This window comes from Runella sp. R5_40 (genome assembly GCF_057652295.1).
In genome coordinates this window covers 1-57,671 of sequence record NZ_JBYFCH010000032.1, presented here as the reverse complement: position 1 = coordinate 57,671, position 57,671 = coordinate 1, and the positions used below count along the sequence as shown (strand labels likewise).

Genomic DNA, 57,671 nt, shown 5'->3' with positions numbered 1-57,671 from the left:
CTCACGAGTATGGGCACGGTTGGTCAACTCGTCTTACAGGAGGACCCAATAATTCGTCCTGCCTTCGAAATGCAGAGCAAGGAGGAGAAGGTTGGAGCGATTATTTAATGTTGATGCTGACGACCGACTGGGCATCACTAACACCGACTGAAGCAAGCGGAAACATTCCTCGGGGTGTTGGTACCTACGCTATTAAACAAGCTACAAACGGAGGAGGTATTCGCCCTTATCGATATGCTTATTTTAACCAAAATACCAATACAGTCAACAGTGCTGTGACCTACGCAGGCGTGGGTAATACCGCCACATTTTCTTTGCCTCACGGTATTGGCTCGATATGGGCTACGATGCTTTGGGATATGACGTGGGAGATTATCCTCCAAGATGCTCAAATAGTGAACAATATTTACTCGACGCCATCCAATGTAATGGATATGAAAGGGAATATTGCTGCGCTTAAATTGGTAAATGAAGGGTTGCGTTTACAGCCTTGTAGTCCTAGTTTTGTACAAGCGCGTGATGCTATTTTGGCTGCCGATGGGCTATTGTTTGGCGGGCGTTACCGCTGTGCGATCGGAAGAGCATTTGCACGCCGTGGCTTAGGTGCCTTGGCTTCTACGGGGGTATCGACCAACGACCGAATTGTAACTGAAGATTTTACTCCAATCTCTGGAGCATCACTAAACTCCCCCGTTGCACTTACTGTTTGTTCTAATCAGCCTTTTAATTATACAGCAACTACACCTACAAGTGGAACAACTTTTAGCTGGACGCGTGATGCCGTATCTGGTATTAGTAATACCGCAGGGTCGGGGAACTCTGCAGCTGTGAGTGAAACTTTGGTCAATACCTCTTCTTTGCCTGTAACCGTCAAATACCGTTTTACATTAAACCCAGCTACCTGCCCAGGCAATGTTATTACCCAAGATGTAAATGTGATAGTGACTCCTACTGTGGCAGCAACGGTACCAGCTTACAGTGTTTGTCAAAATACCGCTGTTCCATCAGGGGAGGGACTGGTTTCTCCTGCTGTATTGGTTAATTCTGTTAGTGGACTTCTTTCTATAAATGATACCTATGTAAGAGGAAGGAATGACAATACCACCGTATATACTGCTGAGCCTGGGTCGCAGTCTCACTATAAAACAATCACTTTTGTAGCACCCAATACTGAGGCTGTTACTTTTGAGGTTACCTATGCTGGGGTTTATAATAGTGATACGTATCTTTCATTATACGAAAGCTCCTTTAATCCAGCAGCACCCGCTACCAATTTTTTACGTGGAGATGATGATATCGACTATTCTGGAGGAAATTATCGGTCACAATTTACGCATACCCTCACTGCTGGAACCACCTACGTTTTAGTAGTTGCCTCATATTACAATTTAGATCCAGGACTATTTATATTACAGTCCACTCCTGCTGTATTTTCAACAGGGCCTACGCAATGGTACTTAAACGCCTCAGGGGGAGCGCCATTGGCAACAGGAAATGTTTTTAATCCAGTAGGTGTGTCGGGTTCTGGAATTGCCAACACAGCGAGCGCGGGCGTCACAACTTTTTATGCGGCGAGTCCATTGTTGTCAGAATGTCGAACACCAGTAACGTTTACGATTACTCCAACGCACAGCATAACGCTCACGTCAGTTGCTTCAACAGAAACCCAAACGGTATGTACCAATACAGCTATTACTCCCATTACGTATTCGTTGGGAGGTGGTGCGACAAATGCCACGGTCACTGGTTTACCTAGCGGCGTCACATATTCAGTAAATGCGGGTGTATTGACTATAAGTGGCTCACCTACCACGGTAGTAGGCAGTCCATTTAATTATAATATTACTACCACGGGCAATGCGTGTACGGTAGCTACTGAGTCGGGGACTATTGCAGTGAACACAACGCATAGCATAACGCTCACGTCAGTAGCTTCAACAGAAACCCAAACAGTCTGTACCAATACGGCTATTACTTCCATTACATATTCGTTGGGAGGTGGCGCGACAAATGCCACGGTCACTGGTTTACCTAGCGGCGTCACATATTCAGTAAATGCGGGTGTATTGACCATAAGTGGCTCACCTACCACGGCAGCAGGTAGCCCATTTAATTATAACATCACCACTTCAGGTAGTTCCTGTACAGCAGCCACAGAGTCGGGAACTATCACAGTTAACTTAGTGCACAGCATAACGTTAACATCAGTCGCTTCAACAAAAACCCAAGCAGTTTGTGTTAATACAGCTATTACTCCCATTACGTATTCGTTGGGAGGTGGCGCGACAAACGCCACGGTCACTGGTTTACCTAGCGGCGTCACATATTTAGTAAATGCGGGTGTATTGACGATAAGTGGCTCACCTACCACGGCAGTAGGCAGTCCATTTAACTATAATATTACTACCACAGGCAATACGTGTACGGTAGCTACTGAGTCGGGGACGATTACGGTTGGAAACGCTCAAACAATTACCCTTACCTCTCCTAGCGCGACGGAGGCTCAGACGCTATGCGTCAATACGGCCATTACCTCAATCGTATATACACTCGGGGGGGGAGCTACGGGGGCGACAGTTGTCGGCTTGCCGTCAGGTGTGACAAGCACTGTCAATGCGGGAGTACTTACAATTAGTGGTTCGCCTACTACGGCTACTGGTAGCCCATTTGGCTACACTATTACAACTACTGGTAGTGTTTGTACACCTACGACCAAAACGGGTACATTGACAGTAAATGCGGCCCATAGCATCGTATTAACTTCTTCCCCAACAACAGAAACGCAGATTGCTTGTATCAATTCTGCCATTGTTCCGATAACGTATGTCTTGAGTGGAGGTGCAACAGGCGCAACAGTGACAGGACTGCCAACAGGTGTTACGAGTGCAATCAACGGAGGGATTCTTACAATTTCGGGTGCGCCTACGACAATTGCAGGTAACCCATTTAGCTATTCTATCACTACCACGGGGAATGCTTGCGCAACGGCTAATGAATCGGGCACTATTACTGTTCAGACTAAGCCAGTATTAACGCTCTCAGTACTTCAACAAACCTTAAACGAAGGCAATAGCCAAATACTCTGTGACATAGATGCGAATCCTGTGAATAGTTTACAGTTTAACGTTTCGGGTACTTGTGGTTCGGGGTCGACTGTTTGGCGTGTTCAAGTAGGTAGTGGCGCATGGAGTGCTTGGTCGGCGACAGTACCAGTTTCCCAATCATCCAATAACCAACCCCACCGCTACCAAGCAGCATGTGATGCTAATTGCCCAACGACTTATACTGGTGCAATTGAGTTGCAGATTAATTACCGTTCGTCGGTACCACAGGCCGTATCTATGGCGGCGGATGGTGTGACCGTTGCTGTTGGTGAGACAAAAGATATCTGTAATGTAGAAGGAAATGAACTGACATTTAATGCCACATGCGCCGCAGGGGAGGTTTTAATTTACTCAGTCGATGGGGGTGAGTATGGTACAACTGTACCAACCCAATTGGTGGATGGCCAATACCACAATTACCGTGTACGTTGCCGCAAATCAGATGGAACAAGTTCGTGCGTAGAAACGGAGTCGGGAGTAATGAGACTACGGTTAATTATGAATTCAATGACCCCTGTAGTTAGTTTGAATGTGACGAGTGGTTGTGGGAACTCAGTAGCATTTACAGGTACTACAAACTGCGGAGCAATGACCTCTATCTGGTACAATGCAACGACGAATACAGCATTACCTAACCTTCCTTCCCAAACGCCAAGTGAAACAGCATCCTACTATGTTCGCTGCCAAGCTGAAGGTGGTTGTTTGAGCGGGAAAAGTAATGTAGTAACTTATACGGTATCGCCTGTCAATACTCCGCCAGTAGTCATGGTGAGCTCGGATGTAGCATGTACAGGAACAGAAGTGACGATATCAACTAACTGCCCTGCAGGAACCAGTGCACTTTGGAATACGGGTGTTACAGAGCCGAGCTTTAAAGTAGCGTTTGCCAATATAACCAAACAAAGTTATTCTGTTCGATGTGTATCATCGAATGGTTGCCAAAGTGGTGTGAGTGCGACCAAAGATGTTTATTGGAAAGCTTATGTTGTGACGTTAATTAATATCGGGGAATCAAAATCATCGGTGAAAACCAACGACCGTGCTGCTTGGGTTAACCAGTTTATCACACGAGATGGTGGCCCTGAGTTGGAACAAAGCACTCAACAAAATCCGACGCTATTTTTTACAGAAAATGTTAACAAGATAGCTCCCCGTTATTGGACAATCAATGTAGATGCTTGTGCCTTGGGAACAGATGGTTCGTTAACGTTTGATATGCTGGCTACCCCTGAGACGGGCCTTCCACGCTCCTTCAATACGCATGAGAACAATGCTCCGTACTTTATGTACGCTAACCGCGAGGGCTGGACAGAATTATACGCGCAAAATCACCCAGCCTACGGTTTCTACGAAAGCAATGGCGCAGGAGGTAACGTGTACGATGCAGGGTTGCCCAAAGGTTTATATAAATTGGGTGTTCGCTACTGGGATCAAAAAGGTTGGGGTAGTATTTATCCATCGACTCGTAAACCTCAAGGCAATGTTCTTGCCTACCAAGAGTACTGGTTTAGAATCCAATCGAAAGATGGGGTAGGGGTAGGCGCAGCGAGAACAGCGGAGAGCAGTCAGCAGTCAGCAGTGAGCGAAGAGGCAAAAAGCAAATGGCAGGGGGCAAATGGCAAAGGGCAAGGGTCGGATAACGAACAACAGATAACCGATAACGGGTCTTTTGCTTCGGTCATGCCCAACCCTGTCACCAACATCCTGCGCTTGAAGGTGCAAAACAGCAAGGGGCAAGAGGTGCAAACTACGTTGACGGATGCAACAGGTCGGGAAGTTTTACGCCGCCAATTTGTCCCCGAAACCAACACGCATCAAGAAGAGTTTGGCGTCAGCGAATTGCCAACGGGTATGTATTTCATGAAGGTGACCACGCCTGAAAAAAGTGCATTGTTGAAAGTAGTGAAATTGTAGTGCTCTTAGCGTATAACAAGGCCCTCGACTAACTTGTCGAGGGCCTTTTTTTTGCCTTGTGGATTGACTTCTAGCTCCTTATTCACAGTCAATCGTGCCAAATTCACATTGAGCAATTGTTTGTTGAAAAATCGACAGATATTTGACCTATCAAAGGTCTTGCTATGAAAACAATGTGCTTATTTTGGTTTATTTTTCTTCTTATTTCTCCGAGTCTTATTGCCCAAATCAATTGGGGAGAGTATTCACAAAGCTTTCCGCAGGGAGCGTTGGACAAACCAGAAACGGTGGCATTGATACTAACGATTCCTAAAACCAACAATTCGTTTTGGGTAACTCAGGAAAATAGTCCGCATTTTCTGTCCCTAGAAAAAGATTCTTCGTTCCGAAAAATTCGTGCGTCCAATGTCGTCGCTCGTACGACGTTTGACGATTCAAAGGCTCATTTTTTCTTGCATGGCGTCAATAAAAACAACGCCCAAGACTTCGAGTTTCGCGTCATGGAATACCCCAGTCAACAGTTACTTGTTTCGTGGCAAAACATCGCTCAGTTGACGGACGAGGCAGTGATAAAAAGCTCTGCGCTTCCACAAATGGCCTATTTGGGTGGCTATAAAACATCGTTGGGCAATGCCCTAATCGTGGATGTTCGCAAGAAGGGGGCAAAGAAAATAGCAGCCACTAGCATCGTGGCGTGGGAGACGATACGGCCTGCGGCAACGGGTATTTTTACGTCCGAGAATCTGGATGTTTTTCTGCAAAAACTTCAATATCCATGGGCTCGCCCTACTTCAAAACATGCAGTGAATTACTCGTTAGATAATCTTCAGCTACCTGCCAACAATGCTCATTTGATTTTTACCCTAAATGCGGAGATTTATACCAAAAATCAAGTCCAATACCAGCTCATGCACAACGACAGAATCGTTCGGCCGTGGAGCGACAACGAATACGACAACAGTTTTATTTGGCTCAAAGATTTTTCGTCAGGGCGGTATAAAATTCAGATTCGCTACGCCGTTCAACCCCAACACGTTACTGAATACGCTTTTGAAGTAGCTCCTCATTGGTACCAAACATGGTGGTTTAAAACCGTCATTGCAGGCATCGGAATGGTGGTGGTTGGATTGGGCGTTTTTATCTATTTGTTGATTCGTCAGCGGCGACGGACTCAACAAGAGATGGCCCACAAACAAAAACTCCAGTTGGAACTCAAGGCGTTGTATGCACAACTCAATCCTCATTTTATTTTCAACGCCCTCAGCTCTATTCAAGGGCTCATCAACCGCCAAAATTTAAAGGGGGCTAATGATTATTTGGCGGATTTTGCCCAACTACTGCGCGAAACGCTGACCCAAACTAGTCAAGAAGAAACCTCACTTTTTCAAGAACTACAAACCATGGAAACCTACCTGAAATTGGAACAGCTACGGTTTGGGTTTCGCTATTCTATGGAAGTCGATACACAACTGGATGTATATGCAACCAGCTTACCGCCCTTACTTTGGCAACCCTTGGTCGAAAATGCCATCAAACACGGGATTTCGGTTTTGCAGGAAAAAGGGGTCATAAGCGTTCTATTTCAACAAAAAGGAGGGGTGTTGTGCTTAATAATTAGGGATAACGGGCAAGGTTTTGACACAAAAATACCAACAACGGGTTTTGGGTTAAAACTCACTAAAGAGCGAATCTCCTTGCTGAATCAACTCAACCATGCACAACCCATTTCGCTCACAATCGAAACTCCCGCCGATTGGGGCACGCAAGTGACCCTCACTTTTAACCACTGGTTTGTATGAAAGCAGTACTCATCGACGACGAGCCTCACAACTTGAGCAATTTAAAGTCGCTTCTGGCGACGTACTGCCCACAAATTGAGGTATGTGCAGTAGCCAAAAATGCCGAAGAGGGCAAAACAGCCCTTTATAAATATCAACCTGATCTTCTTTTTCTGGATATTCAAATGCCCCAACAGGATGGTTTTGAACTGCTTCGTAGCCTTACTGAATACGATTTTGAGGTAATTTTTGTGACTGCTTACGACCAATATGCCATCAAAGCGATGCGCTTTTCGGCGGTGGATTACCTGCTCAAACCCGTCGCGATTAGTGAATTACAGGTCGCCGTTGAACGAGCGATTAAACAACGTGAGTTAAAAATTCAGAACCAACAAATCGGGTATTTGATGAAATGGCTCACCTCTCAAGCCCAAAAAGAAGAGCTACAAATTGCACTTTCGACCTTGCAAGAAACCCGTTTTGTCAAAACCAGTGAAATCATTCGTTGCGAGTCATCCAACAATTACACCACGTTTTTTTTGAACGAAGGCACCACGTTGGTCGTTAGCAAACCCATTTACGAATACGACGACCTTCTGAGCAGTCATGGTTTTTTGCGCTGCCATCAGTCGCATTTGGTCAATAAATCCTTCATTAAAAGTTGGAAAAAAGAATACGGCGATTTTTTACAACTCGCCGATGGTTCGCAAGTACCCGTGTCGCGTGGCAAAAAAGATGCTATCAAGAGGGCGTTGAACCTCTGAGCATTCAAAAAAACAGTTTCCCTTTTCTATCAAAAACTCTATTTAAACTGATGAAAAACGTATCAGCTACCCTTGTTATGCTCTTTTGGAGCTATTTAACGCTTTTGGGACAAGCCGCTTCTCCTGTTCGGCTGTCGGAAACGTACGAGTTAGCAAACATTATTTTGGCCCTGACCGATTACGGAAAAACAGACCCTTGGGAGGTATCGCAGCAATCGGCCTATTACCAAGAAGTGTGCACGTATTTCGATGCTCATCGTCATCATCCTCTGTTGTCAAAAGTCAATTATTCGCGCCAACAATGGCAAAACTACCTCAGTTTTCGCACTGATTCGTACGCTTTTACTTTCGATGAATCCAACCATCTTGTTCGCAAAATCGCCTTTTCGGCCAATTCGGGATTTAATCCTTTTGAAGAAAATTTGGCGCTGATTGAAGATTTTGTACAAACCACTCGTTTTCGTCAATTTTATACCAACCATATTCCTTATTACGAAGGGCTTGCTTCGGCCTATTTGGTTTCGCAGCGGTACCCCGAAATGCTTCAATTTTTAGAAAAAGAATTGGGAAAACAATCCACACTCAGCTCGTACGCGATTGTCATGTCGCCGTTGGTCGGACGGATGAACTGCCACCGAGTTGTCGAAGGAGTGGGAACTGATTTTATTACCCTTCCATCGTTTATTCTCACGGGTAAAACCCTCCAAACGGCGAGTCTGGAAGAAATTGCTTCGGGTACTCACATGTTGTTTACCGAGCTAGACCACGCGTTTGTCAATCCAATGACCGAATTGCACCAATCGTTGGTCAAAACCCACTTTTCAAACCAACGTTGGGATACAGGCAGCGGGTATGAAAAAGATAGCCTGGCTACGTTCAATGAATACATGACATGGGCAGTGTATAATTTGTACGTTCATCATTATTTCCCAAATGTTTCAAAGAAAGTTAGTCTCGACTGGGCCATGCAAAACGAGACGCGAGGGTTTTATGCTAGTAATTTGTTTAACAAAGAGTTAGAGGTAATGTATCAAAAGCGAAAAGCAGGACAAACCCTCCAAGATTTGTATCCTAATTTCATCAAACGTCTTGGGAAACTTCAAAATCATGTCCAAAAACCAGTCATCCAAAGCTCTAATTTATCTGACAAAAACCTTGCAGATACGGTAGCGAATTTTGTGGTGTATTTTTCTGAACCCATGATAAAAGCAGACTCATTCGACGTCATTATCGCGACCGAAAAAGAAGGAAAAATGTCCAAAGAGCGACAAGTAAAAGTGTCTAAAAAACAAGGGCTATCGTGGTCTAAAGACGGAAAAAGCGCCCAATTTACCCTTCATTTGGTTCATGGCTTGAATTATGTATTCTTCAACGTTCCTTGGCAAACCAAGACCCCGCTTTGTGCCCAAACGGGAGTTCATTTGACTCCTTACAGTCAGCTAAAAACAACCGTAGTGCCCCAATAATCAGCAAATCGACTACTTTTCTACCAGCGTAACAATGCTTTTTCCTTTGATTATCAATGAGTTTGAAGAAAGAGATATTGGGTTCAAGTCTTCGCTTTCGGAAGTCGTAAATGCCTCCCAACGGCTTCGTTTTTTGGAAGTTACGTTAGGTTGTATAGCGATTGGATTATCACTTGCATTGACAAGGACCGTTACCAATCGCCCATCGGTGTTTTTGTAAGACGATGCGTACAACGCTTGGTTGGTTTGGCTTAACGTCACAGCCACGCGAACCGCTCCTGGACGGATAAATCGGCTGTAATTACCCAACGCCCACAGCATTTTGGAGGGCTGAAAATGGCCGTCAGTTTTGTTTTTTTCAATGTAAATCAAGCCATCTTTGTAATTGTAGGGCGAAATGGCCAGCCACCAGTGCCAGGCTGTCGCGTTGGCATGGGTCAGGTCGTTGTGAATCAATGTTGCTACGTACACCGCAGGACTCATGCCAAGGTCTTTTCCTGAGCCATTGATTTCGCCGCCGTTGTCTCCCAAAATGCAATATTCCGACATCCAGTAACGTACCTCCTGCTGCTTGTTCAGTTCGGTAAGTACTTGTTTACGAACGTTGACCGCCTTGTCATAGGGCGAAGACGTAAAGTAACTATGCCCCGAAATAGCCCGCGTCAGTTGGGACAAATCGCCAAGATAATCGGGAGAGTTTTTGTCAAAAAATGCTTGAATTTGATTGCCTTTGCCCGCCCGACCGTGCTCAGAATACAAAAACTCCAATTGACCTGCCTCCGCCACGTTGATTTGGGTCGATAACTTAGCGTTTACCAAGGATTTGTTTAAGGCACGACAAATACCCGCTATTTGCTGGTTATAAAAGGGTGTTCCTTCTTGGCCTCCATCGCTCCAATCCCACTGTGGTTCGTTGACAGGACTGATGTAGTTGAAACTTACCCCCGTTTTTGCTTGAATTCCTTTTAGACTTTGGGCCATAAAATCGGCAAAATCGTTGTATCGTTCGGGGCTAAGGTTGGGGTTTTTATTGGTAGCGAAGCCTTTGCCATTGGTGGTAAATGAAACGGGAGGACTGTTAGGGAAAGCCAAAAAATAAGGTACGCCCCGTTGTTTGGCTGCTTCTAAAAACCAGCGTTGCCCCGCTTGTTTGTCCCAATCGTAGGTACCGTCGGGCCGTAAAAAAGACTCAGCCCGCCGCCATTCGTCTTTGATTCCGCTGTTGGCGCCTTGTTCGGTCGTTCCAGCCCCAAGGTTGAAGCGCCAAAGCGAAAGCCCAATGCCTTTTGGCTGTCCGTTTGGTGACAATTCACGGCTAAATAGCAAATCGGCGATGGCATTGCGTTTGGCATCGGGCCACTGTCCCACAAACTGACACGACCACGCATCGGAGGCGCCAAAATGCTCGATGGTTTGATACGTAACACTAGGGTTTATGACGATTTGAACAGCCGAACCCAAGGGTTTTTCTTTTTGGCCATAACTTGTTAGCCAGCAAAACAAAGCAAGTACACACAGAATAGGTTTCATATCCCTATAAGTAAAAAGGGGTAAGTTTTTACCGCCAACCAGCGTTTGCAACGTGATTTGAAAAGCTAACCCAAAACTTTTTACAAACAGAGTAATTTTAGTAAAAAAACGATTTTTAAGTACATCAATTTTACCTTTTCTATACAACTCAATGACGACAGAATACCAATCGCCGAAAGACCGCGCCTACGTGGAAACGCTCATTAATGCCGCTTCAAAAGAAGCCGCCGCATTTTTAAACTTAAAATACACCGCCGAACGCAAAGACGGTGTGATTCCAATCAAGTACCGTGAACTAATGTCGGTGGCTGTAGCCCTCACTACGCAATGCGCTTATTGCATTGAGTCACACATAAAAAATGCCGTTGAAGCAGGCGCCACTCGGGAAGAAATTGCCGAAACGGTATTTATCGCAGCCGCACTTCGGGCAGGAGGAGCCGTGGGAACGGGCCTTCTCGCCATGCGTCTTTTTGAAGACGAAAAGAAAAACGTTACAACTTAAACTTGAAACGTCCTTTCTTAAAATGGAGTTGTTTGCCTTGCTTATTGACAAGATGAAGTTCAAACTTCCCTTTTAACGCCCCTGTTTCCGAGTCGTATTTTGTAATGTGTATCCAACTTTTGCCCACAGCCCTAAAATCATCTACCACACTGACACTTTCTCCCTTGAGGATATGGGCTCCGTCAGGGTTGGTTTGGAAATGAAATAGCCTCGCTTTGGTGTCGAGAGAAGGCAAGCACGGATCTGGATTCCCTAGGTCGTATTTGCCTTCTGCCAAAGGAATAACGAAAAAATCTAAATGTTGCTTTGCGTGACAATTTTTGGGGCATCCCGTTGGTTTAGGTGCGCGAGTCAAGTCAAACGGAATGTCGGTTGTGGCTCCAAATCCAAACCTGGGAAGTGAGCAATTCTTTATTTTTTCTTCGTTGACAAGGCTCCCTTGCCCCATACCGTACCAACGTTTATTGTCTAATTTCCCCGAAATTGTAAATGAACGGTAGCAACCTGAACATACGAAGGCTAACAAAAGGCAGCAGTAGCTGACAAAGGAATTGGATTTCATGTCTTATGGAAGAATTAAATGGTTGGATTTGGCTAGAAAAGTACCAAAAACGCTTCATTATTGCTAGTAATATCCCTAAAAATCAAAAAATTGAGTTTGGGTTTTTCATGGAAAGAAATAAGCGAAACGAGCGTTTTCAATCTAGTTGAGTATGCACCCGCTTCTGCTTCCTTTTTAAGGAAATCTGTTCACAATATGTTTCAAAAACCCCTCACACCCTTTTTTAAAAAGAGTTCTTATTGGCTATTTTTTGCCATTTCCTTGAGTCAATGGAATGTTTTTGCCCAAACATCCTACACTACTGATGCCAAAACACTGGCCAAAGGGCAGCAGCTTTTTCAGGCCAATTGCTCCACTTGTCATAATTTCCTTCAAAAAGGAATAGGGCCAAGTTTGGAACGAGCCACGACCGAATTACCCGCCGATTGGCTGAAAAAAGTCATCCACAATGCCCCCGAGGTACTTGCCAGCGGGGATGCTCGCCTAACCAAACTTTTTGAAGATTACAAGCAAGTCATGCCTCCCTTCACGCAACTCAAAGGTGCTGAAATTGAGGCTATTTTGGCTTTTATTCATAAAAATCAGAAAGAACTAGCCCGCGACAAAGAAGCAGTGGGGGCGGTGTTGGACCCATTGCCCGAAAAGATTAAAAAGGAAGGTTGGCAAATGCAACTTCGGTACCTCTCAACCGCTCCTGTCACAGGCCCCAAAGCACCATTGGCACGTATCAATAAAATGCTTGTGCTGAAAGGTCAGAAAGACCGCGTTTTTGTTTCGGACTTACAAGGGATTTTATACGAACTGATTAATAATCAGTGGAACGTAGCCTTAGATATTCGTAAAGAACGGCCTCAATTTATTTCGTCTCCTGGGTTAGCTACGGGCTTGGGGAGCTTTGCTTTTCACCCTGATTTTTCCCAAAATGGCTTGTTATACACCACGCACACCGAAAAAGCAAACAGTGCTTTGGCCGATTTTCGTTATGCTGATTCCATCAAAGTCACTCTGCAATGGGTGATTAAGGAATGGAAAATCGCCAATTCGGGCACGATTCCTTTTGCGGTAAAAGGGCGTGAGTTGTTTCGTATAAACATGGTTTCGCCCATTCACGGAATGCAGGAAATTACTTTTAACCCACTTGCCAAAGCAGGGGATAAAGAATACGGGTTGATGTACATCGGCATTGGTGACGGCGGCGCTTCCGAAAATGGTTTTCCTCACATCTGTAATAGCACCAACGGAGCGTGGAGTTCGGTGTTGCGCATCGACCCTCTTGGGAAAAATAGCCGAAACGGTCGTTATGGCATTCCTGAAAGTAATCCTTATGCCAATGCTACTTCGCCCTCGACCGTCAAAGAAGTATTTTGCCGAGGGTTTCGCAATCCCAACCGTATCACGTGGAGTCCTGATGGAAAAATGCTCATTACTGACATCGGACAAACCAACATCGAAGAGTTGAACCTTGGAAAAGCAGGGGCAGATTACGGCTGGCCCGACCGCGAAGGAACGTTCGTGATTAATCCGCGCGGACGAATGGATAAAGTGTTTCCATTGCCTGCCAACGAACCTCCGCAAAAATATACCTATCCCATCATGCAGTACGACCACGACGAAGGGAAAGCCATTGGGGGAGGATTTGTATATCAAGGCAAAGCCAATCCTGATTTACAAGGGAAATACGTGTTTACGGACATTAACAACGGGCGGGTGTTTTTGGCAGAAAATGCGCAATTTGTTCAAGGTAAGAGTGCTCATATTCAAGAGATTGAGTTGGTGATTGACAACCAACCTGCCGACTTTTTTCAATTGCATTCTCCCGCCAAACCCGATCCACACATTGGCGTTGGGTTAGACAACGAAATGTACGTTTTTACCAAAGCCGACGGGAAACTTTATCAAGTAGTAGGCTTTTCACGCAAGGCTAAATAACAAGAATGGGATGTTGGGAGCAGTTTTGGCCCCAACATCCCATTCAATATTCGTCTTTCAGTTTTCTCTATTTTTTGGTCGCAAATGGAAACGTGACGGGGTACAAAATGGCTCCGTCAAACTCCCGAATAAAGGTCGAAAACTGCTTTTTACCTTCTTTTAATTCAATGATGCGAGCGCCATTTTTGGTACGCAAATAGGTATTTTCACTTCCCGAAAAACATCCGTACGTCAACGCGATTCCGTAATATTCTACCAAATAATCATTTACGTGGTCGTGCCCTACAAACGTCCCTAATACGTCTCCTGATTCTACCATCGCGGCAAACATCCCCGAATTGATACTTGGCGGACACTCGTTTTCGTAACGGACGCCACGGCGGCGATTTTTGATGTTATCAAACGCCATTCGGTACTCAGGCAACGGAATATGAAAAAAGGCCAAGGCGGGTAAAGTATCTTTCTGGGTTTCTTTGAACTTGGCACTGGTTTTCCGAAACCAATCTACTTGATTATGATTAAACCAGCCGTAGCCATCTACCCGATGTTTTATTTTTGAATAAGCGTGCGAATCCATCGCGTAGAGAATCGCCGCGTTGGCGCCCGATTTTCCCTTCACGGTAATCGCGGCATTTAAGTAACCATCTACTCCTGGAATCGACGGAATTTTATTCAAAAGATAAGGTTTTGTGGCTACGTATGCAGCTACTTCTGCTCGCTTCATTTCGCTTTCGTCATCGTGATTTCCCAACGTAACGATATAAGGGATTTTGCGCGAAATCACCACTTCCAGCACTTCGTCCCAACCTTGTTTGGTAGGAGCGCTGACCACCACATCACCCGTAAAGACCACCAAATCAGGTTTTTGTTCGTCGAGCGTGGTGCGCATCATCGAAATGGATTTTTTGGATGGTTCCGCTCCTGCTTTGTAGTGCAAATCGGTAAACTGAACAATGCGAAAAGTGCTGTCGGAGCGGAATTTTAATTCTTGGGCCTGAACGGCAGAGATGATAAATAAGAGAAGGGCAGAGAGTGAAATAAATCTGTTTTTCATATAAATGGTTAAGTTAGACAAGAAATTACGGTTGTGGATTTAATACGTTTGAAAAGTAAAAGTGTCCTATTGAGCGCATTTTTATTTGTGCCAAAAATAAAACAAGAGAAATTAAGGGAATGTTATCAATTAGCCGTACTATCTTTACTCTCATTAATGAAGTTGTTTCATCAAACCGTCATTCCTCTTGAATTTCACCGACGAGATTATAGACGCCCTGTCTATTGATTGCCTTATTTTTGGATTTAAGGATGCCCAACTTTCCATTCTTTTGGTCAAACACGGAATCGGTCCGACCTTAGGTCAGTGGGCTTTGCCAGGAAGTTGGATAAAATACAATGAAAGTATCGACGAGGCCGCAGGGCGCATTTTGTCGTCACAAACTTCCGTGGAGAATATCTATTTAGAGCAGTTTAAAACTTTCGGGGAAGTCCGTCGATTTTCTCCTCGGAGGGTCATCACGATTGCTTATTATGCTTTGGTCAATATCGAAAAATTTGAGCTGCATCCAGGGCCTACCGAAGCCGATGTGTCTTGGTTTAACATCCAAGAAGTACCAACTATGCCTTTTGACCACAACAAAATTTTTGAAGATTGCCTCAGTTTTTTGAAACATAAAATCCAGCACGAACCCATCGGATTCAATTTGCTTCCTGCAAAATTCACGCTTTTACAATTGCTCGAACTCTACGAAGCGATTCTAGGACAAAAACTCGACAAATCGAATTTTAGAAAGAAGTTCCTGAAAATGAACCTATTGGTGGACACCCAAGAACGCCAACAAGACGTATCGCACCGTGCCGCGACCTTGTATCGGTTCGACGAAAGTGTGTATAATAAACTCCTAGAAAAAGGGTTTACGTTTGAAGTATAGCCCTTGGTCTGACGATCGCCTGACCAAGGGCTACGGTCAGACGACAGTCAGACCGAAAAGAGCTATAGGTCAGACGGTAGTCAGACCGAAAACGGCTACAGGCCAGACGATAGTCAGACCGAGAGTACTATTACAATTGCCCTTCGGTCTGACTATCGTCTGACCGAGTGTATGGCACAATCGGTTGAATTTTTCCTTCGGCATCGTAAAAAATCTCCGTCATTTTGATGCTTCGAAGGTGCGTAACCCCTTCTGAGAGGCTCGAATCATGGTAAAAAAGATACCATTTCCCTGCTACTTCACAGATTGAGTGGTGGGTTGTCCAGCCTACTACGGGTTGAAGAATTTGGCCTTGGTACGTAAAAGGCCCGTAAGGCGAATCACCCGTGGCATAGCAAATGTAGTGCGTATCGCCCGTCGAATACGAGAAATAGTACTTGCCATTGTAGCGGTGCAGCCAAGGCGCTTCAAAAAAACGACGCTCATTGTCGCCAGCCAACAACAAATTTCCTGCTTCATCCAAAATCTGTACGTCTAGCGGGCTTTCGGCCAGCTCCAATAGATTGTCGGTTAACTTGGCAATTTTTGGACAAAGTGCCGTTTCGTGGGCTAATGGTTCTTGATTTTCAGCGTGATAGACGTTGTCGCGGTACTTTTGTAATTGTCCGCCCCAAATTCCCCCAAAGTACAAATAATAACTTCCATCGGCGTCTTCAAATACCGCAGGGTCGATGCTGTAACTGTCTTTTATTGGTGATTTTTCGGCCACGAAAGGCCCTGTTGGTGATGTTGAAACGGCCACCCCGATTTGAAAAATTCCTTCGTGGTTTTTGGCAGGAAAATAAAGGTAGTACTTGCCGTCTTTGTGCGCGGCATCGGGCGCCCACAACTGCCGTTCGGCCCACGGAACATCGTTTACGTGCAGCGCCACCCCGTGGTCAACCACTTCACTATTCACGGATTCCATCGAAAAAACGTGGTAATCTTCCATGCCAAAATGGTCGCCGTTGTCATTAAACGGAATGCCTGCGTCAATGTCGTGGGAAGGATAAATATAAATTTTTCCGTCAAAAACGTGCGCCGATGGGTCGGCTGTAAACAAATGTGAAACCAACGGTTGAGAAATTGCTCGTTCGTTAAGTTTTTCAAAATCAATGTGCTCGATGCTATCTTCTGGCATTGTTTTATTTTTTATTAATTGCTGTAATCAACTTTGGTTGGATGTAAGAAACGTTTATCACTTCGACGAAGGAGAAGCCCAACACCTACCGCTGACGTTTTTCCTTCAAGTCAGCTTCAATTTGTACTTCCATCGTTTTGTTGATTTCGTACCAAAACAACAAAGCGACGCTTACGAGAAAAATCAATCCTGGGTAAATACTCACGGCCATTTTGATGCCGTTGACAGCCCCTGCCGTTTGTTCGGTTTGTTCGGCTACATACCCATAATTTGATAAAATTCCCGCTCCGAGCGACCCACCAATGCTTAGCCCTGCTTTCAGACCAAAAATCATGGCAGAAAAGATAATGGCCGTAGCGCGGCGGTTGTTTTTCCACTCCGAATAATCGGCGACGTCGGCAATCATGGCCCAAAGCAACGGAATCGTTACGCCGTAGGTAAAGCCGTGGAGAATTTGAGTGAAAAAAACGAGGCCAATACTGTCTTTGGAATAAAAATTAAACATCAATAAACACAGCGCCGACAGTGCCAAAAAGATTCCGAAGATGTTTCGTTTGCCAAAACGGTCGGCCAGCGGTTTAGAGAACATGATTCCGACAATCATAAAAATAATTCCACCCGCATTAAAAACGCTGTTGGCCGAAGTGGGGGCATCTTCGGGCCACTCAAACTTTCCTAAGCCTAAACCCGTAATGGTGGCGTTTAAGCCCCGAATAAAGTCGTTAAAACCAATGGAATCGAGGTAAGCTGCTTCGGCAGCGTGGTCGAGGTAGTAGTTAAAATAATAAATGTACATACCGCCTTTGAGGGCTAAGGTGACAAAAATGAGAATGGTCACCAACAGCATTATAACCCAAGGCTTGTTCTTAATAAGGTCAGTTAAATCTTGTTTAATGGAGTTTTTTTCTTCAACGGGCGGTACTATACGCTCTTTGGTGGTTAAAAAAGTAATCCAAAAACAAATCACGCCTACAATGGCAAAAAAGAGCATCACTTTTTCAAACCCAACGGCTTTGTTTCCGTGGCCCAACGACAACGCCAAAGGAAGAAGTAACGATTGGATGATAAATTGGGCAACCATCACGGCCACAAAACGATAGGAGGAAAGGCTGTTTCGCTCTTTCATGTCGCCCGTAATGACGCCACTGAGTGCCGAATACGGCAGATTGTTGGCCGAATACACAATCACGAGCAACAGATAGGTGGTGAGGGCGTAGATAACTTTGCCCGTGTCACCAAAATTAGGCGTAGAGAAAGCCAACAAAGAAATAATCCCAAAAGGTAAGGAAGTCCAGATAATCCACGGACGGAATTTTCCCCAGCGCGTGTTGGTGCGGTCGGCAATGAGGCCCATCAAGACATTAAAGAATGCCCCCAACAAACCTCCCACAAAAATGATGATACTGGCCGTACCCGCGGGGATTTTGTAAACGTCGGTGTAGAAATACGCCAAAAAGGTCATTAACGTCTGAAAAATGAGGTTGGCAGCCAAATCTCCGAGACTGTAACCGATTTTTTCAATGACCGAAAGTTGCTGATTACTGGAATTCATTGCTAGTGTCCGTTAAAGGTTAATTGGAAGCATAAGTGGGGTTATGGTAGTTTTTACTATAATATATTGGTAATTTTTTTTAGCCCCAAAAAAATAAATCACAACTTATTGTAAATAATACCATAAGATAATAAAACTTTATTACTTTTGTTAGACTATTCACAAAAAATCTTTGTTTGATTATATTAGCTCGATTTCACTATGGCTTCTTCAGTTCAAGACCATGTTCTATGGAAATCATATCGAGAAGGCGATAAGCAGGCGCTTGGCATGATTGTCGAGCGTTATTATCGTACGTTGCGGCGTTATGGTCTAAAGTTTATGATTGATGAAGCGGCGGTGGAGGATTGCATTCAGGATTTATTTTTGCAACTGTGGCAAAATCGGCTTCAAATCAATGACACCTGTTCGGTCAAACATTATCTGCTGAAATCGTTGCGGAGCCATATCATTCAGTTTTTACGGATTGAAAAACATTTTACCCACCAAGAACCCGATTGGGACACGGCTTTGCCGAAAGAAATAGATGTTGAAACGCTTCTCATTCAGGAAGAAGTGGCTTTGTTCCAAATCAATGAACTCAAACGACAACTAGATACGCTCCCTGCCCGCGAACGCGAAGCGCTCTATTTAAAGTACTACGAAAACTTATCGGTGGCAGAAATTGCCGAAACGATGAATGTCAACCGTCAGTCGGTTTCTAATTTTCTACAAAAAGCACTGACCAAATTGCGTAGCCGTTGGTTGGTTGCTCCCCTTTATTGGTTCATTTGTCTTTTCCTCTAAAAAAAATTAACCTTCGTTAGGGTATCTCGTTTGGGTATCTTCATACTATCATTAAAAATAGTAGAAAAGTACCAAATGAAACCATTTCCCAATCCCCATTCTGTTACCGAACTGCTCGAAGATGAAGCTTTCCAGCGATGGATGAAGGAGCGACGTCGGGAAGACCGTTGGTTTTGGGAAGAATGGCTTCAAGTGTATCCCGAAAAAAGAGATTTGTACGAACAGGCCGTTGCGGCTTTCTTACTGATTGAAGGTAAAGAGGATAATCTCACGGACGATGACGTAGCCCTAAAAACAGACCAAATTTTGGCCTCCATTCCCGATGATTCTGTCAATAATATCAAACCGCTCCTGGGTTGGACATGGGTGCGCTGGGTAGCGGCGGCGATTGTGATTGGCCTTGCCACGTGGTACCAATTCTTGCCTAAGCCCCAAGATGCCACCTTAACGTCCAGAAATGAAGAAAAGGCATTGGAGGAAGGAAAATGGACACGAGTAAGTAATACGGGTCAGCAGCCAATGGTGGTGCTGTTGCCCGATAATTCGTCGGTCGTCTTGTCGCAGGGGAGCAGTGTGCGTTTTCGGAAAGAAATAAGTAAAATCAAACGAGAAGTGTTTTTGCAAGGCGAAGGCTTTTTTGAAGTAGCCAAAGATGCCCAAAAACCATTTTTTGTTTATACCAATAGTCTCACTACCAAAGTGTTGGGGACAAGTTTTCAAGTGCGTTCTTTTGAAGGAGAAACCGTGTCGTTGGTAAAAGTAAAATCGGGGAAAGTGGCGGTTACGTCGGTGGCAGCCCCCAATAAACCGACTTTTCTGACCGAACATCAGCAACTCAGTATTGTTACCAAAACAAACGAAGTAATTCAAAAAACGAGCGACAATGTAGCCGAGAACCCCACTGCCATCGTCAATCAACAGTTTACGTATGAGTTTGCGCCCGTTTCGGAAATTTTTGGCCAATTGCAAGAAGCATATCACCTCCCGATTCAGTACGACCACGAAAAACTACAATCTTGCACGTTTACGGGGCAACTTAATGATGTACCATTTCTTGAAAAAATCCGATTGATCTGTCTGACCATTGAAGCAACCTATGAAGTCGTTGATGATAAAGTGATTATTCACAGCCAAGGCTGTAATTAGTTGTTGTTCATTCTTTCTTTAACCTATCTATTAAAAAGTATGAGTTAGATTCTATCACTTTCCTTTTCCCCAAAAAAGAAAAGCGATAGTGCTCCCAACACTATCGCTAGTACTACTCTGAAATGTGTTTACCAGACACATTTAGCCGTTACGGCGAGCAATTGTTTTTGTCATTTCTACCAAAAAACAACAAAACGAACAAATGTATGGATTCCCATTTATTTAAACACAACGTTTGGATTAGGATTATGAAAATTTCAGGTCTGCAGTTCTTGCTTGTGCTCTTATTTTTCAAAATAAGTTTTGCTCACGATAGCAAAGCGCAAGAGTTTTTGAACCGCCGCATTAGTTTTTCGGCCCAGAATCAAGATGCTGAAGTGATTATCAAACGCATTGAGAAACTAGCAAAAGTGCAATTTCTGTTTAGTCGCGAAGTTGTACAATCAAAGCGTAAAATCACGTATCAAGCCAACAATGAAGAACTTTTTGGCGTATTGGAGCACATTTTGACCCCGCTAAACCTTACTTACGAAGTAGTGGGGCAACAAATTTTAATCAAACGGCTGCCTGCACCGCCCACACCCGCCCAAGAAAAATCTGCGGAAGCAGCGAGTGTCTCCGACATCAAGCTCATTGACGTCACAGGCCGTGTCACAGGAGACGACGGTCAAGGATTACCAGGCGTAAGTATTCAGGTCAAAGGGACGGTGAAAGGAACCAGCACCGATGCCAACGGCGACTACAAACTGTCACTTACTGATGCCAACGGCGTTGTGTTGGTTTTTTCGTACGTCGGCTATGTTAGCAAAGAGGTAGCAGTAGGTGCGCAAAAAATCATTAATATTCGTTTAGAGGCAGACAACAAGACCCTCAACGAAGTGGTGGTAGTAGGCTACGGTACGCAGCGCAAAAGAGACATTACGGGTTCGGTGGTGTCAGTGAACGAGGCAACCTTGAAAGAAGTACCTGCTCCCAACCTTTTGAACCAACTCAAAGGCCGTGCCGCAGGGGTTTCTATTGTGAGCAACGGTTCTACACCTGGTAGTCAAGCAACCATCCGTATTCGCGGAAACCGCTCCCTTACAACAGGTAACGGTGACGGGCTTGATGGCCCACTGGTAGTAGTAGATGGAATTCCGTTTGGGGGATTAAATGACATTAACCCTGATGATATTGCTAATCTTGAAATCTTGAAAGACGCATCGGCAACGGCCATTTATGGTTCAAGGGGAGCTGGTGGTGTTATCTTGATTACGACAAAAAGAGGAAAAACGGGCAAGCCAGTGTTGACGTATGATGGTTACCACGGTGTGACAAACATCATGGGCAAATACAACGTCATGAACGGCGAGCAGTACGCCAAATTCAAAGAGCAATCGGCGGCACTGAACACCCAAGGCGCAGGTACAACGGCCTATCCACTCACGGAAGAAGAGAAAGCAAACCTTGCCGCAGGCGTTTCTACCAATTGGCAAGATTTATTGTACAAACAGGGCTTTAACACAAGCCACCAGCTTGGCTTGCAGGGTGGTGTAGAAAATACCCAATACGGTTTGGGTCTTGGCTATTTTAATGAAACGGGTATTATGCCGAATCAAAATTTTCAGCGTATGAATATCCGTGCTACCATAGATCAAAAAATTGGCAAGCGAGTAAAAATAGGTTTAAATACGCTCAATACCCTTACTTACCGAAATGATCCTGCGGGGGGAGGCGTTCCGACGGAGTTGGTGCGTTTATCACCGCTCATCAAACCCTACAATGAGGATGGTACCGTACTTTTGAACCCTAAACGCGGAACCATTGAAGCGCAGGCAGTAAGCCCGCTGACCCTCATTTCGCGCGGCAACGATATTCTTTCGAGAGAGCGTGCTATCAGAACATTCAATAGTTTGTACGCCGAAGTCAACATTTTGGATGGCCTCAAGTATCGGTTCAACGTTGGATTGAACTATAGCCAGACTGGTTTTAATGGCTACGGTCCGCCAAATACATTTGTCAATACAGGTGTGGATCAAAGTGTGTCAAGCGCTGAAATTAGAAATACGGAGTATTGGGACGTCAATATGCAGCACTTGCTGTATTATGATAAAACCATTGGAAAACATAGAATAGGTTTTACGGGGCTCTATGAATATACAAAAAATCACTCGCTTGGTAGCCGATTTACGGTAAGGGGAGTTCCCGCTGATTACATTAAAACAGCCAATTTTGCGCTGGCTTCTGGAACGCCCGTTGCACCTACCGACTTCGGCAATTCCTTTTCAGAAACGGGGCTGCTTTCCTACATGGCCCGCTTGAACTATACGTTTAATGATAAATACACCTTGACGGCAACGTTCCGTAGAGATGGTTCATCTACCTTGTCTCCCGCTAATCAATACTTCAATTATCCCGCCATTGGTTTGAGTTGGAATGTCATCGATGAGCCATTTATGAAGGATTTAGCCGTTTTCTCTAACCTAAAATTGAGAGGTGGTTGGGGGATTTCGGGTAACCGTAACGTAGGTGCTTATGCGACGTTAGGGGCACTTTCGACGGGTTATTACAACTTTGGAACAACGACTGGGGGGCAGGTACTTGCCTACACTGTTACGAGCCTTCCAGCGGCTAATTTGGGTTGGCAATCGACGGCTCAGACAGATGTTGGTTTAGAAATTGGTTTGTTTAACAACCGTATCACGGGAACATTTGATGTGTATTTCCAGAAAACGAAAGACATTTTGCTTTCGGTCAACCTTCCAGAAAGTAATGGGGCCAATTCTACCCTGAAAAACTTAGGAAGAACCGAAGGAAAAGGGTTTGAGTCTTCGTTAACGTTTGATATTTTCAGAAATAAGGATGGTTTTAATTGGAGTACCGATGTGACCTATTTCTTTAACCGTGAAAAAATTACGCAACTTACCACCCCGACCGAGTTGGATAACAAAGGAAACTTCTGGTTTGTTGGACAACCGTTGACCGTTATTTATGACTATAATAAGATTGGTATCTGGCAACAAGCGGATTTGGATAATGGCACGTTGAAAAAACAAACGTCGCCAGTACAGATTCCTGGTGAAATCAGAGTGGAAGACGTTGATAACAATGGGGTGATTGATGCCAATGACCGCAAGATTATCGGTAATTTTCAACCAAAATGGGAAGGTGGTCTAACCAACAGATTCAACTACAAAGGCTTTGACTTATCTATCGTTACTTTCGCCCGCATGGGAATGAAAGTAGTAGTGCCTTATTTGTCGGGTACGTCGGGTGGTGGTTCTGGTTTTGGCTTCTTAAATCAAGGACGTTCCAACCAATTGGTGATGGATTACTGGACCCCAGAAAACCCAACCAATGCGTTCCCTCGACCAGATGCAGGTGGTGGTGTGCGTAACTTTACTTCTACTACTTCGTATCAAGACGGTTCTTTCATCAAAATGAGAAGTATTAACTTGGGTTATACTGTCAGTGGAAAAACCCTCACCAAATTGGGGATTTCTTCTGCCCGCATTTACCTAAACGCTACGAACCCTTTCATCATTTACTCGCCACTGGTGAAAGCCAAATTGGCGGTTGATCCTGAAGGAAACGGTTATGGTAATACCATTCAAGGAGGCAATTTCAACCGTTTCGTAACGGTCAACCTAAACAATCCTCCAGTGCGTCAATATACGATGGGTGTAAATCTTAAATTTTAATTCAAGATGAAAAAAATACATAGTTTAATCCTTGCTTTTACTTTGCTATTCTGCTTGAGTTGCGGGAAAATATTGGAAGAGCATCCGCAATCACAAATTGTCCCCGCTTACTTTAATAGTTCTGCTGGGGTATTGGGCGGGATTGCTGGCGTGTATAATTTAATCCGAAACCAATGGGGAACCGAAGGGTTTTCTTCCGAAATGCAAGCGGGTACCGACGAATTTATTCAGGGAGCTAGCAGCGGCGGAGGCCCGATACATACCTACAACGGTCTCAATAGTTCCAATTTCGGCTCGGCTTGGGGGACGTCTTTTGTGGCAATCAATACCATCAACGGTGTATTGAAATATGGACAGAGTATTGACCTGCCAGAAGCGACAAAAAAACAATATTTAGCCCAGGCCAAGTTTTTGAGAGCTTTCTGGTATTTTTATTTGGTGCAAACATGGGGAGATGTTCCATTGAGTACGGAGTTTATTACGGTTCCCTCACAAAGTGCCAAAAGAGACCCCGCAACCGAGGTATATAAGTTGATTATTCAAGACTTAACGGAGGCCGCTGCTGCTTTGCCCGATAAACCGACTGCTCCATTCTTAGGAAAGGCAGCGACCAAGCCTGTGGCTTTATTTTTCTTGGCAAAAGCTTATCTGACCCGTGGTTGGCTGACAAATTCGCAGGCAGATTTTGCGGAGGCAGCTAAAATTTCAAACGATCTTATTGCGGCGAAAGGAACCTATGGTTTAGACCTTTGGCAGGATTTTGGCGATGCTTTTGTTCCTGCCAACGACTATGGGAAAGAAACCATGTTTGTTAGCGATCACTCAAATGATGCTAAGTTTGGTTATTATACCGTAGGAGGTGGAGCCAGTGGTGGTGATGCGCAAAACCTTACGCCTTGGTTTACCAACTGGAACTATCCGAACAATAGCGGACTCAATTCTTTTATAAATGCGTCGGGGGTATTGGTGAACTCGGGCACATCAGGGATGATCCGTGATTCGTATTATGGTCGCCCATACGCCCGTATTCGCCCGAACAGTGTGAAGCAAACCTCAGGCGAAAGCACAGGTAAAAATTATTTTCTTGATCAGGCGTTTGTAAAAAGAGATGTTGACTCAAGATTTGCCAATACATTCTACACGACGTATATTTCCAATACTGCGGTAACAAATACAGCGACAGCCGCCAATAATAAACGCGGTATTGGCTATACCATGCAAGTTGGCATTGATACCGCCGTGTGGATTACAGATTATGAAGTGGTAGGTGCTCCGCAATTTAACGGAACAAGACCCTTTAAGGGAATCATCGCGCCGCCGAGCACGTGGAATGCCAATTTATATCCTGCTATTAAGAAACACATGGATCCGAGCCGTGGCACTAATTTCAATGACCCTTCTACTCGTCCAGTTGTTATTACTCGATTTTCTGAAGTATATCTGATTGGTGCTGAAGCGTATTTGATGTCGGGTAACAAAGCCAAAGCGGCTGAACTTCTCAACGTCATTCGTCAACGAGCGGCTTATCGAAAAACCAATACTGCGGCGCAAAATGCTGCGGCAGCAACTGCCATGACGATTACGGCCGATGATGTCACAATTGACTTTATCTTGGATGAAAGAAGCCGAGAGTTTTTTGGTGAATGGATGAGATACCACGATTTGGTTCGGACCAAAACCTTGGTAAGACGTATAAAAGCTTGGAATAGTGAGGCGGGGCCGTATATAAAAGATTTTCATGTTTTACGGCCAATCCCTCAATCGCAAATAGACCGTACGGTGGAAGGGCCTAAATTTCCGCAAAATCCTGGCTATTAGAGCAATAGCCGTTGTGTTTATAGATAGATAAAGAGAGCGTTAGAGATGTAAGTGGCATTTGTCACTTACATCTTTTTTTAATCTTTCAATTATTGTATTTGTATATTTTATGAAATAAATATAACTTTTTATCTTTGCTAAATCAGTTATCTCTTTCTGAATAAATAAAATCGGTAGTGGGAACAGCACTATCTTTTTTGTAACTATAAATGTGTCATATTTACACATTCCTTTTGTGTTGTAAACGTATTATCAATGAAACAGTTACTGTTATTTTTCTTATTGGTTTTATCATCATTGGGTTTTGCCCAATCATCCAAAAACCTCAGACTCTGGTACAACAAACCTGCGGGAACCGTCTGGGAAAATGCCCTGCCGATTGGGAACGGGCGTTTGGGCGGCATGATCTATGGCAATGTTGGCAAAGAAACGATTCAGCTGAATGAACACACCGTTTGGTCGGGTAGCCCCAACCGCAACGATAACCTCGACGCGTGGGCGTCATTACCCCAAATCCGCCAGCTGATATTTGACGGGAAACAAAAAGACGCCGAGAAACTGGCCAATAAAACGATTATTACCAAAAAATCGCACGGGCAGATGTTTCAGCCCGTCGGTAGTTTGAACCTCACTTTTGAAGGTCACGATAACTACACCGATTACTACCGTGACCTCGACATTGAGCGGGCTGTGGCCAAAACGAGCTATACCGCCAACGGAGTGACCTATACCCGCGAAATCTTTGCGTCGTTGCCCGAGCGCGTATTGGTCGTACAGCTTACGGCCAGCAAACCCAGTGCGCTGTCGTTCCGCGCTTCCTATACTACTCCTCAGTTAAAACCTGTCATCAGTGCCAATGCCAACGAGCTTACCATTGCGGGCACTACCTCCGACCACGAAGGAGTGAAAGGCATGGTGAAATACATGGGTATTGCGAAAATCAAAACCAACGGCGGGACAGTCGCCGCCAACGATACCAGCCTGACCGTAAAAGAAGCAACGTCGGCTACCATTTATATTTCGATTGCGACCAATTTCGTCAATTATAAAGACGTTTCGGGTGATGAAAAAGCCCGCGCTTACGACTACCTGAACAAGGCATTTCCTAAACCATATGCGGCCCTGCTGGCGCAACACATTGCCGCTTATCAACGCTATTTTAATCGGGTGAAACTGGACCTTGGCACTACCGATGCTGCCAAACTCCCAACCGATGAACGGCTTAAAAACTTCCGCTCGGTCAATGATCCTCAGTTGGTTACGCTTTATTACCAATACGGTCGTTATCTGTTGATTTCGTCTTCGCAGCCGAGCAATAAAGGGGAATCGGGGCAGCCTGCCAACTTACAGGGCATCTGGAACCACCGTATGAAACCGCCGTGGGACAGCAAATACACCATCAACATCAATGCCCAGATGAACTATTGGCCTGCTGAAAAAACCAACCTGTCGGAGCTGCACGAACCGTTCTTGAAAATGGTAACGGAGCTGTCGGAAACAGGTCAGGAAACGGCGCGGGAGATGTACCACACCCGTGGCTGGATGGCGCACCACAATACTGACATCTGGCGGGCAACGGGGGCTATCGACGGGGCTTTCTGGGGTATGTGGCTCGGCGGCGGTGGCTGGACAGCCCAACACTTGTGGGAGCATTATCTGTACAGCGGCGACAAAGCCTATCTGACAAAAATTTACCCCATTCTGAAAGGGGCGGCTCTTTTCTACGCCGATTTTCTGATTGAACACCCTAAATACAAATGGCTGGTGATCAACCCTGGGAGCTCCCCCGAAAACGCCCCGCAAGCCCACGACGGTTCGTCGCTGGATGCGGGTACGACGATGGACAACCAGATTGTGTTCGATGCCTTCAGTACGGTGATTCGGGCGACGGAAATCCTGAAAAAAGACGCTGCCTTTGCTGATACACTCAAACAATTACGGAATAAACTGGCTCCCATGCACGTGGGGCAATACGGTCAACTGCAGGAATGGCTCGATGACGTGGACGACCCCAACGACCACCACCGCCACGTGTCGCATCTGTACGGCCTGTTCCCTTCTAACCAGATTTCTCCTTACCGCACACCCGAATTATTCAATGCCTCGCGGACTACCCTCATCCATCGTGGCGACGTTTCGACGGGCTGGAGCATGGGCTGGAAAGTAAACTGGTGGGCCAAGTTGCAGGATGGCAATCACGCCTATGCGTTGATTCAGAATCAGTTAACGCCCCTTGGTGTCATTAAGGAAGGCGGCGGAACGTACAACAACCTGTTTGACGCACACCCACCGTTCCAGATTGACGGCAATTTTGGCTGTACGTCGGGCATTACCGAAATGCTGATGCAAAGTGCTGACGGCGCCGTACACCTATTACCTGCACTGCCCGATGTGTGGCCTGCTGGCAACGTGGGCGGCTTGCGCGCCATCGGCGGTTTTGAGGTGACAGACATGCAGTGGAAAGACGGCAAACTGACCAAACTGACCGTAAAGTCCACTTTGGGAGGCAACCTGCGGGTGCGTACGCCCAATGCCCTCAAACTTACGGGCGGCAGCGCTTTGAAATCCGCAACAGGCGAGAATCCAAATGCGTTTTATGTGACCCAAAAAACTGCCCCAGCGGTCATTTCGGCCAAAGCCAACGTGGCCCCTCTTTCGTTGAAAGAAACGGTGCTATACGATGTGCCAACGCAGGCAGGGAAATCCTATGTCTTTGTTGCCCAATAAACTAACGAACAGAATACTTAAATCATAACCATGTTGAAAACTGCACTTACCGCCTTTTATCTTGCTTGCTTAATGGCATTGAGTCCACTTGCGCAGGCCCAGAAAGTTACCTTAAACAATCCGATTTTGACGGGTTTTTATCCTGACCCGAGTATCGTTAAAGTCGGGGCTGATTATTACAGCGTTCATTCTACGTTTTCGTACTTTCCGGGTCTGCCCATCATGCACAGCCGCGACCTGAAAAACTGGAAACAAATCGGCAACGTCATCAGCCGTCCGTCGCAAATGGATTTCATGGGCGAGCGCATGAGCCGTGGGCTTTTTGCGCCTGCCATTACGTATTACAAAGGCGTCTATTACGTTACTTGCACTGATATTGACCATGACGGCAACTTTGTCGTGACGGCTACCAACCCAGCGGGACCCTATAGCAACCCTGTAAAACTTCCACAAGTCAGGGGCATCGACCCATCCATTTATTTTGACGAAGCTACCGATAAAGCTTATGTGGTTTATAACAGCGATGCTCCTGATAATAAACCACTTTATCCGGGTCATCGCACCGTTCAGATGTATGAGTTTGATTACAAAAACTTAAAAACGATCGGAGAAAAAAAGCAGTTGATAAACGGTGGGGTGGACATTACCAAAAAACCAGTTTGGATTGAAGGTCCACACATTTTGAAACGCAACGATTGGTATATACTGTATTGTGCCGAGGGAGGAACGTCCGTGAATCACTCACAAGTAGCCTTGCGCAGCAAAGATATTTGGGGGCCGTACGTGCCGTTTGAAGGCAATCCCGTATTGACCCAAAGAGGTTTACCCGCCGACCGCCCCAACCCGATTACGTCGGCAGGACACGCCCAGTTTATTGAAGGTCCCGACGGCAATTGGTATTCAATTTTCTTGGCTGTTCGCCCTTACGAAGGTGATTTTTACAACACAGGTCGTGAAATGTTCATTGCTCCGCTCACATGGGTAAACGATTGGCCAATGATCGAACACGGCGAAAAAGCCATTGAATACAAATATGCAACCAACATCAAGGAGGTAAAACAAAAAGGGGCTTTGCCGCAAAACGGCAACTTTGCTTATACCATGACCTTCGACAAAGGACTCGACCTTTCGCTCATGCACTTGCGAACGGTTGATAGTAGTTCATTTAAAACGTCTAAAAATGGTCTAACGCTTAATCTCAAGCCTGAAACGATCTCAGAGTTGGGCAATCCATCTTTTGTGGCCAAACGCCAGCAACACATGTATTCAGTAGCTGAAACAGAGTTGAATTTTACGCCAAAAACTGAAAAAGAAAAGGCGGGTTTGGTGATTTATCAAGACGAAAGCCATTTTTACTTTTTGGCAAAATCTATCAAAGATGGTAAAACACAAGTGGAATTATACAAAAGTGTGCATCGCAAAAAAGACGTAGAATTGATAAATGCGCTACCCGTGGGAAATGGCAAATTGAGTTTAAAAATAACGTCAAAAGCCGATAAAGTTGATTTTGAGATTTCTGAAAACGGTAAAACGTACAAAACCGTTGCCGAAAACTTAGATGGGAAGCACTTATCTACCAAAGTATCAGGTGGATTTATTGGCAATGTGTATGCTATGTATGCTACTTCAAATGGTGAAAAATCAGACAACTCCGCTACGTTTAAATTCCTGAAATACAGCGGTAACGATGCTGTCTTGAAATAATGTACTCTTGGAAAGGTTTTGAACCTTTCCAAGGATTAAAAAATAATGCCTTGCGAACAACACTACTACATACCATAACTGCCTTCCTGCTCAGCTTTTCGGCATTCGGGCAGATGCAACCGTTTACCCTTCAGGAGGTGAAGGTGACGAATGGTGCTTTCAAGAACGCGCAGGACGTGGACATGCGGTACATCCTGTCGCTGAACCCTGATAAGCTGCTGGCGCCCTACCTCATCGACGCGGGGTTACCCCTAAAAGCCGAACGCTATGGCAACTGGGAAAGCTCGGGGCTGGACGGCCACATCGGCGGGCATTACCTGTCGGCACTGGCCATGATGTACGCCTCGACGGGCAATGCCGAACTGAAAAAGCGGCTCGACTATATGGTGGACCAACTGGCTCAGTGTCAGGCTAAAAACGGCAACGGCTACGTAGGCGGTATTCCGCAGGGAAAGGTCTTTTGGGAGCGGATTCACAAAGGCGACATCGACGGCAGCAGCTTTGGGCTGAACAACACGTGGGTGCCGCTCTACAACATTCATAAATTGTTTGCAGGCTTGCGGGATGCCTACGAATTTGCGGGTAATCAGCAAGCCAAACAGGTATTGGTCGGTTTGGGGGATTGGTTTGTCGAACTCATTCAGCCGCTTTCGGACGACCAGATTCAACAAATTCTCCGTACCGAGCACGGGGGCATGAACGAGGTGTTTGCCGACCTGTACCTGTTGACCAAAAACCAAAAATATTTGACCACCGCCCAGCGTATTTCTCACCGCGCTATTCTGAATCCGTTACTGCAAAAACAGGACAAACTGACTGGTTTACACGCCAATACGCAGATTCCGAAGGTGATTGGGTTTGAAAAAATTGCGCAGTTAACGGGCAATGCCGACTGGTCGGAAGCGGCGCGTTTTTTCTGGCAAAATGTAGCCCAAACCCGCAGTGTGGCCTTCGGCGGAAACAGCGTGCGTGAGCATTTTAACCCGACAACTGATTTCAGTTCGATGCTTAAATCGAATCAGGGGCCTGAAACCTGCAACTCGTTTAACATGCTGCGGCTGAGTAAAGCGCTGTTTCTGGACAAAAACGACCCGACGTATCTCGACTTTTACGAACGGGTTTTGTACAACCACATCCTGTCGAGTCAACATCCGCAAAAGGGTGGTTTTGTGTATTTTACGCCCATTCGCCCCAACCATTATCGGGTCTATTCGCAACCCGAAACCAGCATGTGGTGCTGCGTCGGTTCGGGCATCGAAAACCATACCAAATACGGCGAATTGATTTACAGTCATTCGGCCAATGACCTGTTTGTCAACCTGTTTATCCCTTCCACGTTAGACTGGAAGGAGAAAAATATTCAACTCACCCAAAGCACGGAGTTTCCGTACAAAAACCAGACAGAACTGGTGCTGAAACTGGCTAAATCACAGACGTTTGCCTTGCAAATCCGTTCCCCGAAATGGGCGGAAAATGTTGAGGTTTTGGTCAATGGGAAAAAGTATCCCGTCAGCGCCGAGCCTGCACAGTACATGGGTATTGAGAAAAAATGGAAATCGGGCGATAAAGTGACGGTGCGTTTTTCGACCTCAACCAAACTGGAATACCTGCCCGACAACTCCAACTGGGCGGCGTTTGTGCACGGGCCGATTGTGTTGGCGGCGCAAACCGCTAAAACCGACTTGGTCGGGCTGTTTGCCGACGACAGCCGCATGGGGCACGAAACCAAAGGGAAACTGTACCCCATCGACAAAGCGTACGCGTTGATTGGCAATGCCGATTCCTATCTTTCAACGATAAAACCAGCTGGTAATCTGACCTTTACGCTCGACTCGCTGACGCTGCAACCGTTCTACGAAATCCACGATGCCCGTTACCAAATGTATTTCCAGACCTTTACGCAGGCCGATTTTGACGCTCAGAAAGCAACCCGACGTCAGCAGGAAGCCGAGGCGCTGGCGTTGGAAGCCCGAACGGTTGATAAGGTGAATTGCGGCGAACAACAACCCGAGGTAGATCATGCGTACAAGGGCGAAAAAAGCGACTCGGGCTACGACGACGACGGCCGTTTCTGGCGAAATACCCGCTCGTACATTTCATATCAGTTGCAAAACAAAGAGCTGGCGGGTAAAACGCTTGAGATTCATTTTTCGGGAAATCTGAAAACGGAGGATGTGGGTATTTTTATCAATGATCGGGTTGCGGAATTACTTGCCGTAAAAGACAAAGTGATTACAGTAAAAACCGATGATAAAGAACTTGTTAAGCTAAAAATTTCCTCCGAAAACGGCAGGCCGACGCCACGGTTTTTTCAGATAAGATTGGTGAAATAGAGGTAAGCGACCAGAGGAAGAATAGCAAAAAAATAACGAGATAAATCGTAAACTAAATTGTGTCAATTTAACACGGACTATTGGTATAAACGTATGTTAAAATGTAATTTTCATTGTGCTTTTCGATTGATTCTGGGGCTTTTGTTGACCGCAGAAGTCACGGCACAAACTGCCCGCAATCCCATCATTTATGCCGACGTGCCCGATTTGTCGATGATTCGCGTCGGAAAAACGTACTACATGAGCAGCACTACCATGCACATGAGCCCCGGCGTACCCCTGATGAAATCGACGGATTTGGTGAATTGGCAACTGTTTGGCTACGTCTATGACACGCTGGCCAATGTGCCTTCCCTCAACCTGACCGACGGCAAAGGTACTTACGGGCGGGGTTCGTGGGCGAGCTGCATTAAGTACCACAACGGACTGTTTTACGTCACGACATTTGCCCAAACAACGGGTAAAACCCACGTTTATTCCACCAAAAACATCGAAAAAGGCCCTTGGAAATCGGTTTCGTTCGCGCCAAGCCTCCACGACCACAGTCTGTATTTCGACGACGACGGCAGGGTGTATATGATTTATGGAAACGGAAAAATCAAAATCATTGAGCTGACAAGCGACGTGTCGGGCATCAAAAAAGGAGGACTCGACCAAACCATCATCGAAAACGGCAGCGCACCAGCGGGGAACAACATCATGCTCGGAGCAGAAGGTTCGCAGTTGTTTAAGGTCAACGGAAAATACTATTTGTTTCACATTTGCTGGCCAAGAGGCGGCATGCGGACGGTGATTATCCACCGCGCCGACAAGCTCACGGGACCGTGGGAAGGCCGCGTGGCGTTGCAGGATTTGGGCGTGGCGCAGGGCGGCTTGATTGACACCCCCGACGGTCGCTGGTTCTCGTACCTGTTCCGCGATTACGGCGGGGTTGGCCGCATTCCGTATTTGGTGCCTGTGACGTGGGAAAACGGCTGGCCTGTGTTGGGCGTTAACGGCAAAGTCCCCGAAACGCTGGATTTGCCAGCCAATAAATCGCTCATTCCCAACATTGTAGCCTCGGACGAATTTGCCCGCAAAAAGAGTGACGCGACCTTGCCGTTGGTGTGGCAATGGAACCACAACCCCGATAATTCGCTCTGGTCGGTATCCGAACGGAAAGGATTTTTACGCTTAAAAACGGGACGAATCGATACATCGTTTGTTCTCGCCCGCAACACCCTCACCCAGCGCACCATCGGCCCCGAATCGACGGGTTCGACCTTGTTGGATGCCTCGAACATGAAAGAAGGTGATTTTGCAGGGTTGGGTTTGTTACAAAAGAATTTTGGTTTGGTAGGGGTAAAGATTGGCAAAGGGCAAAAATCAATCGTCATGGTGAGTGCCAATACGGGCAAACCCGTTGAGATTGAGAACATCCCTCTTACCCAAAACACGCTGTACGTCAAGGCGGAATGTAATTTCAAGAACCGCGCCGACATCGCCCATTTCTTTTACAGCCTCGACGGCAAGGTTTGGACAAAAATCGGTGAGCCGCTGAAAATGCCTTACACCATCCCACATTTTATGGGCTACCGTTTCGGATTATTCAGCTACGCCACCCAAACCACGGGCGGTTTTGCCGATTTTGATTATTTCCGAATAGAAGACAAGATTTCAGAGAAGTAATAAAAACACGCTGTATGCAAAAGAACCATAGCATACGGCGGATATATAAACCACATAGTTACATAGGGCACAAAAGGTAAAAAAAATCTATGTTTTCTAAGTGCCTATGTGGTAAGAAACTTTTGTTCTGGCGAGAAACCCAAATAAACTTTTTTAGGGTGAAAGAATTAAAAAAAACATTAGCGCAAATGAAGTACCTTTTTTATTGGCTGATATTGAGTTCTCTGGCTGTTAATGCCCAAACAATCAGCAGTCCTGACGGCAAACTGGTGGTTAATCTTGCCTTGGACAACGGAAAGCCCTCGTACAGTATTTCTTTAAATGGTAAGACGTTCCTGACAAAATCGCCGCTCGGACTGAAAACTAACGTGGGTGATTTTTCGGAGAATTTGGCACTGGTGGATGCTAAAACGAGTGTCCATAAAATTGACAATACCTATGAATTGCCCAACATAAAGCAACGAAAGGTACATTATGTGGCCAATGAAGGCGGATTTGTATTCTCAAAAAACAACGTAGATGCTTTTCAGGTGACGTTCAGGGTGAGCAACAACGATGTGACGTTTCGCTACAAGGTGTATCCCCAAAAACAATCCCGTAGCTGTGTTGTCAACGAAGAAGCATCGGGTTTTGCCTTTCCGAAAGGAACCACCACGTTTTTGTCGGCCCAAAGCAAAGCCATGGTCGGTTTTGCCCGAACCATGCCAAGCTACGAAATTCCCTATACAGTCGATGATACGTTGGGGAAAAACGGCAGAGGCAACGGATACACCTTCCCGTGTCTGTTCAAGGTCAATACCAACGGCTGGGTGTTAATTTCTGAAACGGGCGTGGACAGCCGATACTGTGGCAGCCGACTGATTGGTCATTCAGAAGGTTTATACACCATCGGGTTTCCAATGCCCGACGAAAACAACGGCAACGGCACTTCCGCGCCGGGGATCCCGCTACCCAGCGAAACGCCGTGGCGCACCATTACCGTAGGTGAAACATTAGCACCGATTATCGAAACGACCGTACCGTTCGACGTAGTAGAACCCCGTTATGCGGCTTCGCAAACCTACAAATATACCAAAGGCTCATGGAGCTGGATCATCGGCATGGACGGCAAAACAGTCTATGACGAACAGAAACGATACATTGATTTCAGCGCGGCGATGGGTTACGAAACCATTCTCGTGGATGCCCTCTGGGATACGCAGATTGGACGGGAGAAAATAGCAGAATTAGCAAAATACGGCGCGAGTAAAGGGGTTAGTTTGTATTTATGGTATAACTCCAACGGCTACTGGAACGACGCCCCGCAAGGCCCGAGAGGGATTATGGACAACACCATTGCCCGCCGGAAAGAGATGGCGTGGATGAAAAGTATTGGCGTGAAAGGCATTAAAGTGGACTTTTTCGGCGGCGATAAACAGGAAACGATGAAGGTCTATGAAGACATTCTCTACGACGCCAACGACTACGGTATCCTGTGCATTTTTCACGGCTGTACCCTGCCGCGTGGCTGGGAACGGATGTATCCAAACTATGCGGCAAGTGAGGCCGTTCTTGCCAGCGAAAACCTCGCCTTTTCGCAGCGGAGCTGTGATTATGAGGCGTTTAACGCCACGTTGCATCCATTCATCCGAAACACCGTCGGCAGCATGGATTTTGGCGGGAGTGCCCTGAACAAATTTTACAACGCCAACAATACGCCCAACCGTGGCTCAAAGCGGGTAACGTCGGATGTGTACGCGCTGGCAACGGCGGTATTGTTTCAGAGTGCCGTGCAGCATTTTGCACTGGCTCCCAACAATTTAACAGACGCACCAGATTGGGCCATTAATTTTATGAAAACGGTTCCCACCACTTGGGACGAGGTTCGCTATATTGACGGTTACCCTGGGAAGTATGTGGTACTGGCCCGTCGTCATGGCAATAACTGGTATGTAACAGGTATAAACGCCCAAAAAGAAACCCTGAAACTAACCGTCAAACTGCCCATGATTGCGGCGGGGGCAGACTTGCGGCAATATACTGACGACGAACAACTGAACGGCAAAGTTAGTGCCTCTAAACTACCGAAGAATCAGGAAGTTAACCTGATGATTCCGACGAATGGCGGCGTACTGATTGTGCAGCAATAACAAGGAAAAACCCCTTAACCAAAATCATGAAAAAATTTCAATCAACCCTGTTTTTAGCGCTGACGCTTTTGCTTTTAGGATATAGCGCCCACGCTCAGGACCCCAACTTCCACATTTACCTCTGCATCGGGCAGTCGAACATGGAAGGCCCTGCCCGCATTGAGCCGCAGGATACGACCGTGGGCAGCCGACTTAGGTTGCTGGCCGCCGTGGACTGTCCTGAACTGGGGCGTACAAAAGGCAACTGGTACACCGCCAAACCGCCGCTTTGCCGCTGCAATACCCGCCTTTCGCCCGCCGATTATTTCGGTCGGACGTTGGTGGCGAATCTGCCGCAAAATGTCAAAGTAGGCTTTGTCCACGTGGCTGTGGCGGGGAGTAAGATTGAGATTTTTGACAAAAAAGACTATAAAATGTACCTCGACACCTCGGCCAAAGAAAGGCCGTGGATGATTAATATGGCCAATCAATACGGCGGAAATCCGTACGAACGATTGGTAGAAATGGCGCGTTTGGCGCAAAAATCGGGGGTTATCAAAGGCATTTTGCTGCATCAGGGTGAGTCCAACACAGGCGATAAAGGTTGGCCGATGAAGGTCAAAAAAATCTACGACGATTTGCTGACCGACCTGAACTTACCCGCCAACTCGGTGCCGTTGCTGGCGGGAGAGTTGGTCAATGCCGATCAGGGTGGTAAATGTGCCAGCATGAACCCCATCATCGCTACCTTGCCACAAGTGATTCCCCAAGCCATTGTGGTTTCGTCCAAAGGGCTGCCCGCTGTTCCCGATAAACTCCATTTCAGCAGCGAAGGCATCCGCATTTTTGGCAAGCGCTACGCGGCGGCCCTGTTGGCCTCACAAGGTAAAAAAATCGACATCGACGAAAGCAGCATTGCACCGCCCGCGCCCGTAAAAGTACAAGAGGGTTTGCTCCAAGGCAGCACCGAAAACGGGTTATCAGTTTATAAAGGCATTCCGTTTGCTGCCCCGCCCGTGGGTGCCCTTCGCTGGAAAGCCCCGCAATCCGCCGCCAAGTGGGAAGGCGTAAAACAAGCGACCCAATTTGCCCCCGCCCCGTATCAGGGTGGCAATCCCCCTTCGGGTAAGAGCGAAGATTGTTTGTACCTGAATATCTGGTCGCCTGCCAAAACGGCCAATGAAAACCTGCCCGTGATGGTTTGGATTTACGGCGGCGGATTTAGCTTTGGCGCTACCTCAGAACCCGTAACGAACGGTGAAAAACTGGCAAAAAAAGGGGTAATCCTCGTTAGTATCGCCTATCGGGTTAATCAAATGGGCTTTTTGGCGCATCCCGAACTGAGTGCCGAAACACCCCAAAAAACGTCGGGAAACTATGGCTTGCTCGACATGATTGCGGGCCTGCAATGGGTGCAGAAAAACATCAAAGCCTTTGGAGGAAACCCCGATAAAGTGACCATTTTTGGGGAATCGGCGGGAGGAATTGCCGTCAGTATGTTGTGTGCGTCGCCGTTGGCTAAAGGGCTTTTTCACGGCGCAATTTCGCAAAGCGGTGGCTCGTTTGGCCCCCACCGACTCACCACCTATCCGGGCGAAAACATGAAGCTGTTGGCGCTGGCCGAAAAACAGGGCCTTGAATTTATGCAAAAAGCAGGGGCTACGTCATTGGCCGAACTTCGCGCCTTGCCCGCCGACAAGCTCCCATCAGGTTTTGGCAACCCCGGAGGCTGGCCTATCGTCGATGGCTACGTCATTCCCGACGACCAACATGTTTTATACCAAAAGGGCAAGTTCAACCATACGCCTGTGCTGATTGGCTACAACTCCGACGAAGGCGCGAGTTTTATGCCCCCAAAAACGCCAAAAGACTACATCGAAAGCACGACCAAACGCTACGGGCCTTTTGCCGAAAAACTAATAAAAGCCTATCCCGTGGACGAAAACAGCGTTCCCAAAACGGCACGAGATTTGGCGCGTGATGCGGCCTTTGGCTGGCAAACGTGGGCGTGGGCCAACCTCCAGTCCCAAAAATCCAAGGACAAGGTGTATTACTATTATTTAGACCAGCACCCTGAGTACCCCGCAGGTTCGGCCAAGTTTGGCTACGGCTCACCCCACGCGCAGGACGTTGCCTTTGTGTTTGGTAACCTCAATCCCGCCGACCAGAACCGTACGCCAACGGACGGAGCATTGTCTGAAACCATTATGACCTACTGGACAAATTTTGCCAAAAACGGCAACCCGAATGGTGGAAATGTGCCGCAATGGGAGGCATTTTCGACCAAAAAACCTGCGGTCATGTATTTCCAACAAAAGGCGTTTATGGGGGCTGTTCCGAGCGAAGATGCCATGAAAGTACTCGATAAATATTTTGAATGGAGAAGAACGCCCGAAGGTAAAGAATGGGCTAAATAGAACTAAACAAACAATCCTTAACCGATGAAACCCCAACCGATTTACTTGCTTTTGTTTGCCATCCTCACCGCGAGTATTGCCGTGGGGCAGCCCACCTCAAGACCCGTCATTGTTTCGCCCGAAGTACATGCAGACAATTCGGTGACGTTTCGGTTTTATGCGCCTGCGGCCAAAGGAGTGAAACTCAGTGCGCAGTTTGAAAAATCGCCTTTGGCCATGACCAAGGATGACAAAGGGGTTTGGAGCGTTACCACTGCGCCCGTGAAGCCCGATATGTATCCCTATGCGTTCAATGTCGATGGGATTTCGGTGGCCGATCCCACCAATTCAGCGCTTTTTCCCAATGAAGGGTTTCAGAATAGTGTGGTCGAAATTACGGGAAACACGCCTTTGGTACATACTCTGCAAAACGTCCCTCACGGCACGGTGTCGTACCGATATTACCAGTCGGCGGAGTTAGGAACGCGTCCTGTGGTGGTTTATACCCCTGCTGGCTACGAATCAAACCCAAAGGCTTCTTATCCAGTGCTTTATTTATTGCACGGTACTACCGATACCGAGGAAACGTGGACAAAAGTAGGCCGCGCCAATGTCATTCTCGACAACCTGATTGCGCAGGGAAAGGCCAAACCCATGATTATTGTGATGCCCTACGGACGGGCTTATCCTGTCATCAGCAAGTCGTCGGGCAGTTTGCGAAACTGGGACAATTTGCAGGAGTTCAAAAAGGACTTTTTCGGCAATCTGATGCCGTTTATTGAGAAAAATTACCGCACCCTCAACGACAAAAACAACCGCGCCATCGCAGGATTTTCGGGCGGGGGAGGCACCACGCTGTACTTTGGCCTGAACAACACCGACCAATTTGCCTATGTCTGTGGGTTTGCCCCGGGTATGCTCAAAAATGAGTTTGACCGCAACAATGAGGTGTTTTTTAAGAATGCCGCACAGGCCAATAAGAACCTGAAATTATTTTGGATCGGTGTAGGTAAAGAAGACGGATTATATGCTGTCAATCAGGAATATATGCAGCTACTTGACCAGAAGAAGATTAAGTACGAAAGCCTCATCACCGACGGCGGGCATACGTGGATGAATGTAAAACACTATCTGAGTGTCATTGCGCCTAAGCTTTTTAAATAGTACCCCAATACACCCTTAACCAATCAGTAAACCAATGAAAATCGTTACATTCTTTAAAAAAATCAGCTTGCTTTTGCTGATTCTTGTTCCATTTGCAGGGTTGGCCCAGCCCCCACGCGGCCCGTTTGTGATTTCACCCAAAGTCAATTCCGACAAAACCGTCACGTTTTCGTACTTAGCGCCAAACGCCAAAACTGTATTGTTGGGCGGGAGTCAGTTCGGGCAAGCCGATGTACCCTTGACCAAAAACGCGGAAGGTGTTTGGTCGGTCACCGTTGGTCCGATTAAGCCCGATATTTACCCCTACAGTTTTAAAGTGGATGGCGTTACGGTGATGGATCCTGCCAATGTCGCCTTCTTTCCCAACGAGCGATTTAAAGCCAGTCTGGTCGAAATCCCATCGGATGAACCTGCCATTTATGCGTTGAAAAACGTACCACACGGCTCCATTACCTACGAATATTATCCGTCGGTCGAAGGTTCAACGGGGACGGTTGTTGTCTATACACCAGCGGGTTATACCAAAGAAACCGCCAAAAAATACCCTGTCTATTACCTCATCAGCGGCACGACCGACACCGAAGAAACCTTCTGGAAAGTGGGCAAAGTAAACCTGATGCTCGACAACATGATTGCGGCGGGCACGGCTAAGCCTATGATTGTGGTGATGCCTTACGGGAATCCGCTGGCGAAAATTGCCGAGCAAACGGGCAAAGACAAACCTGCCGATGTGATGAGCCGCGACGGCGACGATGCCCTGCGCCGCATGAAGTTGTTTGAAACCGATCTTGTGTCCCACGTCATTCCGTACATCGAGAAAAACTACCGAACAATCAACAACCGCGACAACCGTGCCATTGGCGGCTTCTCGCGCGGGGGTGGACAGACCTTGCGCACGGCCTTCAACAACGTCGATAAGTTTGCCTACGTGTGCAGCTATGCGTCCTACATTGCGCCCGCCGAAATGGACAAAAGCTTTACCAACATTACCTCCAATCCTGCCAAAACCAACAAAGATTTTAAACTGCTTTGGTCGGGTATCGGCACCGATGATTTTCTGTACAAAGGCACGGTTGAGTTTGAAGACTACCTGAAAGCCAAGAAGATAAATTACAAAAGCTACGTCATCGACGGCGGTCACACGTGGATGAATGTGAAGAAGTACCTCAATGAGACGTTGCCTGTTTTGTTCAAATAAAGCCGCAAAAACCATGAGCAAAGCCGCATTTTTCTCCCTACTTCTCGGGTTCGTTTCCATGAGCGCACTGGCCCAGCAGCGTCCGCCCGCCATCAGTTCGCCCAACGTCCATGCCGACAACAGCATCACGTTTACCTATTTTTCCAGAACGGCGCGTGAGGTAAAACTGTCGGGTGAATTTTTGAAAGAACCCGTTTTACTCACCAAAGACACCTCGGGTATCTGGCGGGTGACGGTGCCTCCCGTCACGCCCGATATTTACCCGTATAATTTTACCGTGGATGGAGTAGGCGTCGCTGATCCCAACAACACGCAGATTTTTGCCAATGAACGATTTAAGCGGAGCATCGTAGAAGTAAAAGGTGATAAACCGCTGGTTCACAGCCTCCAAAACGTCCCGCATGGTAAAGTGACATACCATACGTATTCCTCAAAAACGCTGAATACAACCCGCCAATTGTTGGTTTATACCCCACCTAATTTTGACGCCAGCGGCAAGACAAAATACCCCGTGTTGTACCTGATTCACGGCGGGTCGGATACCGAAGAAACGTGGACTAAAGTAGGCAGGGCCAACTTCATTGCCGATAACCTCATCGCGCAGGGCAAGGCCAAACCGATGATTATTGTGATGCCCTACGGCAACGTTCGCCCCGCTCCGATGGCCGATTTTACCAAAGACGTGGTGAACGACATCATTCCGTTTGTGCAGGCCAATTACCCCACCCAAACCGACAGCAAAGGCCGCGCCGTGGCTGGATTTTCGGTAGGTGGCGGGCAAACACTGAACATTGGGTTTACCAACACCGACACATTTGCCTACATCTGTTCGTACGCGCCCTACACCGCTACCGACGAGTTCAAAAAGAACTTCACCGACTGGACCCCCGATGCCGATAAAGTCAACAAACAACTCAAACTGTTCACCATCAGCGTGGGAACGGAGGATTTTCTTTACGAAAGTGTGAAACAAAACATCGCCATGTTTCAGGAAAAGAAAATCAAGGTAGAACCGCTCATTGTGTCGGGCGGGCACACGTGGATGAATTGTAAGTTATTCTTAGCCAACTCATTACAGCAAATTTTTAAATAAAAACAAACCCTTATGATGATGAAAAACCGCATTTTGTCAACTTTTATGGCTTCGGCACTGTCCATCGGACTTTGCCATGCCCAAGTCGCCGAGGACTTCAAACCGTCCAGCCTCAACCAACCGGGTCAGGAATACCCGATGGTTAATTCTCAAGGTTACGCCCGCTTCAAAATCGTAGCGCCTGCTGCCGACAGCGTGCGGGTAAGTTTGGGGCTGGGGGGCAAAGGTGGCACAAAACTCGCCAAAGCTGAAGACGGCACGTGGATGGGCACCACCGATGGCCCGATGGACGAAGGCTTTCACTACTACAACGTCAAAATTGACGGGGGGAAATTCAACGACCCGGGCACGCTCAATTATTACGGCTCGGTGCGCTGGGAAAGCGGCATTGAGATTCCTGCCAAAGATCAGGATTTTTATGCCCTCAAAAACGTACCGCACGGCCATGTGCAGCAGGTGCTTTTCCCGTCGCCAAGCACGGGCACTTCGCGTCGGGCGTTTGTCTATACACCCGCAGGCTACGAAAAAGGGAAAGACAAATACCCTGTGTTGTATTTGCAGCACGGCTGGGGCGAAGACGAAACGGCATGGATGAATCAGGGACGCGCTAATTTAATCATGGACAACCTGATTGCGGAAGGAAAAATCAAGCCGTTTATCATTGTCAACACTTATGGCATGACCAATGAGGTGAAGTTTGGGAAAATCCGTGAATTCAAGATTGAGCCGTTCCAGACGGTGTTAATCAACGAGTTGATTCCGTACATCGATGCCAATTTCCGTACGCTGGCAAACAAAGACAACCGCGCCATGGCGGGCTTGTCGATGGGGGGCATGGAAACCAAAATGATTACGCTCAATAATCCTGACGTGTTTGCGTACTACGGACTGCTCAGCGGCGGCGTATATGCCCCGACCGACATCACCGACAAATCGAAAGTAAAGCTGGTGTTCCTGAGTTGCGGCAGCAAAGAACGTCCCGACGGCGTCAGAAAAGCGACGGAAGAACTGAAAGCGGCGGGTTTCAACGCGGTGTCGTACGTTTCAGAAGGCACTGCGCATGAATTCCAGACGTGGCGTCGGAGTTTATACCAATTGGCCCCAATGTTATTTAAAAAATAACACCAAAAATCAGATGAGAAAAACGGTTCTGCTATGTCTGCATGGTTTACTTGCCCTGACTGCTGCCCTTGCGCAGCAGCCACGCCGCACGCCCGAACAGGATAGTTTGATGGCACGGATGCAGCGAAAAACAGCGGCCGACCATCGGCAAATGCTGAACCAGCTAGGCATCCAATCGCTTCGTCAGGGACCATCGGGCAACCCCTCGGCACCCAATGCCGCCAATCGGGACGAAGCGAAGGTGCCGCCTTATACATTACCCGATCCGTTGGTACTCAAAAACGGAAAAAAAGTAAAGTCGGCCAAAGATTGGGTTGCTAGCAAGCGGCGTGAATTGGTGGAAGATTTTGAACGGGAAGTTTATGGTCGATTGCCCGCCGTCATTCCGAACGTAAACTGGCAGGTGGTTTCGGTCAAAGACACGGTCGTTGGGAATCAAACCATTAAAGAAAAAACGCTGCGGGGTATGGTGGACAATTCGGCGTACCCATCCATCAGTGTCAACATGGAACTGGTACTCGCAACTCCTAAAACTGCGTCGGGTCCCGTGCCTGTGGTCATGGAATTTGGCTTTATCCGTTCTCCGTTTGGAAATAATGCACCCATTCAGCCTATTGGGTTAGGGTCGGCGGGCGAACCGACGTGGAAAGAACAACTGATTTCCCGAGGCTGGGGTTATGCCATCCTTGTGCCCTCCAGCATTCAGGCCGACAATGGCGCAGGGCTGACCGAAGGCATCATCGGCTTGTGCAACAAGGGGCAATTCCGAAAGCCTGACGATTGGGGCGCATTGCGGGCATGGGCGTGGGGTGCCAGCCGCGCCGTTGATTATTTTGAAACGGACAAGGACGTTGATACCAAACGCATTGCCATCGAAGGGCTTTCGCGCTACGGAAAAGCCACTGCCGTTGCCATGGCCTTTGAGCCTCGTTTCTCGCTGGCTTTCATCGGGTCATCAGGGGCTGGCGGTGCCAAGATTCTACGCCGAATTTTTGGCGAGCAGGTCGAAAATCTGGCAGGTTCGGGCGAATACCATTGGTTTTGCGGCAATTTTTTGAAGTACGCAGGGCCGCTCACGCCGCAGGATATGCCCGTCGATGGTCATTCTCTGGTGGCGTTGTCGGCTCCCCGTCCCGTTTTTATCAGCTCAGGTTCGCCGCAGGTGGAAGGGCAGTGGGTGGATGCTAAAGGGATGTTTCTGGCGGGTGTCCATGCGGGACCTGTGTACAAACTATTTGGTAAAAAAGACCTTGGAACCTCCGAATTTCCCCGCCTCGGTACTCCGCTGATTGACGGAGAAATAGCGTTTCGTCAACACGCAGGCGGTCACAGTACAGGCCCAAACTGGAGCACGTGGATTGCGTGGGCCTGTCGGTATTGGGGCGATTGTAACTATTTTGAATGAAGTAGAATGGTATAGAGTTTTACCCGCAGATTGGCGCAGATTGAGAGCCGCAGACAAGCGCAGATTCATCGTTTTAGTAAGCTTTTTTCAGCGAAAATCTGCGTTTGTATTTTTCAGCGGTCTTCTGCGGGAGAAAGAAAGAAATGAAATTGTTTATCTAATAAGACGTTCAGTATGAAGCATTTATTGTATTTTAGTTTTGCACTTTTCGGCTTTGTGGGCGGTTTACATGCCCAACCTACCGACAAAGAAATGCCCAAAAGTTTTGATCAGGTCCGAACGGGCATTGCCATGGGTAAACTGGACACGGTGAAGTACGAATCCAAAACGGTTGGCAGTACCCGTAAAGCGCTCATTTACACGCCGCCCAATTTTAATAAAAAGACCAAATACCCCGTGTTGTACCTGCTGCACGGCATTGGTGGCGACGAAAAAGAATGGCTCAAAGGAGGCAACCCACAAGTGATTCTGGATAATTTGTACGCCGACGGTAAACTTGCGCCGATGATTGTGGTCATGCCCAACGGCCGCGCCATGAAAGACGACCGCGCCGTGGGAAATATCTTTGACAAAGACAAGGTGGAAGCCTTCGCAACCTTTGAAAAAGACCTGCTCAACGACCTGATTCCGTTTGTGGAGAAAAAATACCCGACACTCACCGACCGCGAAAACCGCGCCATTGCGGGCTTGTCGATGGGAGGCGGGCAATCGCTGAATTTTGGGTTGGGTAATCTGGACAAATTCGCTTGGGTGGGCGGGTTTTCTTCAGCGCCCAACACCAAAGTTCCGCAGGAGTTAGTCCCCAATCCCGAAGACGCCAAGCAAAAGCTGAAGCTGCTCTGGATTTCGTGCGGCGATGCCGACGGACTCATCACGTTCAGCAAACGCACCCACGATTATTTATACCAAAACAGCGTACCGCACATCTATTACCTCGAAGCGGGCGGGCACGACTTTAAGGTGTGGAAAAACGGGTTGTTTATGTTCTCGCAATTCCTGTTCAAACCCGTCGATACGGCGTCGTTTCCTTCGTATTCGGTGCTGGGAACCCCTGCGGCAACCAACATCCGCAACGGCAAATACCCGCAGATTCTGCCTGACAACCGCGTAGTTTTCAAAGTTAAAGCTCCTCAGGCACAGAAAGTTCAGATAGACTTGGGCAAAAAATACGACATGGTGAAAGATACGGCAGGCTTCTGGAACGTGACGACGGATGTCATCAGCCGCGGTTTCCATTACTACTCGCTCATCATCGACGGGGTAGCCCTTGCTGACCCTGCCAGCGAATCGTTCTACGGCATGGGGCGCATGGCCAGCGGCATCGAAATCCCGTACGAAGGCAGCGGATTTTATACCCTTAAGGACGTCCCGCACGGCGACATTCGTATCAAAAAATACTTTTCAAAAGCCTCTAACGCGTGGCGGGAAATGTACGTGTATGCGCCTCCGGGTTACGACAAATCTTCGGAAAAATACCCCGTGATGTACCTCCTCCACGGCGGTGGCGAAGACCAGCGCGGCTGGGCAACGCAGGGCCGTACGGACGTTATTCTGGACAACCTGATTGCCGAAAATAAAGCCAAACCGATGTTGATTGTGATGGTGGACGGGAATTTCTACGGCAACGGCGGCGGCGTGGCAGGTTTTGGGATGCAGCAGTTAAACCAGTTTGAAAACGAACTCAAAAACGCCGTCATCCCGTTTGTGGAAGCCAATTTCCGTACCCTGACCGACGCCAAAAACCGCGCGTTGGCTGGTTTGTCAATGGGTGGTCTGCAAACGCTTCACGCTGGCGTTCGTAACTCCGATATGTTCGGTTACCTTGGCGTGTTCAGTTCGGGCTGGTGGTCAAACAATACCAAACTCTCTGATCCTCAGTATGAATTTATGCAGGCCAACAAAGACAAAATCAACGCTAACATCAAACAATTCTGGATTTCGCAGGGAGGAAAAGAAGACATTGCTCACGCCAATTGCCAGATTATGATGAAGAAGTTCGACGACATGGGCATCAAGTACCAGTACAGTGAATACGCAGGCGGACATACGTGGCCCGTTTGGCGGCATGACCTGTTCGGATTTTCTCAGCTGTTGTTTAAATAAACGATGGTCTGGAATGTAGAGTAGGCGTTTCCTTCGGCTTCGCGCAGAAAACAACGTTTGATTGTTGGTATCTGGGTGAAGCCGAAGCCAGATAGGTAAAGTAGTTAGTCCGAAATCATGAACAGTGGGGGAATTTTGAAAATATAGTTACAGGTGAAAAACAACTTGTTGAAAAGAAACCAAACGATGAAAAGCATACAAAAATTATTCTCTCCACTTTTGGCATTGAGCATTCTGCTTAGTGGACAAACTTTTATACACCAAGCCATAGCGCAGCCCCCTGCTCAGCAAAGAGCACCGCTGCCCCCAATACCTATAAAAGGCGACACTACACATACATTAACAAGGCACTTTAAATTGGCTACCAACACTAAAATAGCTCCCTATGCCAATGGTTTTATTCATAGGTGGTTGGTGTTAGAACCAATCAAAAAAGACATAGCAAGAAATAATATTTTCACCGACAATTACTTACGCAGTGAGTTCAAAAACAATAACTTTTCGGAAGATTATTTAATGATACCAAAGGCAGGTGAAATGGTAAACATTGGTAATCAGGCGCTCAACTGGTATGCTCTGGATAGTAAGACCTTTAATTTTAATTTGTTTAATTTTTCCTATGACATCAACAAACCGAAGTATGGCTTACTTTTTTGGTTGGTTACCGTCATTGAATGTTCAGAGGAAATACAAAATGTAAGAATGACTGCTGGATGTAATTCGGGAGGAATGTTTTGGCTCAATGGTCAAGAAATACTGATGCTTTCAGGTGACAGAGATATGATAGTTGACAATGTGGCTTCACCCTTATTAACCTTAAAAAAGGGGAGAAATATTATTCGGGGAGCCGTAATTAATGGCCCGGGGATGGCTAATTTTTGCCTTCGTTTTATTGACGAAAGGGACCAACCTGTCAAAAATATCAGTATTAGCAAAGATTAACATCTAATCAAAATATTAACACAGAAATGAAATGTAAACTTATTGTTTTTTTATCAGTACTACTTTCAACTACTGTATTAGCCCAAGTCGGCAAACCTTTCATCCATGACCCTTCAACGATTGTAGAATGTGACGGAAAATTCTACACTTTTGGAACAGGTGGCGGTGGGTTAATATCAGAAGATGGCTGGACGTGGTCTGGAGGCGGTGTCAGGCCAGGTGGCGGTGCTGCTCCCGATGCTATCAAAATAGGTAATCGCTATCTGGTGGTTTATGGAGCAACTGGTGGTAGCCCTTCGCACAAAGGTATTATCTATACAATGTGGAATAAAACACTTGATCCAAAATCGCCCGACTTTAAGTATTCTGAACCCGTAATAGTGGCTACCTCTGATGGTTACGAAGAAAACGATGCCATAGACCCTGGTATCATGTTAGACCCTACCACAGGCCGCCTCTGGTTAGCCTACGGTACCTACTATGGATTCACTCGCATTATTGAGCTAGATCCAAAAACAGGGAAACTCAAAGACGGAAATAAACCTGTAGATGTAGCCATAGTTTGTGAGGCTGCTGATTTGATATATCGCGATGGTTGGTATTATTTACTTGCTACCCACGGGAGCTGCTGCGATGGTGCAAACTCAACGTATAATGTTGTCGTAGGCCGTTCTAAAAAAGTAACCGGGCCGTACGTTGATAATGTAGGTAGAAGCATGATGGAAGGTGGTGGAAAAATGGTGGTGGCTACGCGTGGGCGACTCATAGGCCCCGGGCATTTTGGACGAATAATTCTTGAAAAAGGTGTTGAAAAAATGTCAATTCATTATGAGGCAGATTTAGATCAGGGCGGTCGCAGTGTATTGGGTATCCTTCCCATTGTCTGGAAAGATGGCTGGCCGATCGCTGGTGAAAAATTTAAAGAGGGCACTTATGAAATAGAATCGGTCAGAAGAGGATATGGTTTAGAACTCGCCGTAGATTTTAGCAGAATGGCTGTTACCCCGCGAGGCTTTAGCCAAGCCAATACCGAGCCTATTAAACCAGTGCCTGCGCAGGAATTAGCTGATGTGATTAAAAATTGGCCAACAGGTAATATTAATGTACGCATAGGTGATTACATGCATCGCCCTCACCAAAAATGGACCATCACCGATGCGCCTGACTCTACTGGTTATTTAGGCGGTCCCTATTACAAAATTGTATTAGCAGGTACCGAACGAGCATTATCCGCAACCGCAGATGCTCAGGTAATAACTGTCCCCGTCTTTACAGGTAGTCCAGAACAATTATGGCGAATAGACCAGCTAACAGATGGTACCTATCGAATAATGCCCAAGGTAGTGCCAAATTCGGGCAAAAAACTGGCATTGGTATCATCAGGAGATAGTACACCGATGCTTGCCGAATTTGACTTTGAAAGTGATAATTCTAAATGGAATTTCAGGGCGCATTAATTGTGCTCTGTAGAGCTGATAAGCAAATGTATAACCGTTTTTTCAATAAATGTTTCACTCAAAAACCCCCAATTAATCCAATGAAAACCCTATTCTTTTCTCTGATTTTATCAATCGCCAGCTTTGTAGCCATGGCGCAAAATCCCATTGACGGCAACTGGAAAGGCAGCCGCGAAACGCCTAACGGTACGTTTGAGGTCAATTATACCTTCAAAGTAGAAGGTGACAAATTGACTGGCACGTGGAAAACGCAGTTTGGCGAAGCCAAAATTGAAGAAGGCAAAGTAGAAGGCAAAAAAATTTCTTATTCCATCTCATTCAACGACCGCAAAATGAGCTACACAGGCGAGTTGGTTTCTGAAAAAGAGCTGGTTGTAAAAAGTGAGCGCGGTGAGATGAAGCTCGCCAAGCAGTAGATATTTATTCATTAACCCAATAATCAAATGTTTTCAAAAAAAAGCGTGAAGGCTGTAAGTACGGCCATTCTGATGGCGGGAGCGACCACTGGTTTTGCCCAATCCATTCCGTCGTTGAAAGATACCTTTAAAAACGATTTTGGCATCGGAACGGCCTTGAACAATGGCCAGATTGAGGAGCGTGACCCTGCGATGACCCAATTGATTGTGAGTCAGTTTAACATGGCAACGCCCGAAAACGTGATGAAATCAGCCTTGATTCATCCAAAATGGGATACCTATGATTTTGGCGTGCCCGATAAACTGGTTGCTTTTGGAAAAAAACACAACATCAAAATCAACGGTCATACCTTGGTTTGGCACAGTCAGTTGCCGTCGTTCATTCGGGGTATTCACAGCAAAGACTCCATTCAAACGTTTTTTAACGACCACATCAAAACCGTGGCAGGTCGTTACAAAGACAATATCTTTTCGTGGGATGTGGTGAACGAAGCCTTGAACGAAGACGGAACGTTGCGCAAAACTGTTTTCCTAGATTATCTGGGTGAAGGCTACATTGCCGAAGCTTTCCGCCTCACGCAGCAGGCCGCGCCGAATGTGGAACTGTACTACAACGATTACAACAACGAACAACCTGCCAAACGCGCGGGCTGCATCGAGCTTATCAAGAAAGTACAAGCTTCGGGTGCGCGCATCGACGGCGTGGGGATTCAGGGACACTGGCACGTGGGAAAAGTACCGTTCAAAGACATTGAAGAAAGTATTTTGCAATACGCCGCGCTAGGACTAAAAGTGATGTTTACCGAACTGGACATTGAAGTGCTTCCCCGCAACTTTCAGGGAGCCGATGTGAACCAGCGCATGGCCAGCAATCCCAGCTTAAATCCTTACACGGCAGGCTTGCCCGACGACGTTCAGAAGCAGTTGGCGGCGGATTATGAAGCTTTATTCAAATTGTTTTTGAAGCATAAAGACAAAGTTACCCGCGTGACATTATGGGGTGTTAACGACGCGAACAGCTGGCTCAACGGCTGGCCTGTGCGTGGTCGTACCAACTACCCGTTGCTTTTTGACCGCAACAACCAGCCCAAACCCGCGTTTTACTCGGTTGTAGCGTTGAAAAAGTAGGTGAAAATACCAACTAGAACACCATTCATTGGTTTTGGAAATAAGTGACTACTATACAATGAAGCTCTCCCAACTTTTGGGAGAGCTTCATTGATGATTAATAACTCTAGATGATATTCCAACCTACTCGATAATAACCGTGGTTTTCGCCCGCTGGATTATCAATATGATATGCTATCATATCTTGTAGGCCATTTCCATTCAAATCACTCAGGGCGATTCCTCCACCCTGGTTTTCAGAGCCAAACCAACCTGGGATAGGTCTAGGAACTGACCAGCCGCCTGTTACATTTCCTGCTCCATTGAGCCGCCGCCCAATTCGGAAATAACCTCTATTTTCCCCACCAGGATTGTCTAAGTGATAAACGATGAGTTCGGGACGGCCATCATTATCAATATCTGCAACGGCGATTCCCCCTCCCTGATTTTCGGAACCAAACCAGCCTGGAATGGGCTTGACAGCAGACCAGCCACCAGTGACATCTCCTGCTGCATTGAGGTTCCAGCCAATTCGATAATAAGCACGGTTTTCTCCTCCGGGGTTATCAATATGAAATACAATAAGATCAGGACGGCCGTTTCCGTTGAGATCAGCAACCGCAATACCTCCTCCCTGATTTTCGGAACCAAACCAGCCTGGAATGGGCTTGACGGCAGACCAGCCGCCAGTGACAGCCCCAAGTGCATTGAGGCTTTTACCTATTCGATAATACCCGTGATTCTCGCCACCTGGATTATCAATATGATATACGATCAAATCTTTTGTACCATTACCGTCTATATCAGCGATTGCGACTCCTGCACCTTGGTTTTCGGAGCCAAACCAGCCTGGAACAGCATGTACTGCCGACCAAGAAGTAGCATTGCCTGAGTTATTGAGATTCCAGCCAACTCGATAATATCCATGATTTTCGCCGCCGGGGTTGTCAAGATGGAATACCAATAAATCAGGGCGACCATTTTGTGAAATATCACTAATGGCAATATCACCACCTTGGTTTTCAGAACCAAACCAGCCTGGAATCATTCGTGGGTTATCCCACCTCAGCATCGCTGCCTGTACTGCTTTAAGTGCATTGATTCGGCCAAAGCCTGTCCTAACGTCATATCCAGCAGCTCCTAAATCATCGGTAGATTGTCTTAAAATCACTTCAACTTCGGGGGCTGAAAGCGCAGGATTCAGAGACATCACTAATGCCGCTACCCCAGCCACGTGGGGAGTGGCGGCACTGGTGCCATTGAAACTATTGACGTAATCACCTGCTCCATATCCTCCTCCTCCACGAATATCGGTGGTATCAATATGGACACCTGGAGCGCATACATCTACTTCAGGGCCAAAATTACTTCCCCACCAGTTTTCACCATCACGGCTAGTGGGTGTTTTGGCCTCCCCAAATTCATTGCAAGCAGCCACGGTAATCACTTCTGGGAGCGTGCCAGGAAAACTCACCGGGCCGTTGTTGTTGCCAGCAGCAAAGCAAATGACAGACCCTCTACCCCCACGTCCCTGATTACGAGCAAAACGAACAGCCTCAGTAATGGCAGTTGATGGGCTTCCTCCACCCCAGCTATTACTTAGTATATCGGCACCACGTGCTGCGGCTTGTCGAATACCATCCGCCAAAATAGCGTCGCTTGTATTCCACAGGTGTCGTCCTCCTGCTCCTGTAAAACCAGTAGCAATCCTTACACCCATAATGCGGCAATTGGGGGCCACTCCTGATATCCCACTCGAATTGTTTCCCGCAGCAGCGGCGATGCCAGCGCAGGCGGTTCCATGTCCATCAATGGCTTGTGGGTTTGGTAGGGGGCTTCTAGTAGCATCATAGCCTGTTACCAATTTTCCTGGGGTATTTAGGTCTGGATGGGTATAGTCCACACCTTCATCTAATATTGCGATTGTGATAGCAGCACTACCTCTGGTAATATCCCAGGCCATTGTAGCTTTGATATCTTCGCCCGCTACTCCTCCTCTCTGCCCTGTGTTTCTGAGTGCCCACTGCTGTCCAAACAGCGTATCATTGGGAATAAAATTGGGATTGAGTATCCGGGTAAAATTGGGTTGAGCATAATCAACCAAACCACTTTCTTGGTAACGATTGGCCATTTCTAGGGCTTTGCCTGCTCCTTCCACTGCTAATATGAATGCGTTTGGTTCATAGTCATTTTCTCGAACCACCTTCACGCCATTTGTTTGATTAAACGCTTTGACTTGTTCAGGTTTGACGGTTGACTTAAAGCGTGCAATAAACTCTTCTGTAACCACCATTAAATCATCGCCCGAAGTCTCAAAAACAGGTAGTTCGTTGGCCGAGTAAGTGTCTCTAAGTGATGAACTTACGCTGATACCTCCATTGTTATTGGCCACGTCATAAAGAATGATTCCGTTTCCAACCTCAACGCCCGCGGGTTCAGAAGTACTCCCCCCCATTACTGTTGCAACCAATTCTCGGGTATTTTCGGCCACGGGATTGTCAAACTTTACAGCTCTTTTCGTGGCTGAAGGTGTCAAAGGGATTTTCTTCCCTTCGTAGTAATAAAATAAGTCATTTGCCATTTTTTATAATATTTAAAGGTTTATTATTAGTACTCCATGACTTAGTCGCACAACCTTCATAAAATGGAAACATTCAGGGTGTATTTTTTTTCGAAAATCCTTGAGAAATAGAGATGTTAGGCTTTTAAATTGATTCGGCGATTTGCTCCCGATTCATGATAGAGCCAATCTGCCCCATAAAAGAACCTTTTATGGGTTCGCTCTTCGAAAGGCTAAAATAAGCTATACAACCTTGCTGCGTAAAGAGTGTTTTGCCCACAGTAATTAGGGCGAGTATTCCACTTACAATAAGGCATATTTAAGGCTTTATTTGTTTAGTTTAAGATTGGTTTTGGGTAGATTTAGGTATATTTGACTCTTTTCTCAAATGAGGTGAGATGATAATGAAAAACTACATAAAACTATTTTTCTTCTTTGTAATTGCAGTTTATGGCTTTCCTAAGCAGGGAATTTCTCAAGAAATTGTTTTGTCGGAAGACCAAAAGATTCCGAAAAACATTACTTCTTCCATTGAAATTTTAAAGGATTCGACGGGCAAACTGACGTTGGAGCAAGTGGCTGCGATGAACTTCAAAAAGTCGCCCAAAGACCACATTATTTTTCCCTATTCTGATGATATTTATTGGGTGCGATTTTCCCTGAAAAATACCAATGCCACCAATAAAGACTGGATTTTGGTATGGACAAACCCTTTGGTGGAGCAGTTGGATATTTATATTTCGGACACGACGGGACAAAAATTTTCGCATAAACAACAGAAGATTTTGACGGTTGAGAAAGAGAAAAAACTCATCGACCAAGACCCGACCTTTACCGTTGATCTTAGCCCCAACCAACACAAAAACATCTACGTCAAAGTAACCAGCAAACGCGGCCACTACATGACTTTGCGGTTGCATTCAGAAAAAACATACTATAAATCAAAACTAGAGGGATATGCCAGCCAAAGCTTCTTCAACGGTTTGGTTATTTTTCGTTTGTTTTTGGTACTTACGCTTAGTTTGTTCATCATCAACAATTTTGCATTTAGGCTATATTCGTTGCATACGGTCATCAAGACGTTTGCTTTTTGGGGGTATCTCAATATTGCTGGCCCGTGGTTTACGGACGACCCCGACGTTGCTAAAAAAATTGATTTTTTGTTCTACAACTCCGTGACTCTGGGCGGCGGGATTTTTGTCTATTTTACCCAAATCAAGGGGAAGTTCTCGAAAATTCACACCCTCATTGCCATGAGCATTATTGGGCTGACTATCTTCGAGAGTATCATTGTTTTTGTTGATTATCAGTGGTATTGGCTCAAGTTGGGGGTATATAGCATCATCATTTCGGCAACGTATTTTTCTGGTTTGTACCTCTATTCCATTGTCAAAAAAATCGCCATTGAAAAATACTACGCCATTCCTTTTATATTGGGGATGATTAGCTACGCCTTGTTGTACATTCGACTGTTGGGCTGGATTGAATACGAACCCGTGTATTCGATTGCGTATTTGTTGTTTTTGGGAGAGATTTTCGTTTTTGTCATTTTCCTCGGGGGAATTTTTCGTTCTGCGGAGCAAAAACTGCATTTCAGCATCGAGCAAAACAGCCGTTTGAAAGAACTAGATAACCTCAAAACCAGCTTCTTCGCCAATATTTCACACGAATTTCGGACGCCTTTGACGCTGATTTTGTCGCCCCTCAAAGACCTGCGGCGAGAATTTCCAGAACGGGATATTTTTCGAGTAATGCAACAAAACGCCGAACGACTGTTGGCGCTGATCAATCAATTATTGGATTTGAGCAAACTGGAGGCGGGGAAAATGGACATGCAGTTGCAAAGAAGTGACTTAGCCCAGTTTCTAAATTATTTGTTTGCCTCCTTTGAATCGCTCGCGCAAAACAAGAAAATTCTTTTTCAGTACGAGCAAAATCAGTTGAGTTATATAGCTGATTTTGACCAAGATAAAATTGAAAAGATCGTGACCAACCTCCTCTCGAACGCGTTTAAGTTTACGCCCCCAAGTGGACGAGTACAGGTACGAGTTGATTACAAAAAAACGCAACTTCTCCTGAAGGTGCAAGACTTTGGTATTGGGATTGACTCACAGCGTTTGCCACGCATATTCGACCGTTTTTACCAAGCCGACAGCGGCGATAACCGTACGTACGAAGGAACGGGCATTGGGCTGGCGTTGGTGAAAGAGTTGGTACAAGTGATGAAAGGAAGCATCCATGTAGAAAGTAAAGTAGGCGAAGGGTCTATTTTTACGGTGATGTTGCCGATGTTGGAAGAGCTTGCAGCGGCCAATGATCTGGCGGTTGTACCCATAAATATGCCAAAAGAACAAGCGCTTTTGGTAGAAGAATTGCCGATGGAAACCCCCACCAATGAGGGTAAAGAGGTGTTGTTGATTGTGGAAGATAACCCCGAACTGCGGGCGTACATACGGGAGATTTTTGCCCCCCATTACTATTTAGTAGAAGCAAGCGACGGACAAGAAGGGCTGGAAAAAGCGATTGAAGAATTGCCCGACGTTGTTATTTGTGATTTGATGATGCCTCGGCTCGACGGTTTTGGATTGTGTAAAGCCATGAAACAAAATGAACTCACGAACCATATTCCGATTGTGATGCTGACGGCCAAAGCGACCCTAACCGACCGCTTGGAAGGTTTGGAACTTGGCGCTGACGATTATTTGTCGAAGCCTTTTGATCGGGAAGAGTTGCAGGTGAGGGTTCGGAATTTGATTAGACAACGTCAGATTTTACTTCAAAAATATACGAAAAACAAGGCGTTCGAACGGGCTCAGCAAAGCCAAATGGAGGAAGAAATAGCGCTTAAAAATCGCATCAGTGACGAGCAATTTATGCAACGCTGCCACGAAGTACTCATGCAACATTTGGGAGAAAGTGACTTTGATGTGGAGCGTTTTGCGGAGACGATGAACGTTTCGTCGGTGCAGCTTCGCCGCAAGTTGAAAGCCAGTACGGGGCAGGGGGTGATTGAATATTTGCGGAATTTTAGACTCGAAAGAGCCGCCGAAATGCTCGCCAATCAGACCGCAACCGTGTCGGAAGTTGCCTACAAAGTGGGCTTTGAAAGCCTGTCGTATTTCTCAAAAGTATTTTTTGAAAAATACGAAAAAAGCCCTTCCGAGTGGCCATAAACGGCATTTTGTCAAAAATGAGTTAAAGAAAGTCAAAAATGAGTTAATAAAAATTGAAAGCTCCTCTGAGGGGCTTTTTTTTTTGTTCAAAATGAGTTAAAGAAAGTCCATTTTGAGATAACACCTGTGTCTCACAAATCCTGAATTTTGGGTATCACTTTAACTCATCTCAATCATGAAAAAACTACTTGTATTATTATTCGCTACAGCGATGATGCTCGGATGCACCAAAGACGAAAACGTAACACCCACCTACACGGGGGCGTTGCAAAACATCGGAAACGGTAAGGCGTATTCTTGGATTAAATTCACGACCGACAACAAGCCTTCTTCTTTGGGCTTCACCATGACCAAAGGCGCGCTTGATAACCTACCGCACGGAGGAATCGCACTGGTGTTGAGTCTGCCCAACGAAGCGGTGGGGCAAGTGCCTTTTGACCACATCATGCTCGACTACCTGCACACGGGACACGAGCCGCCAGGGACCTACGACGTAGCCCACTTTGACATGCACTTTTACATTCAGGCGCTTGCAGAGCGGAAGGCAATTCCCGCGTATCCAGTAGCTCCTGCCAAATTTGACAACCTCCCTGCGGCGGGCTACATTCCTACCAACTACATCCGCCTTCCTGCGGGTGTTCCCGAAATGGGCGTTCACTGGGCCGACCCTGCGTCTCCAGAATTATCAGGAAAGGGCAAGTTTACCGAAACGCTTATCTATGGTTCGTACGATGGCAAAATGACATTTATTGAACCAATGGTAAGTCACGAGTTTTTGAGCAGCAAGCCGAACTTGACCAAATCAATGCCGCTACCGACCAAGTTTGCAAAGGCGGGCTACAATCCGATGAAATACAGCATCAAGCAAGTGGGCGACGACATCGTGGTGAGCCTCGACGACCTAATGATGATGCAATAACCAATCGTTTTTCAATACCCTACTCATAATCTTTCATGGTAGAAAGGGAAGGAGGTTTAGGGAGCATTTGACGAAATGTTCCTACCTCCTTTTTCTACTACCGATTGATGTTGAACTCATTTTAACTATTCTACCAATGAAAAACTTATTTACACTTACATTTTGGGTTAGTATCATAGCCAGTTTGAGTTCATTAGCCCAAACCCCCGATATTGATGTCAAATTTAATATGATTAGCATTCCCAATAATACTAGTGCAAGTACTACTTATGGAACATCTTTTGGCTTAGTTGCTTTAAGTAATGGTATGCCGAATAACGAGTTTACCATTGAAAACAGGGGGACTGGTACGCTTACTATCTTGTCAGCCCGATAAAAAACTGGACACAAGTTAAGGGAAAACCTAACTTGTAGTCAATATGAGCAAACATCGTAAA

Annotated in this window: 36 protein-coding genes (1 of these 36 running past the window's edge); 30 read left to right on the top strand and 6 right to left on the bottom strand. The window is 46.4% G+C overall.

Going from position 1 to position 57,671, the window contains the following annotated elements; all coding sequences use genetic code 11:
- The 4 genes from AC23N5_RS29285 to AC23N5_RS29270 all read left to right on the top strand — a co-directional run.
- Positions 1-5,018 carry the 3' portion of a M36 family metallopeptidase gene (locus AC23N5_RS29285; protein WP_487758244.1) on the top strand. Its footprint begins 1,372 nt before the window's first position, so 5,018 of the gene's 6,390 nt are visible here — the last part of the coding sequence; its start codon lies off the left edge, out of view; its stop codon occupies positions 5,016-5,018.
- 173 nt (positions 5,019-5,191) lie between these two features.
- Positions 5,192-6,817, top strand: a complete 1,626-nt coding sequence (locus AC23N5_RS29280) for a sensor histidine kinase (protein ID WP_487758243.1) — start codon at positions 5,192-5,194, stop codon at positions 6,815-6,817.
- Positions 6,814-7,560 (top strand): LytR/AlgR family response regulator transcription factor, encoded by a 747-nt coding sequence (locus AC23N5_RS29275; protein ID WP_487758242.1) that lies wholly within the window; start codon positions 6,814-6,816, stop codon positions 7,558-7,560. Before AC23N5_RS29280 ends, AC23N5_RS29275 begins: the two co-directional genes overlap by 4 nt.
- 50 nt (positions 7,561-7,610) lie before the next feature.
- The gene (locus tag AC23N5_RS29270; RefSeq protein WP_487758241.1) at positions 7,611-9,026 is read left to right on the top strand and encodes a DUF4932 domain-containing protein; all 1,416 of its coding nucleotides are present in this window, start codon (positions 7,611-7,613) and stop codon (positions 9,024-9,026) included.
- A gap of 12 nt (positions 9,027-9,038) precedes the next feature.
- Here AC23N5_RS29270 and AC23N5_RS29265 read toward each other — a convergent pair whose 3' ends face one another.
- Positions 9,039-10,556, bottom strand: coding sequence for a glycoside hydrolase family 30 protein (locus tag AC23N5_RS29265; protein WP_487758240.1), 1,518 nt, complete (start codon positions 10,554-10,556; stop codon positions 9,039-9,041).
- 151 nt (positions 10,557-10,707) lie between these two features.
- Between AC23N5_RS29265 and AC23N5_RS29260 the strand changes: the two genes are divergently transcribed.
- Positions 10,708-11,058: a carboxymuconolactone decarboxylase family protein gene (locus AC23N5_RS29260; RefSeq protein WP_122931428.1), complete on the top strand. Its 351-nt coding sequence runs from the start codon at positions 10,708-10,710 to the stop codon at positions 11,056-11,058.
- Here the strand turns inward: AC23N5_RS29260 and AC23N5_RS29255 are convergent.
- On the bottom strand, positions 11,048-11,620 hold the full coding sequence (locus AC23N5_RS29255) for a hypothetical protein (protein WP_487758239.1): 573 nt from the start codon (positions 11,618-11,620) through the stop codon (positions 11,048-11,050). The two genes, AC23N5_RS29260 and AC23N5_RS29255, sit on opposite strands and share 11 nt — an antisense overlap.
- A 195-nt stretch (positions 11,621-11,815) precedes the next feature.
- Here AC23N5_RS29255 and AC23N5_RS29250 point away from each other — a divergent pair, with 195 nt between their 5' ends.
- The gene (locus AC23N5_RS29250; RefSeq protein ID WP_487758238.1) at positions 11,816-13,549 is read left to right on the top strand and encodes a PQQ-dependent sugar dehydrogenase; all 1,734 of its coding nucleotides are present in this window, start codon (positions 11,816-11,818) and stop codon (positions 13,547-13,549) included.
- 67 nt (positions 13,550-13,616) lie between these two features.
- Here AC23N5_RS29250 and AC23N5_RS29245 read toward each other — a convergent pair whose 3' ends face one another.
- Positions 13,617-14,603 (bottom strand): metallophosphoesterase family protein, encoded by a 987-nt coding sequence (locus tag AC23N5_RS29245; RefSeq protein ID WP_487758237.1) that lies wholly within the window; start codon positions 14,601-14,603, stop codon positions 13,617-13,619.
- A gap of 187 nt (positions 14,604-14,790) precedes the next feature.
- Between AC23N5_RS29245 and AC23N5_RS29240 the strand changes: the two genes are divergently transcribed.
- Positions 14,791-15,477, top strand: coding sequence for an NUDIX hydrolase (locus AC23N5_RS29240; protein WP_221225737.1), 687 nt, complete (start codon positions 14,791-14,793; stop codon positions 15,475-15,477).
- 130 nt (positions 15,478-15,607) lie between these two features.
- On the opposite strand, the gene AC23N5_RS29235 is transcribed toward AC23N5_RS29240, so the two are convergent.
- Complete coding sequence (locus AC23N5_RS29235; protein ID WP_487758236.1) at positions 15,608-16,657, bottom strand: glycoside hydrolase family 43 protein; 1,050 nt, start codon at positions 16,655-16,657, stop codon at positions 15,608-15,610.
- Positions 16,658-16,742: 85 nt separating this feature from the next.
- Positions 16,743-18,209: an MFS transporter gene (locus tag AC23N5_RS29230; RefSeq protein ID WP_487758235.1), complete on the bottom strand. Its 1,467-nt coding sequence runs from the start codon at positions 18,207-18,209 to the stop codon at positions 16,743-16,745.
- A 201-nt stretch (positions 18,210-18,410) separates the two neighbouring features.
- On the opposite strand from AC23N5_RS29230, the gene AC23N5_RS29225 reads away from it, so the two are divergent.
- The 20 genes from AC23N5_RS29225 to AC23N5_RS29130 all read left to right on the top strand — a co-directional run bounded on the left by AC23N5_RS29225 (position 18,411) and on the right by AC23N5_RS29130 (position 50,603).
- Positions 18,411-18,995: an RNA polymerase sigma factor gene (locus tag AC23N5_RS29225; RefSeq protein ID WP_183978987.1), complete on the top strand. Its 585-nt coding sequence runs from the start codon at positions 18,411-18,413 to the stop codon at positions 18,993-18,995.
- Positions 18,996-19,070: 75 nt separating this feature from the next.
- Complete coding sequence (locus tag AC23N5_RS29220) at positions 19,071-20,141, top strand: FecR family protein (RefSeq protein ID WP_487758234.1); 1,071 nt, start codon at positions 19,071-19,073, stop codon at positions 20,139-20,141.
- Positions 20,142-20,389: 248 nt separating this feature from the next.
- Positions 20,390-23,821, top strand: coding sequence for a TonB-dependent receptor (locus AC23N5_RS29215; RefSeq protein WP_487758233.1), 3,432 nt, complete (start codon positions 20,390-20,392; stop codon positions 23,819-23,821).
- A 6-nt stretch (positions 23,822-23,827) separates the two neighbouring features.
- Positions 23,828-25,639: a RagB/SusD family nutrient uptake outer membrane protein gene (locus AC23N5_RS29210; RefSeq protein WP_487758232.1), complete on the top strand. Its 1,812-nt coding sequence runs from the start codon at positions 23,828-23,830 to the stop codon at positions 25,637-25,639.
- A gap of 255 nt (positions 25,640-25,894) precedes the next feature.
- Positions 25,895-28,366, top strand: coding sequence for a glycoside hydrolase family 95 protein (locus AC23N5_RS29205; RefSeq protein WP_487758231.1), 2,472 nt, complete (start codon positions 25,895-25,897; stop codon positions 28,364-28,366).
- A 30-nt stretch (positions 28,367-28,396) separates the two neighbouring features.
- Positions 28,397-30,070: a glycoside hydrolase family 43 protein gene (locus AC23N5_RS29200; protein ID WP_487758230.1), complete on the top strand. Its 1,674-nt coding sequence runs from the start codon at positions 28,397-28,399 to the stop codon at positions 30,068-30,070.
- 50 nt (positions 30,071-30,120) lie between these two features.
- Positions 30,121-32,403: a glycoside hydrolase family 127 protein gene (locus AC23N5_RS29195; protein WP_487758229.1), complete on the top strand. Its 2,283-nt coding sequence runs from the start codon at positions 30,121-30,123 to the stop codon at positions 32,401-32,403.
- A gap of 93 nt (positions 32,404-32,496) precedes the next feature.
- Positions 32,497-34,071: a glycoside hydrolase family 43 protein gene (locus tag AC23N5_RS29190; protein ID WP_487758228.1), complete on the top strand. Its 1,575-nt coding sequence runs from the start codon at positions 32,497-32,499 to the stop codon at positions 34,069-34,071.
- Positions 34,072-34,259: 188 nt separating this feature from the next.
- Positions 34,260-36,200 (top strand): glycoside hydrolase family 97 protein, encoded by a 1,941-nt coding sequence (locus tag AC23N5_RS29185; protein WP_487758227.1) that lies wholly within the window; start codon positions 34,260-34,262, stop codon positions 36,198-36,200.
- A gap of 26 nt (positions 36,201-36,226) precedes the next feature.
- Positions 36,227-38,596 (top strand): carboxylesterase family protein, encoded by a 2,370-nt coding sequence (locus tag AC23N5_RS29180; RefSeq protein WP_487758226.1) that lies wholly within the window; start codon positions 36,227-36,229, stop codon positions 38,594-38,596.
- Between the two features lie 24 nt (positions 38,597-38,620).
- Positions 38,621-39,739: an esterase gene (locus AC23N5_RS29175; RefSeq protein ID WP_487758225.1), complete on the top strand. Its 1,119-nt coding sequence runs from the start codon at positions 38,621-38,623 to the stop codon at positions 39,737-39,739.
- A gap of 34 nt (positions 39,740-39,773) precedes the next feature.
- The gene (locus tag AC23N5_RS29170; RefSeq protein WP_487758224.1) at positions 39,774-40,937 is read left to right on the top strand and encodes an alpha/beta hydrolase-fold protein; all 1,164 of its coding nucleotides are present in this window, start codon (positions 39,774-39,776) and stop codon (positions 40,935-40,937) included.
- A 13-nt stretch (positions 40,938-40,950) separates the two neighbouring features.
- Positions 40,951-42,030, top strand: coding sequence for an alpha/beta hydrolase-fold protein (locus tag AC23N5_RS29165; RefSeq protein ID WP_487758223.1), 1,080 nt, complete (start codon positions 40,951-40,953; stop codon positions 42,028-42,030).
- Between the two features lie 18 nt (positions 42,031-42,048).
- Complete coding sequence (locus AC23N5_RS29160) at positions 42,049-43,152, top strand: alpha/beta hydrolase-fold protein (RefSeq protein ID WP_487758222.1); 1,104 nt, start codon at positions 42,049-42,051, stop codon at positions 43,150-43,152.
- Positions 43,153-43,165: 13 nt separating this feature from the next.
- Positions 43,166-44,557, top strand: a complete 1,392-nt coding sequence (locus AC23N5_RS29155) for a glucuronyl esterase domain-containing protein (RefSeq protein WP_487758221.1) — start codon at positions 43,166-43,168, stop codon at positions 44,555-44,557.
- Between the two features lie 174 nt (positions 44,558-44,731).
- Positions 44,732-46,660 carry an alpha/beta hydrolase-fold protein gene (locus tag AC23N5_RS29150; protein ID WP_487758220.1) on the top strand — a complete coding sequence of 643 codons (1,929 nt, stop codon included), beginning with the start codon at positions 44,732-44,734 and terminating at the stop codon, positions 46,658-46,660.
- Positions 46,661-46,846: 186 nt separating this feature from the next.
- Complete coding sequence (locus tag AC23N5_RS29145; RefSeq protein WP_487758219.1) at positions 46,847-47,602, top strand: acetylxylan esterase; 756 nt, start codon at positions 46,847-46,849, stop codon at positions 47,600-47,602.
- 26 nt (positions 47,603-47,628) lie between these two features.
- A complete protein-coding gene (locus tag AC23N5_RS29140; RefSeq protein ID WP_487758218.1) occupies positions 47,629-49,059 on the top strand; it encodes a family 43 glycosylhydrolase in 1,431 nt (476 codons plus the stop codon).
- Positions 49,060-49,139: 80 nt separating this feature from the next.
- Positions 49,140-49,475, top strand: a complete 336-nt coding sequence (locus AC23N5_RS29135; RefSeq protein ID WP_028522894.1) for a hypothetical protein — start codon at positions 49,140-49,142, stop codon at positions 49,473-49,475.
- Between the two features lie 27 nt (positions 49,476-49,502).
- Positions 49,503-50,603, top strand: coding sequence for an endo-1,4-beta-xylanase (locus tag AC23N5_RS29130; RefSeq protein WP_487758217.1), 1,101 nt, complete (start codon positions 49,503-49,505; stop codon positions 50,601-50,603).
- Positions 50,604-50,709: 106 nt separating this feature from the next.
- Here AC23N5_RS29130 and AC23N5_RS29125 read toward each other — a convergent pair whose 3' ends face one another.
- Complete coding sequence (locus tag AC23N5_RS29125; protein WP_487758216.1) at positions 50,710-53,163, bottom strand: S8 family serine peptidase; 2,454 nt, start codon at positions 53,161-53,163, stop codon at positions 50,710-50,712.
- 383 nt (positions 53,164-53,546) lie between these two features.
- Here AC23N5_RS29125 and AC23N5_RS29120 point away from each other — a divergent pair, with 383 nt between their 5' ends.
- The 3 genes from AC23N5_RS29120 (at position 53,547) to AC23N5_RS29110 (ending at position 57,610) form a co-directional block, all read left to right on the top strand.
- Complete coding sequence (locus AC23N5_RS29120) at positions 53,547-56,315, top strand: ATP-binding protein (protein ID WP_487758215.1); 2,769 nt, start codon at positions 53,547-53,549, stop codon at positions 56,313-56,315.
- Positions 56,316-56,490: 175 nt separating this feature from the next.
- Positions 56,491-57,234 (top strand): DUF5602 domain-containing protein, encoded by a 744-nt coding sequence (locus AC23N5_RS29115; protein ID WP_487758214.1) that lies wholly within the window; start codon positions 56,491-56,493, stop codon positions 57,232-57,234.
- 136 nt (positions 57,235-57,370) lie between these two features.
- The gene (locus AC23N5_RS29110) at positions 57,371-57,610 is read left to right on the top strand and encodes a hypothetical protein (protein WP_487758213.1); all 240 of its coding nucleotides are present in this window, start codon (positions 57,371-57,373) and stop codon (positions 57,608-57,610) included.
- Positions 57,611-57,671 lie beyond the last annotated feature (61 nt).

Coding starts and splice junctions, on each gene's coding strand:
- AC23N5_RS29275 (WP_487758242.1), top strand. CDS start 6,814: ATGAAAGCAGTACTCATCGACGACGAGCCTCACAACTTGAGCAATTTA.
- AC23N5_RS29130 (WP_487758217.1), top strand. CDS start 49,503: ATGTTTTCAAAAAAAAGCGTGAAGGCTGTAAGTACGGCCATTCTGATG.
- AC23N5_RS29120 (WP_487758215.1), top strand. CDS start 53,547: ATGAAAAACTACATAAAACTATTTTTCTTCTTTGTAATTGCAGTTTAT.
- AC23N5_RS29230 (WP_487758235.1), bottom strand. CDS start 18,209: ATGAATTCCAGTAATCAGCAACTTTCGGTCATTGAAAAAATCGGTTAC.
- AC23N5_RS29125 (WP_487758216.1), bottom strand. CDS start 53,163: ATGGCAAATGACTTATTTTATTACTACGAAGGGAAGAAAATCCCTTTG.
- AC23N5_RS29185 (WP_487758227.1), top strand. CDS start 34,260: ATGAAGTACCTTTTTTATTGGCTGATATTGAGTTCTCTGGCTGTTAAT.
- AC23N5_RS29235 (WP_487758236.1), bottom strand. CDS start 16,657: ATGCCAGAAGATAGCATCGAGCACATTGATTTTGAAAAACTTAACGAA.
- AC23N5_RS29280 (WP_487758243.1), top strand. CDS start 5,192: ATGTGCTTATTTTGGTTTATTTTTCTTCTTATTTCTCCGAGTCTTATT.
- AC23N5_RS29220 (WP_487758234.1), top strand. CDS start 19,071: ATGAAACCATTTCCCAATCCCCATTCTGTTACCGAACTGCTCGAAGAT.
- AC23N5_RS29175 (WP_487758225.1), top strand. CDS start 38,621: ATGAAACCCCAACCGATTTACTTGCTTTTGTTTGCCATCCTCACCGCG.
- AC23N5_RS29110 (WP_487758213.1), top strand. CDS start 57,371: ATGAAAAACTTATTTACACTTACATTTTGGGTTAGTATCATAGCCAGT.
- AC23N5_RS29215 (WP_487758233.1), top strand. CDS start 20,390: ATGAAAATTTCAGGTCTGCAGTTCTTGCTTGTGCTCTTATTTTTCAAA.
- AC23N5_RS29245 (WP_487758237.1), bottom strand. CDS start 14,603: ATGAAAAACAGATTTATTTCACTCTCTGCCCTTCTCTTATTTATCATC.
- AC23N5_RS29150 (WP_487758220.1), top strand. CDS start 44,732: ATGAAGCATTTATTGTATTTTAGTTTTGCACTTTTCGGCTTTGTGGGC.
- AC23N5_RS29165 (WP_487758223.1), top strand. CDS start 40,951: ATGAGCAAAGCCGCATTTTTCTCCCTACTTCTCGGGTTCGTTTCCATG.
- AC23N5_RS29205 (WP_487758231.1), top strand. CDS start 25,895: ATGAAACAGTTACTGTTATTTTTCTTATTGGTTTTATCATCATTGGGT.
- AC23N5_RS29270 (WP_487758241.1), top strand. CDS start 7,611: ATGAAAAACGTATCAGCTACCCTTGTTATGCTCTTTTGGAGCTATTTA.
- AC23N5_RS29155 (WP_487758221.1), top strand. CDS start 43,166: ATGAGAAAAACGGTTCTGCTATGTCTGCATGGTTTACTTGCCCTGACT.
- AC23N5_RS29160 (WP_487758222.1), top strand. CDS start 42,049: ATGAAAAACCGCATTTTGTCAACTTTTATGGCTTCGGCACTGTCCATC.
- AC23N5_RS29145 (WP_487758219.1), top strand. CDS start 46,847: ATGAAAAGCATACAAAAATTATTCTCTCCACTTTTGGCATTGAGCATT.
- AC23N5_RS29135 (WP_028522894.1), top strand. CDS start 49,140: ATGAAAACCCTATTCTTTTCTCTGATTTTATCAATCGCCAGCTTTGTA.
- AC23N5_RS29140 (WP_487758218.1), top strand. CDS start 47,629: ATGAAATGTAAACTTATTGTTTTTTTATCAGTACTACTTTCAACTACT.
- AC23N5_RS29180 (WP_487758226.1), top strand. CDS start 36,227: ATGAAAAAATTTCAATCAACCCTGTTTTTAGCGCTGACGCTTTTGCTT.
- AC23N5_RS29260 (WP_122931428.1), top strand. CDS start 10,708: ATGACGACAGAATACCAATCGCCGAAAGACCGCGCCTACGTGGAAACG.
- AC23N5_RS29170 (WP_487758224.1), top strand. CDS start 39,774: ATGAAAATCGTTACATTCTTTAAAAAAATCAGCTTGCTTTTGCTGATT.
- AC23N5_RS29200 (WP_487758230.1), top strand. CDS start 28,397: ATGTTGAAAACTGCACTTACCGCCTTTTATCTTGCTTGCTTAATGGCA.
- AC23N5_RS29190 (WP_487758228.1), top strand. CDS start 32,497: ATGTTAAAATGTAATTTTCATTGTGCTTTTCGATTGATTCTGGGGCTT.
- AC23N5_RS29115 (WP_487758214.1), top strand. CDS start 56,491: ATGAAAAAACTACTTGTATTATTATTCGCTACAGCGATGATGCTCGGA.
- AC23N5_RS29210 (WP_487758232.1), top strand. CDS start 23,828: ATGAAAAAAATACATAGTTTAATCCTTGCTTTTACTTTGCTATTCTGC.
- AC23N5_RS29265 (WP_487758240.1), bottom strand. CDS start 10,556: ATGAAACCTATTCTGTGTGTACTTGCTTTGTTTTGCTGGCTAACAAGT.
- AC23N5_RS29255 (WP_487758239.1), bottom strand. CDS start 11,620: ATGAAATCCAATTCCTTTGTCAGCTACTGCTGCCTTTTGTTAGCCTTC.
- AC23N5_RS29225 (WP_183978987.1), top strand. CDS start 18,411: ATGGCTTCTTCAGTTCAAGACCATGTTCTATGGAAATCATATCGAGAA.
- AC23N5_RS29250 (WP_487758238.1), top strand. CDS start 11,816: ATGTTTCAAAAACCCCTCACACCCTTTTTTAAAAAGAGTTCTTATTGG.